This is a genomic window from Mesorhizobium sp. CO1-1-8, from assembly GCF_020164875.1.
GTDB lineage: Bacteria > Pseudomonadota > Alphaproteobacteria > Rhizobiales > Rhizobiaceae > Mesorhizobium.
On sequence record NZ_JAIUGZ010000012.1, the window covers coordinates 107,402 to 165,072 of the forward strand.

Consider the following 57,671-nt stretch of genomic DNA (forward strand, 5'->3'; position numbering starts at 1 on the left):
ATTTCAAGAGCCACGCTATCGGCTCATGACAACAGGCGCCACCACGATTCAAGACAATGGATGATACTTTTTTAACCGGGAGGCGGTGCTCAGAGACGTTATTCGGGCAGAACAGGTCAGTCTTGCTGACGCGTTCGCTCAATTGACCAACGACAATTCCGCCGCCCGGGCAGGATTCCGACGTGTCCGGCGGCGCCGGCCTATCGCAAGAACTGCGTCGCCAGGCGCTGTTGCAGCGCCGCCATCGTCAGTTCAGCTCGTGCGCAGCGCACCACCCGCCACCGTCGCGAGCGGCGAAACCATCTCCGGTACCAGTATGTCGTGGCGGCGCGCGAAGCTGACCAGCGTGGCTCGCACCGTCTCCGGATCGATCTCGCCGACGATGCCTGCCTTGCAAGCGTTGAGTGCGACGGCATGGGCGCCGTTGCGGCCCGCGCTCGGCCAGTCCTGCAGCAGTGCATAAGCTTCCATCACGCTGTCGATCTTCCTCGGAAAACCCATTCCGACCAGAAGGGTGACCGGTTCCTCAAATTGTCCGCGCTTCATGGCTTGTGCCTCCTCTCGATTGTGCCTGTAGCGGGTCGAGCACAGGGGAGCGCGGCCCGCCGCGGATAGATGAATGGACTGGCCGATTTTCGTTCAGCCGCTGCCGGCGGATACCTCGGATGTTGCCGACACTTGCTGCGCGGCGAGGAACATCAGCGCCGACGCGGCGGTTCGCCGGTTCCAGCCGGCGGCTTCAGCCATGTCGAGCAGCCCTGCCAGCAGCGGCTTCAGCACATTCCTGCATTCGGTTTCATAGGCCAGGAATTCCTTCGCTTGGTGCGTAGGAGCCGGTACGGATCCGAGGCCAGCCATTGCGTCCATCTTTACCTCCACTTTCTCTTCGACTGACGCCCGCTCCCCGCCAGGGGAACGGGCGGATTGGCCGCGACCTTAGAAGTCCATGCCGGCGCCGGCGGGCATTGCCGGAGCGGCGGCTTCCTTCTTCGGCTTCTCGGCCACCATCGCCTCCGTGGTCACCAGCAGACCGGCGACCGATGCCGCGTCCTGGAGAGCGGTGCGCACCACCTTTGCCGGGTCGATAACGCCCTGGCCGAAGAGATCGCCGAATTCGTTGGTCTGGGCGTTCCAGCCCCAGCCGAATTCGCTTTTCTCGCGCAGCTTGCCGACGATGATCGAGCCTTCGGCGCCGGCATTCTCGGCGATCTGCCGAACCGGCGTTTCGATGGCGCGGCGCACGATGTCGACGCCAGTCTTCTGGTCCGCATTGTCGGTCTGCACGGTATCGAGCGCCTTGGCTGCCCGCAGCAACGCGACGCCGCCGCCGGGCAGCACGCCCTCCTCGACGGCCGCGCGCGTCGCATGCAGCGCGTCGTCGACGCGGTCCTTGCGCTCCTTGACCTCGACCTCGGTCGAGCCGCCGACCCGGATCACCGCAACGCCGCCGGCGAGCTTGGCCAGCCGCTCCTGCAGCTTCTCGCGGTCGTAGTCGGAGGTGGTCTCCTCGATCTGCGCCTTGATCTGTGCGACACGGCCCTGGATCTCTTCCTTGCGGCCGACACCGTCGACGATGGTGGTGTTTTCCTTCTCAATCACCACCTTCTTGGCGCGGCCCAGCATCTGCAGCGTCACATTTTCCAGCTTGATGCCGAGATCTTCCGAGATTGCGGTGCCGCCGGTGAGAATGGCGATGTCTTCCAGCATGGCCTTGCGGCGGTCGCCGAAGCCCGGCGCCTTGACGGCCGCGACCTTCAGGCCGCCGCGCAGCTTGTTGACGACCAGCGTGGCAAGCGCCTCGCCTTCCACATCCTCGGCGATGATCAAAAGCGGCTTGCCCGACTGCACCACGGCTTCGAGCACGGGCAGCAGCGCTTGCAGATTGGAGAGCTTCTTCTCGTGGATCAGCACATAGGGCTCGTCGAGTTCGACGCGCATCTTGTCCTGGTTGGTGATGAAATAAGGCGAGAGATAGCCGCGATCGAACTGCATGCCTTCCACGACTTCGAGTTCGGTCTCGGCGGTCTTGGCCTCTTCCACCGTGATGACGCCTTCATTGCCGACCTTCTCCATCGCCTCGGCGAGGAAACGGCCGATCTCGGCATCGCCATTGGCGGAGATGGTGCCGACTTGCGCGATCTCGTCGTTTCGGGTGACCTTGCGGGCATTGGTCTTCAGCTCGGCGACCACCGCATCGACCGCCTTGTCGATGCCGCGCTTCAAATCCATCGGGTTCATGCCCGATGCAACCGCCTTGGCCCCTTCCCTGACGATCGCCTGTGCAAGCACCGTTGCGGTCGTCGTGCCGTCGCCGGCAAGGTCGTTGGTCTTGGAGGCCACCTCGCGCACCATCTGGGCGCCCATGTTCTCGAACTTGTCTTCCAGTTCGATCTCCTTGGCGACGGTGACGCCGTCCTTGGTGATGCGCGGCGCGCCGAACGACTTGTCGATGACGACATTGCGCCCCTTGGGACCGAGCGTCACCTTCACCGCATTGGCAAGGATGTCGACGCCGCGCAGCATCTTCTCGCGCGCTTCGGTATGGAATTTCACTTCTTTGGCAGCCATTGGATCACTCCTTTATCTAGGCAGCATTCGTTGACTGGTTGGATACGAAGAAGCCGTCAGGCGGCCTTCTTCACTTCGGCGATCTCATCGATGACGCCCATCACGTCGCTTTCCTTCATGATGAGCAGGTCCTCGCCGTCGAGTTTGATCTCGGTGCCGGACCATTTGCCGAACAGGATGCGGTCGCCGACCTTGACATCGAGTTCGACAAGCTTGCCGCTGTCGTCGCGCGCGCCGGGACCGACGGCGAGCACTTCGCCTTCCTGCGGTTTTTCCTTTGCGGTATCGGGGATGATGATGCCGCCGGAGGTCTTCTCCTCGGCTTCAAGGCGGCGGACCAGAATACGGTCATGCAATGGACGGAACGCCATGTCGTTCTCCTCGTGGACAAACAGGTTTTGAGGTTCCTCCGCACCGAACCGGCAATATCGGACCGGTGCGGAACGCCGCGACCCTTCGGCATCGCGGCGCATATCGAGCTAGTTTTGCCGGTTTTCGGTTTCAAGAGACCGGCGAAAAAAATTTTAGATCTGGCAAGAAAGAGCGCCAAAGCACTGTTATGGCGTGGCTATTTTTGGAACCCCCGAGCTCTCGCGCCGTTGTTTGAAGACGGACCGACAAACTGATCGTCCAGGCCGGCATCGGGCGGGTTCAATATAAATGTCGCAGGCTGGATGCCTGAACGGAGAGAGAAGGAGAAAGACATGGCCGATACGGTCAGCAGCGAATTCCGCCTGCAAATGGAAGGTTATGGCCTGACGACGGCCGAAATCCACTATCACCTGCCCGATCATCCAAGCCTGCTTCAGCTCTATGTCTGGCAGGACTATGATCTCGCTCCGGCCTTCCCCGAACTCAAGGGCTTTCTCCAATATTGGGAGCGCGAACTCGAAGGTCCGCTGCACTCGGTCCGCGTTGCTCATCACCGACTCATCCAGCCTTCGGAATGGCGGGCCGTCGAGGGCATCATCACGGTCCACTAGGGTCTTTGCGGCGGCCTGCTTCGCCTGGAGCGACGGCGTTGGGGCAGGCTCTCGCCGCCCCACGCAGCGCAATAGCCAATAACCTCCACTCTAAGATTTCCAATTTCCGTATTGTAAAACGATCGCGCCGCGCTAGCCTGAAATCAGATGCGAGGCGGGGAAGAGGAATGGAGCTTCAGCTCGACGGCAAGGTGGCGCTGGTCACCGGCTCGACGCAAGGTATTGGCCGCGCCATCGCCGAGACGCTGGCGCGCTGCGGCGCCGGCGGCCTGCTCGTCACTGGGCGCGACAAGACGCGCGGCGATGCCGTGGCGGAAGAGCTTTCGCGGCTCGGCACGCCGACGGTTTTCGTCGCCGCCGACCTCGCCGACCCGGCCGCCCCTGCCCTTTTGGCTCAAGCCTGCATCGAGCGCTTCGGCCGCATCGATGCGCTGGTCAACGCCGCAGGGCTGACCGACCGGGCATCGTTCCTCGATGCCGATCTCGACGGCTGGGCCTCGCTGTTCGCCGTTAACGCGCGGGCGCCGTTCTTCCTCATGCAGGCGGCCATCGCCGACATGAAGAAGCGCGGTCAGGGCGGCGCCATCGTCAACATCCTGTCGATCAACGCTCATTGCGGCTCGCCGGAGCTCGCCGTCTATTCCGCCAGCAAGGGCGCGCTGGCCACGCTGACCAAGAACGCCGCCAATGCCCATCGCTTCGATCGCATCCGCATCAACGGCATCAATGTCGGCTGGACCGACACGCCGGCCGAACGCGTCATGCAGGCCGACACGCTGGGCAACGGGCCGGGCTGGCTCGATGCCGCCAACGCCGCGCAACCCTTCGGCCGCCTGTTCTCGACGAGCGACATCGCGAACCTCGCCGTCTTCCTGCTTTCGGATGCTGCGGGGCCGATGACCGGCACGCTCGTCGACCAGGAACAGTGGGTGATCGGGGCGAACCGGTGAACGCCATCGAAACGCAAGCGCCCTGCATGGCGCATTTCGGCGTCGGCGATTCACCGTTGCCATCAGAAATTGATCGCGATTCGCTCAAAGCACCCGCCCGCCTCACAGCGCCAGGCTCCCCTGCTCCACCTCCTCGGCATTCGGATCTCCCGGTGCGGTGGCCCAGGCCAATTCGACCAGTGTCACCGTGCGCCGGCCTGTCCCGTCGAGCTGGCAGACGATGAGGCCCTGCTCCTCGATATAGGTCAAAAGGCGCCGGGCGCGGCGCAGCGAGTGCGAGCCGTAGGCGCGGGCGATCGCGGCGTCGCTCGGGCACGGCCAGCCCTCCTTCGCCGCGCGGGCAATCATCATGAACACGCCCTGCATGTCGTCAGGCAGCAGCGACGCGCGGACGGAAACGTCCCGCCAGGCATCATCGCTTTCGGCCATGTCGGAGCCTAGGCCGGCCCGGGCGCGCGTCAGCATGCGGCGGAACTCCGGCAGATCGGGCACGACCGAGGCCAGGCCTTCGATGCGGCAGCGGACCACGAACTCCTGATAGAGCACGCCGATCACGCGAAAGCCGGCGTCGGGTTGCGCCAGGATGGCGCGCAGCACACGGTCGACGCGCTCGCGACGCTCGGCCAGATCCTCGGCGCTGACTTGCGGCTCCGCCGGTTCGGGGCGGATTTCCAAGGCTGCCGACTTCGCCGCCATCAGCTGGTCGAGCAGGTCCGGCGACGTCGTCCGGCGCGGCGCGCGCACCGTCTCGGGCGGCGGCGCCGCCAGGATGATCGCGCGTGCATCCTCGAGCGCTGCTTCCGGCATTGCCATCAGCCGCGGCGTGCCGTTGCGCGGGCTGGTATCCGTCGGGCCGATGCGCAGGCCCAGCGGACGGCGCGACAGCGCCGGGCCGAGCGCCATGAATTGTCCGCGTTCCAGATCGCGAAACGCTTCCGCCTGGCGTCGCTCCATCCCCAGAAGATCTGCGGCGCGCGCCATGTCGATATCGAGGAAGGTGCGGCCCATGAGAAAATTGGACGCCTCGGCTGCGACGTTCTTGGCGAGCTTGGCCAGCCGCTGGGTGGCGATGATGCCGGCCAGCCCGCGTTTTCGGCCACGGCACATCAAATTGGTCATGGCGCCGAGCGAGAGCTTTCGCGCTTCGTCCGACACCTCTCCGGCCACCGCCGGCGCGAACAGCTGCGCCTCATCCACCACCACCAGCATCGGGTACCAGTGGTCACGGGCGACCTCGAACAGCCCGCCGAGGAAGGCTGCGGCACGCCGCATCTGGTTCTCGGCGTCGAGCCCTTCGAGATTGAGCACGGTGGAGACGCGATGCATGCGCGCCCGCTCACCCGCCGCTTGCAGGCCGCGCTCGGTATGCTGCTCGGCATCGATCACCAGATGGCCGTAACGGTCGCCCAGCGAAACGAAGTCGCCCTCGGGATCGATGATGGTCTGCTGCACCCAGGGCGCGCTCTGCTCCAGCAGGCGCCGCAGCAGATGCGACTTGCCGGAGCCCGAATTGCCCTGCACCAAAAGGCGCGTCGCGAGCAGTTCCTCGAGATCCAGCTTCGCCGGGGCGCCTGCGGTCGTCTGTCCCATCTCGATCGCAACGGTCATCTCGACTCAGGCGCTCCTTTCGCAGACGGGCTTATCAACTGGGTCACAGCCCGTCGAGCGTGCATGATCGCCTGCGGCGTGTTGCGCACAACTGTGCAGGCACCGTCTGGAGGGGTCATCAGCCGATGCCTGGCGCAAACTTTGGGTTGACCCCTTCGGACCACGAGGCGACACTCCACCCAACGCTACGAGTGCGAGGAGGAATGCGATGGACGAGCCCGAACGGTGGCGCCACATGTCGACGGCGCCGAAGGATGGCAGCCGCATCCTGGTCACTGTGCGTCCGTCCGAACAGGGACCGGCGGAAGTCGACCTTGCCTATTGGTCGCGTGCCGACCAGTTCGCCTCGGAAGGCTGGCGCGCGTCGGACTCCTCACCGGGGCGCGTCATCGAATACGCCGACCCGGAACTGAAATGCTGGATGCCGCTGCCGACCGCCAACCTCAGCCGCGCGTCGATGCCGGCGCCGTGGGAAGGCGAAGACGCCCAGCAGCTCGACGGGTCGGGGATTTGAGGGCGCGCTGAGATTGACGAAAGCAGCAAAGCGCCAATCCCCCCGTGGGGCAGATTGGCAGCTTCACGATTGCACCCCTCCGAACGGGAACGACGCCTGCCTAGTGCCTGCGTCCAGCCCTGGCCAGGTCGCTCCGTCGCCGATGGTGGGAGAATGCGCGCCCGGCACGCGCGATCAGCGCGTGCAAGCGGATCGCGATGGTCCGGGGACCGAGCCGATGGACCGTCGATGCCCGCCAGGCTCGCTGCCTCTCGAGATACGAAGCGAGTGCAAGATCGTGACGCAGCGGCGCAACGCTGCCGGGTTGCGGATTTTCCCAGGGATCGTCATGCCGGATGGACCATCCGGTCGAGCTTGGGTGCAGCATGGTGTCCTCCTGAGGCAGCGGTTGCCTGGGGATAGCGTCCTCCAGCGCCGTGAGAAGCGCGTTGGAACAAGCGTGACGGATTCGTGAAAAGCGCCGTGCTGGGCAGAATCACCGTTGAAATGGGGGCGGGTTCGCGAGAGGATCGCCAGTAAGCTTTGGCGGATCCGATGGCACAGCTCTGTCTGCTCGGTGGTTTTGACTTTGCCGATGATACCGTGGCGGTGCCGGTTTTCGGCCGTAAGGCGCGCGCCATGGTGGCTTATCTCGCCTTGCAATCGGGACATTCGCAGTCACGCGAGAAGCTCGCCGCACTGCTGTGGGGCACCAACAGCGACTCCCAGGCGCGTACGAACCTGCGACAGGCTCTGTCCGCCGTCAGGAAGGCGATGCACGCACCCGGCGGCGGCAGGTTGATGACCGACGGCGACAGCATCACCCTCGACCTGAATGGTCTTGATGTCGATGTCGCGCGGTTCGAGGCACTGGCCGCCGGCTCCTCGCCGCAGCATCTCGAGCAGGCTCTCGCTGTCTATCGTGGCGACCTGCTCGAAGGCTTCGGCCTGAAGGAGGAGCCGTTCGAGGACTGGCTCAGGGTGGAGCGCGAACGGCTGAGGACGACGGCAATCGCGGTGCTGGAAAAGCTCGTCGCGCACTATTCCACGACCAAAGGCCTGGCATCAGGCGTGCGGGCCGCGACGCGCCTGCTGGCTTGGGAGCCGCTGCGGGAGGACATCCACCGAGCTTTGATGCGTATCTATGCCGCCCAGGGCCGCTTCAACCTCGCGCTGAAGCAGTATGAGCGCTGCCGCGATGCCCTGCGGCGGCAGTTGGCTCTGCAGCCCGAACCGGAGACCCGCAAGCTTTACGAAGACCTCAGGGCACGCCGTATGACATCGGACGCCGCCACTCGAGCAGCCGGTGGTTCGGCTTCGCGGCCGGATGCATCGCGATCCTTGCCGGCCCAAGGTGACGAGCGCCCGGATGTCTCGGGCCAGCCCATCCGACCACCGACCCACTACGTCAAATCGGCGGGAAGCAACATCGCCTATCAGGTGACCGGCGGCGGTCCGGTCGACATGATCTATGTCCCCGGCTGGGTTTCCAATCTCGACGTTCACTGGACATCGCCGAGAGTGGTGCATTTGTTCCAGCGTCTTGGCACCTTCTCGCGCCTGATCCGCATGGACAAGCGAGGGACGGGACTGTCCGATCGCAATGCCGGATTCCAAACGCTCGAGGAGCGGATGGAAGACGTGCGAGCCGTCCTGGATGCGGCCGGCTCCAAGCATACCGTTCTGTTCGGCAGTTCGGAAGGCGGCAACATGTGCATGCTGTTTGCGGCGACCTATCCGGCGCGGACGGCGGCACTTGTGCTGCACGGCTCCTTTGCCAAGGGCATATGGGCAAAGGACTACCCCTGGGCAAAGAGCCGGGAACAGGTGGAGGAAGAGCTGGCCGCCATCGAGCGAGATTGGGGAGAGCCGGCGGATCTCACCAGCGCGGCGCCCAGCCTGATGAACGACGCGTTCGAGCGGCAATGGTTCGCGACTTTCCTGCGCAATTCGGCCTCGCCCGCCGATGCGATCTCGCTGTGGCGCTGGAACACCGAGATCGACGTCCGTGATATCCTTCCCGCGATTCATGTTCCGACGCTGATCATCCAGAGGAGCGGCGATCGCTGGATAAAGCGGGAAGAAGGACAGTACCTCGCAAAACGTATCGTAGGCGCCAGATATCTAGAACTCGAAGGGGACGATCATGCCATCTGGGGACAGAATTCGGATGGCCTGGTTGACGAGATCGAGGCCTTTGTAACCGGCGCCCTGCCCGCGACGCCAGGCGAGCACGTGCTTGTGACGGTGCTGTCGATGCAGATCGTAGGTCCGGCCCCGGCGGGCACCGTCGCCCAGACATGGCGGGACCGGATGCGGCGGCATGACGACGAGATCCGCAACGAAGTGCACCTCGCGGAAGGCACCGAAATCGAGCGCAGCGGGAATGCGTTTCTCGCAGTGTTTCGGCGGCCGACGCGAGCCATTCAATGCGCCATGGCGATCCGTCGCCGACTGGGCAGATCCGGTCTTCAGATCCGCGCGGCGGTCCATATCGGCGAATGCGAAAAGCGCGGCGATGATTTCGCCGGTATCGCCATCGAGCTGACATCGCGCCTGCTCGAACAGGTCGAGCCGGCCGCGATCGTTGCATCGCGGACGGTTCGCGATCTGGTGGTCGGATCGGGCCTGATCTTTGAAGAGCATGGCGAGATCGAGCTTGCCGGGCTTCCCGGCAGCTTGCAGCTTTTCGCTGTCAGTCACCCGGCTGGCTGACGCCATCCAACGACACCGTCATATCTGTCCTGCCGTGGCGGACCCGCCAATTCTCGGGCCGGCACAAGTCGTGCCGTGCCGGGTCAGAACAGGAACGCGGCCGTCGCGGGGTTGGGCCCGGTGCGGCCTTCGGGCGAATCCATGCCACGGATCGTCTGCAGGTCCTGCGCATCCAGTTCGAAATCGAAGACATCGAAATTGGCGGCGATGCGATCCCTGCGGATCGACTTTGGAATGACGATCAGCCCCTCCTGGAGATGCCAGCGGATGATCGCCTGGGCGACGGACTTGCCATGTTTTTTGGCGATGCCTGCAATGGTCGAATCGCCGAGCAGCCGGCCGCTGCCCAACGGGCTCCAGCTTTCGATCCGGATGCCGTGCTTGGCATGAAAGTCCCTGACACCGCGCTGCTGGAACTGGGGATGCAGCTCGATCTGGTTGACGACGGGCGTCACGCCGGTTTCCGCGATGATCCGCTCCAGATGGTCCTGGTTGAAGTTCGAAACGCCGATCGACTTGATGCGGCCGGCCTGCCGGAGTTCGACCAGCGTCTTCCAGGCCTCGACGTATTTGTCCTGGCTGGGCACAGGCCAGTGGATCAGGAACAGGTCGATCTGTTCAACGCCGAGCTTCTCCATCGTCTCGTCGAAGGCGCGCAAAGCCGCATCGCGCTGGTGCGCGCCGTTGCGCAGTTTCGAGGTGATGAACAGCTCGCCGCGCGGTACGCCGGCGCTGCGGATCGCCTCTCCGACCCCTTCCTCGTTTTGATAGCCTTCGGCGGTGTCGATCAGGCGATAGCCGGCCTCGATGCCCCAACCCACCACGTCGGCGGTGATGTCCTGGTCGACCTGCCACACACCGAGGCCGAGTTGGGGAATGGCGGAGCCGTCATTCAATGCAATCTGTTCGGGCATAGTGGGCTGTTCAGGCATGGGGGGGATCCTTTGAAAGCTGGGCCGGGCGTCCGCCCGGCGCACAGCCTATCTAGGTCCGACAAGGGGCAACGGCCAGCCGGCAGCGAACAAATTGCCGAGCGAAGTGCACTTGCAAGTGTGGCCTCGGTCAGGCGTCAGCCTCACCGAGGCCGGCGCACCGCCCGCACCACCCCGGCGGATGTGCTGCCACAGTAGAGGCGGTCGCCGCCATCGGATTCAAGCCCCGACACGCCCATGCCGGCCGGCATGTCGAGCTTCTCCAGAACCTTGCCTGATTTCGGGTCGACGCGGCGCAGATCGCTCTGGTCGCCTTCCCAGGTGGCGTGCCACAGCTCGCCCTCGATCCATGTCACTCCGGTGACGAAACGGTTGGATTCGATGGTGCGCAGGATCGCCCCGGTCTCCGGGTCGATCTGGTGGATCTTGCGCTCGCGGTACTGCCCCACCCAAAGCGTCCCTTCGGCCCAGGTGAGCCCGGAATCGCCTCCGCCGCCCGGCGCCGGAATGGTCGCCAGAACCTGGCCCGTACCAGGATCGATCTTCTGTATCAGGTCGTTGGCAAGCTGGAAGAAATGCTGGCCGTCCCAAGCGGTCCCGGCATGTGCCGCGACATCGATCGAGCGCAGCGCCTGCCCGCTCTCCGGATCGAAGGCGCTCAGCTTCTCACCCGAGGCAAACCAGACATTGTTGCCGTCAAAACTCACCCCGTGCACCCTCTCGACATCACGAAAGGGTCCATATTCGCGCAGGATTTCAGCCGCTGAATGTTTCATGTCTTGATCCTCAACCATATCGTCCCGCCTTTCTAATCGTTCGGCAGCGGCGCCGGGAGTAACAAGGTGGTCGTGAATCCCGCCACCGGCGGCGTCATCCAGCGGCGCGCCCGGCCGTGCCCGAAAAACTGCACCTTGCCGGCCTCGCCAAGCTGCTCCAGCGCCCGCTGCACGCTGCGTTGGCCGGTGCCAAGCGCCAGCGCCAGCGCCGAACTCGCCCAGGATTCACCGTCGGCAAGGAAAGCCAGCACCGCCGCGTGCCGCTCCTCGATCGGCCGCGCCAGCACCAGCACCTCGCGTGCGTGGCGCGGCGCCACCGCGAAGCCCTGGCTGGTCGCGCCGATGTCGGCCAATCCTCGCAGTTCGGTGCGCAGCCGGCCGATCTCGACCCGCAGCCGCGCCCGGTGCGATTCATCGGCGTGCCTGCCGCCGAAGGCTTCAGCGATCAGCCTCGCCCTCGACACATCGTTTGGCCACGCTTCGGCGAGCCTACGGGCCAGCGCAAACAGCACCGGGCGCGTTGCCAGCGAGACCGTTTTCTCCTGTTGGCGCACGACGTAGCGGAAGCTGTCGATCAGCAGCGCCGGCGACGCCTGCAGCGCCTCGACGTCCTCGAGCAGCAGGGGCCGTTGCTCACCACCGGCGATCAGCCGCGCCGCCGGCGTGTCCAGCGCCAGGAATGCGCGGTCGACTTCAGCGATGAGCCCCGCAATACGTGCCTGGCGGGCGGCGTGGCGTGCCCACTCCAACGCCCTGCGCGCCGGCTTCGTTTTCAGGCGCCGCATCGCGATGCCGGCGACGGCGAGCTCGTGGGCGGCGCGCGAGGCCGGCGGAAGCGGCATCGGATCGAGCCCGGCCAGCACGTCTTCGGCCTCGTCGAGACGGCCGATCAATAGCAGGCGGCGCACTTTGAGGTGGCCGGCATGCGCTGCGTTCAGCCGGTCGCCATGCTTTTCCAGCGTCGCCCGCGCCGCGTCCAAAGCCTTGGCCGGCCAGCCGAGATCCCGTGAGACCAGCGCGATCTCGGCCTCGGCAACGACGCATCTGGCGCGCGCCACCGCCTCTCTCGGGCCGAAGCCACGCGCGGCACGCCGCAGCAGCGCCTTGGCGCGATCGAGATCACCAAGCTGCGCCATGGCAATGCCGCGCAGCGCCAGCGCCGGCGGGTCTTCGCGCAACGCGACGCGATCCAGCGCGCCGAGCGGGTCGCCCCCGGCCAGCGCCAGCGCCGCAGCGGTGATCAGCGAGTCCATTCAAATCCCGTCACACTTGTAACTCCCAGCTCGGCGCTGCCCGCCCTAACTTAAATCCGTACCGTCAACCGGCAAGCCGCTTCGGCCAACTCTAGCGGCAACGCGCGGCACGCCAAGGGAGAACCGACAATGCCAACCGACACTCCTCTCCACCCGATCGAAGGCACCGAGAGGATGCGCCACCCCTGCTGCGACGGGCCGGTTCCTGCAAATCCCGTCACACTTGTAACTCCCACCCTCGCGCTTCATCGCCCTATTCTGGCGGACAGCAAGCGACAACAGACTGGCAAAGGAGACGACCAATGACCAAGCACATCGCAATGAAGACCCCGCCGATCGTTTCGAGGCAGGACTGGGAAGCCGCCCGCGAACAGATGCTGGTGAAGGAAAAGGCAACGCTGCGCGCCAAGGACGCATTGGCCGCCGAGCGCCGGCGCATGCCGTGGATGGAAGTCGACAAGGCCTATGTGTTCGAGGGGCCGAACGGCAGGGCGAGCCTCCTCGATCTGTTCGAAGGCCGCCGCCAGCTGATCGTCTATCGCGCCTTCTTCGAGCCCGGCGTGCATGGCTGGCCCGATCACGCCTGCCGGGGCTGTTCGCTGGGCGCCGACCAGGTCGGCCACCTCGCCCATCTCAACGCCCGCAACACCACGCTTGCCTACGCTTCGCGTGCCCCGCAGGCCGACATCGCGCGGCTGAAGCAGCGCATGGGCTGGGAGATGCCCTGGTACACAATCACTGACAGTTTCGACAAGGACTTCGGTGTCGACGAATGGCACGGCCACAACGTCTTCATCCGTGACGGCGACCGCATCTTCCGCACCTATCTCATCAACAGCCGCGGCGACGAGGCGATGGGCACCGTCTGGAGCTATCTCGACGCGACGCCGCTCGGCCGCCAGGAAATTTGGGAGGATTCGCCCGAAGGCTATCCGCAGACCCCGCTCTACTCCTGGTGGAACTGGCACGACAATTACGACGCCGGGGCCGACAAGAAATGGGAAGAAGTGTCTGCTGCCGGCGAGGCTGCATTCCGCGACAAGGGCGAGCAGTAACGGTTGTCCAGCTTGGGTTCCTCTCCCCACCCGGAACCTGTCGTGGCTGGCATAATCATCGAGGATTAAGGCGATGAGCGATATCCACACAGGTGCTGGCAGCACGATCCCGGAAGCAACCACCCTCGGGCTGGCCGACTGGCTTTGCCTTGCCGCGGCACCGACCTTCGCCGTGATGGCGCTGCTCACCTGCATCTTCAGCGGCGACGCGGCCATGCAGTGCATGGGCACCGACGCCTCGCCCCTCACGGGCATGGCCGCGATGTATCTCCTGATGAGCGCCTTCCATCTGGCGCCCTGGCTGCGGGTAATTTCCGGCCGGCAGGCCCGCTAGGCGCAGCGCGCCGTTCCAATTTCAAACAGCTCACACATCGGAGAAGACAATGAGACTGGTCAGGCTGAGAGCGCCCGGCGGCTTGGGCAATCTCGACCTGGTCGAGGAGGATCCGCCCCAGCCAGGGCCGGGGGAGGTGCTGGTCAGGATCCGGGCCTGCGCATTGAACATGCGCGACGACTTTGCCGTGCAAGGCAAGATGCCTCTCGCCGACGGCCGCGTTCCGCTCTCCGACGGCGCCGGCGAAGTGATTGCCCTCGGCGACGGTGTCGATGCACTCAAGCCCGGAGACAGCGTCGTCAGCGTCTTCTATCCCTGGTGGCTGGGCGGCGACATGACGCCCTGCACCCGGCGCGATATTCCGGGAGACAGTTTCGACGGCTTCGCCAGCGAGTATGTCTGCATGCCGGCGCACGCTTTCACCAGGGCACCGGCAGGCTATACGCATGTCGAGGCGGCGTCGCTCACCTGCACCGGTGTTACGGCTTGGCGCGGCCTGGTTGTGTGCGGCAAGGTGAAGCCGGGCGACGCGGTGCTGGTCCTCGGTTCGGGCAGTGTATCGCTGTTTGCGCTGCAATTCGCCAAAGCCGCCGGCGCCAGGGTCATCGCCACCTCATCCGACGATCAGAAGCTGGAGCGGCTCAAGCGCCTCGGAGCCGACGCCGTCATCAACTACAAATCCGTCCCGGACTGGGGTCGCAAGGCCAGGGATCTAACGGGCGGACGCGGTGTCGATCACGTGATCGAGGTCGGCGGACCAGCCACGCTGGCGCAGTCGATTACCGCCTGCCGCACGGGCGGGCACATCGCCCTGGTCGGCGTCCTGACCGGCTTTGCGGCGGAAGTGTCTATCCCCGCCCTGTTTTCCAACCAGATCCGCATCAGCGGCATTTCCATCGGCAGCCGGGCGGACCAGGAGGATATGATCCGCGCGATAGAGACTATCAGGCTGAAGCCCGTCATAGACCGCCATTTTCCGCTGCAGGACATCGCCACCGCCTTCGCGCATTACGAATCCCAAAGGCATTTCTGCAAGGTCTGCCTTGAAGTTTGAGCGCTTCCCGAGGCGCCAGCAGCCCTCAAAACATCCGTGACATGCACGCCGATTTTGATGTGCGTTGGCAACGCAATTCACACCTGGCGGTAATGTCGAGCTGCTCTAACTATGACCGCTCTAACGATTCGCTTGACTGACAAGCGTCACACCCATGGAAAACGCCGAGCGTTTCACCCTGGCCCGGCGGCTCCTACTTCGGGAGGCAGACATGTCGGAAACCACGGTCAATGTGCGCTACATGGTCGACGATGTCGAGGCGGCCATCGAATGGTATGGCAAACATCTCGGCTTTTCGCTTCTCTCTGAGCATGCGCCCGCCTTCGCGGACGTCAAGCGCGGGTCGTTGCGGCTCTTGCTCAGCGGGCCGACCAGCTCCGCCGGACGGCCGATGCCCGACGGCGAACAACCGCGGCCTGGTGGCTGGAATCGCATTCACCTTCTCGTCGAGGACATATCGGCCGAGGTGTCTCGCCTGCGCGCCGCCGGAGTGTCGTTCCGCAACGATATCGTGACACGCCCCGGCGGATCGCAAATCCTGTTGATGGACCCTTCCGGAAATCTGGTCGAGCTGTTCCAGCCCGCTGGCCGCTGAGATTCCCAGTTCAATCGGGTCCGTGCCTTCGTCGTGATTCTGCCTAAGTCGCGATGTCGTTGACCGGCAGCAGCGGGTTGGGAAGGTCGGCCTCGCCGAGCCCGCTGCGCAGCTCGATCTCGATGTCGCGGCATATCTGCGAGATCGGAACGTCGTTGGCGTTGCCTTCGAACGGGTTGGCGCTGCTTTCGCCGACCTGGTCGAGGGACATGTAGGCCCAGCCCAGCAGCGTGCTGAACGGGATCGTCAGCCAGATCGCGACCGACCCGAGCGCGCCACCCAGTTTGCCCATATCGGCAAAGACGGGAACGACCCCGAACGGCAACAGCGTGCAGAAGATCATCACGAACATCGAACTGATGATGGCGTATTGCCGGGGATATGGATTGTTCTTGATGCGATCGCAGCGCGCCTGCTGGTCATGGAAATCGCGGATCAGCTTGGTCAGTTCGCCGTAGATCTGGGGAGGGAGCTTTGTGTCCTTGAACAGCGCATTGACCTGGACAGATTGCAGTTCGAGCAGGGTGATCGCCGGCTGAGGCGATTTCAGGACGTCCTCGGCCTGTTCGGCGAGCAGCGGACGCAATTCGTTGGCGACCGAGCTCGCATCCTCATGGATACGATAGCGCCGCCGATATTCGATATTGGCGGCCCGTGCCATGGATTCCCATGGCATCGGCCGACGCAGAGAAAAACGCAATGCCGTCATCCAGGCGATGTGGCGGTAGATAAGCTGCTTGGCCGTCGGCGCATCGAGGAAATCCCTGCAGAAATTGGACCACAACCGGCTGCTGGCCGTAATTTGCGTAAAAGCCTGCAGCGCGTCGCTGCTGCGGGTGAACACCTGCGAATTCTTGAACCCGGCAACGAGTGACACGGTGGTGCCAAGCACTAGCACCACCGACCACGGCACCGAAAACCCGGCGATGCCTGGAAGACGGTAGGCCGCCACGGCCAGTCCGCTCACCGCCACCATGTAGATGACGCTGCGCCGCGACCACAGCGCGAAATCGATCAGTTTGTAGGAACGGCCTACATACATCGGGTCCCCTCAACTTATCGACAGATGTGGTTTTTCACGGCCGGAATCTCGTCGCCTCATTGTGCCTTTACAGCTCCGAACCGCAACCCGTCCATCAACAGCTTGACCAGCCGGCGCGAGCGGTCGCGCCATTCGGGGGTGTCGGGCGCTGAATAGATGCCGCCCAGCGCGTGCAGCACATCGGAAGCGTCGACGTCGCCGCGGATGGTGCCATCGGCCACCGCCGCCTCGACCAGGCGTCGCAAGGCTTGTGTCACCCGGCCGAACGTGTCGGAAAACAGCGTCGAGTTGGTGGTGAGCACAATGCGCAGGCTGGTCGCCAGGCCGCGCTTGGTGGCGATGTAGTCGACGAAGCGCTGCATCCACTGTTCCAGCGCGACATCGGACGGATGTTTTTGGGCAAGCTCGCCGGCGGCCGCGCACAGCGCCTCCACCTCACGACGATAGACCACCTCGACCAGATGCTCGCGCGTCGGGAAATGCCGGTAGAGCGTGCCGATGCCGACGCCGGCGCGGCGCGCGATCTCCTCCAGCGAGCCATCGATGCCGCGTTCGGCAAAGACTGACACCGCCACCTCGACCAGCCGGTCGCGGTTGCGCCGCGCATCGGCGCGCAGCGGCTTTGCGTCTGCGGCCTCGGCCTTCTGTTCAGCAATGGCGGACGGCTCGCCGGCCAATTTTTTGTCCACATCGTGTCAGGGGGCTTGAACCCGGCCGGGTCAGCCACCACGTAATAAACGGAGGCGCCTCCGTTTTAGTGGAGCACCTTTATCATATAATCAGGGGAACCGGTATGTCACGTCTTTCGAACACGCAAGCCGACATCTCCCCTGCCGACCTGCCTCGCGGGAGATCCTCTGCCATCCCCGCTTTCGCCATCAAGACCTGACCGAACGGTTACCTTGCCCTCTGCGGCAAGGCACCAGTTCAATCCCATCCGCGTCAAGCAACTGGAGCCAGACGCCCATGACCAGCCTTCCCATCACCCTCACCATCAACGGACACCGACACGAACTGGAGGTCGATCCGCGCGTAACCCTGCTCGACCTGCTGCGCGAGCGGCTCGATCTCACGGGTACCAAGAAGGGCTGCGATCGCGGCCAGTGCGGCGCCTGCACGGTGCTGGTCGACGGCAAGCGTATCAATTCCTGCTTGGCGCTGGCGGTCAGCCATGACGGCGCCAATGTCTTGACCATTGAAGGCGTCGCCCACGGCGAGGAGCTGCATCCGGTGCAGGCCGCCTTCATCGCCCATGACGGCTTCCAGTGCGGGTTCTGCACGCCCGGTCAGATCATGAGCACGCTCGGCCTGATCGCCGAGGGACAGGCCGGCGACGATCCCGAACGCATCCGTGAGGGGCTGAGCGGCAACATATGCCGCTGCGCGGCCTATGGCGGCATCGTCGAGGCCGTCCTGGAAGCCCAGCAACAGCTTGTCAAAGCAGACCGGAGGACCGCGGCATGAGAGACTTCGACTACATCAGGTCCGCCACCATCCCCGACGCCATCGCCGCGGCAGCCGAGCCGGGCTCAGCCTATCTCGCCGGCGGCACCAATCTGCTCGACCTGATGAAAGGCGGCATCACCAGTCCCGAGCGTATCGTCGACATCTCTCGGCTGCCGGAGCTCAGCCGCATCGAACGGCTGGACGATGGTGGCCTGCGCATCGGTGCGCTGGTCCGTAATGCCGACCTTGCCTACGATCCGGGGTTCGCGCAATCCTATCCGGCGGTTGCCGAGGCGCTGCTGTCGGGCGCTTCGGCGCAGCTTCGCAACGCCGCCACCGTCGGCGGCAATTTGTTGCAGCGCACGCGCTGCAGCTATTTCTACGACACCGCCAGCGCCTGCAACAGGCGCGAGCCAGGCGCTGGCTGCGACGCGCTGGGCGGAGAAAACCGCCTGCACGCGGTGCTCGGCTGGAGCGACGCCTGCATCGCCACCCATCCGTCGGATTTCTGCGTGCCGCTGGTGGCGCTCGACGCGGTGGTCGAGATCGAAGGCAAGAAGGGCCGGCGCCATGTCACGCTGGAGGAATTCCACCGGCTTCCCGGCGAAACGCCGCAGCGGGAGAATGCGCTGGAGCCCGGCGACCTGATCGTGGCCGTACGGCTTCCGGCGGAGGCTGCCTCCTTCTCCGCCAATGCCCGCTACCTGAAGGTCCGCGAACGCACCTCCTATGCCTTCGCCGTCGTATCGGCCGCGGCGGTGCTCGTCGTTGACGGCGGCAAGATCCGCGCCGCAAGGCTGGCGCTGGGCGGCGTCGCGGCCAAGCCGTGGCGGGCACGAACGGCGGAAGCCGTCCTGCTTGGCGCGGACGCCAGCGAGGCGACCTTCGCCAGCGCCGCGGACGCTGCCTTGGCCGATGCCAGCCCCTCCGGCGACAATGCCTTCAAGATCGAGCTTGCCCGCCGCATCGTGGTCAGGGCGCTGATGTCTGCGCTTTCGGGAACGCCCGAGCGTCTGCCAGCTCTTCCTGCCTCCCCGTTCTCGAACATTCCCGGAGCGCGCCGTGACGCTTGAACTCAGCCTCAACCAGCAACCCGCCCATGCCCGGCAGGGCTCCAGCATCGGCCAGCCGCTGACCCGCCGCGACGGCCTTCTGAAAGTCACCGGAGCCGCGCGCTATGCCGCCGACAACCATCCGCCCGGCATGCTCTACGCCGTGCTCGCTGTCTCCAGCATCGCACGCGGCCGCGTTGCCGCGCTGGATGTCGAGGCGGCCAAGGCACACCATGGCGTGGTCGAGGTGATGACGCCGTTGAACCGGCCGGCGCTCGCCGCCGATCCGGACGCCAAGGACCATCCCTTCATGTTCCGGCTCGACCTGCTACAAAACGATCAGGTCCGCTACCCCAGCCAGAGCATCGCCGTGGTGATCGCCGAGACGCTGGAAGCGGCGACCGAGGGGGCAGCACTGCTGTCGCCGCGCTATGAAGTGCTGCCGGCGCGCGTTGGCCTCGACGGCGCTGAAAGCTTCGTGCCGCGTGCTGTCGGCGTCGGCGGTCCGGCGGTGCAGCACAAGGGCGATGTCGAGGCCGGCCTCAAATCGGCAAAGACACGGATCGAAGCCACCTACGAGACCCCCGCCCAGTACCACAACGCCATGGAGCCGCATGCGATCGTCGTCGCCTGGGATGGCGACACACTGTCGATCGACACACCGAGCCAGGGCCTCGCCATGGCGCAGGGCCGCATCGCCGGCCTGTTCGGCATCGCGCCGGAAAACGTCCACATCCGCAGCCCGTTCCTGGGTGGCGGCTTTGGCTCGAAAGGCATGATCTCCGGGCCGCAGATACTCGGCATCCTGGCGGCGCGTCTCGTCGGCCGTCCGGTCAAGCTGGTGCTGCGGCGTGAGCAGATGTACGGGCCGGTCGGCCATCGTGCGCCGACGCGCCAGACGCTGCGCATGGGCATGGATGGCGAAGGGCGGCTGACGGCACTCGACCATCACACCAAGACTGCGTCGAGCACGTTCGACGATTTCTTCGAACCGGCGGCGGATGCCTCACACACGCTCTATGCCAGCCCGGCCATCGCCACCTCGCACGATGCGGTACGCCTCGATACCGGTACGCCGCTGTTCATGCGGGCACCCGGCGAAGCCACCGGCTCGATCGCGCTGGAGAGCGCTATCGACGAGGCGGCTCACGCCTGCGGCATGGACCCGCTGGAATTCCGGCTGCGCAACTATGCCGAGGTCGAACCGATGACCGGCAAGCCGTTTTCCTCCAAGGCGCTGCGCGAATGCTACACGCAGGCTGCCGTTCGGTTCGGCTGGATGGGCCGATCGTTGGCGCCGCGCCAGATGCGGGACAGTGACGGCTTCCTCACCGGCTGGGGCATGGGCACGGCGACCTTTCCGGCCCTGATGTTCCAGGCCGAGGCCCGCGCCGTGCTGAGAAGCGACGGCAGCGGCGTGATGGAGACCGGCGCGCAGGACATGGGGCAAGGCGCCTGGACCGCCTTCGCCCAGATCGCAGCCGACGGACTGGGACTGGATATCGACCAGGTCGATTTCAGGGCCGGCAGTTCCGATCTGCCCAATGCAGGCATCGCCGGCGGCTCCGGCCACACGGCGACGGCCGGCATGGCGATCCACAATGCCGGCGCCGCCGTCATCGCCAGGCTCGCCGATCTCGCCACCGGTGACGAGCACTCACCGCTCTACGGCGCCGGCAATGAAGGCGTGCTGGCGCGGGGCGGCCGCCTCTATCGGCGCGACGATGAAAGCCGCGGTGAAAGCTATGCCGAGATCCTCACGCGCGCGGGCCTCACCGAGATCGAGGGCCATGGCAGAGGCGCTCCCGACCCGGCATCCCAGGAAACCTATGCCAAGCATGCGCATGGCGCCGTGTTCGCCGAGGTGAAGGTCGATCCGGATTTCGGCCAGATCCGCGTCACAAGGCTGGTCGGCGCGTTCGCCGCCGGGCGGGTTATCAATCCCAGGCTGGTGCGCAGCCAGTATTATGGCGGCATGATCTGGGGCGTCTCGTTCGCGCTGCATGAGGAAGCCATCACCGACCGGCGCTCTGGCCGGATCCAGAATGCCAACCTCGCCGAATATCATGTCCCGGTGAATGCCGACGTTCCGTCGGTCGAGGCGCTGCTGGTGCACGAGGACGACCCTTACGTCAACGCGCTCGGCATCAAGGGTGTTGGCGAAATCGGCATCACCGGCACGGCCGGCGCCGTGGCCAATGCGGTCTGGCATGCAACCGGCGTGCGGCCCCGGCGCTTCCCGATCCGCATCGAGGACCTGCTGGGGTGAGCAGTGCTCCGGGAAGCGGGCGGGAAGCCAAGCTTCGCTTCCCGAACGACGAACGGTGAAGGCCCGGTCCGCCTTCGGGCGGATCAAAATGTCCAGTGGACCTTTTTAAGAGGCTGAACGCCCGAAGGCAGGGAGCGGCAGCGAAGGGCCGGATAGCTGGCGCCAATGCATGTCGCCCAAAAGTGACCTCGGTTTTGATCTCCCCCCTCGAGGGGGAGATGTCGCCGAAGGCGACAGAGGGGGTCGCCGCGCGTAGAGCGCTAACTTCATTCGCCTCAGGAGGTTGCATCCGGTCGGACGGACCCCCTCTGGCTCGCCGGCCATCTCCCCCTCGAGGGGGGAGATCAGCAGCTTCAACGTCAGAACTTGTAGCTGAGCCCGACCCGGTTATCCTGCGTCTGGAGATCGACATGCGTTTCGGTATCCCGCACATCCGTCCTACCCTACTGCGCCGCGCCCTACTCCGGCGATGGCACCGGCGGCCGTGATGTCAGCGCCGTGCCGAAGGCGGCGACAACAACGGCGGCGATCCCGGTGCATTGCGTTACGGTCAGGCTTTCATGCAGGAACAGGAAGCCGGCCAGTGCACCAAGCCCCGGCTCCAGGCAGGTCAGCGTTCCGTAGATACGCGCCGGCATGCGGGTCAGCGCCACCATCTCCAGGAAGAATGGCAACGCGCTGGAGAACAGGCCGACCAGCAGCGCGCTGACCAGGATCGACGGCGCCAGCAGCGCGGTTCCCGCCTGCGCCACGCCGAAGGGCAGCACCAGCACCGCGGCGATGGCCATGCCGTAGGCGGTAGTGCGGGTACCAAGCTCCGCGCCGGCCTTCTGGGCAAGCACGATATAAAGCGCCCAGAAGCCGCCAGCCGCCAGCGCCAGCATCACCCCGATCGGATCAAGCGGCGCGAGCGAATGAATGAAGGGCGACAACAGCAGGATGCCGGCCACCGCCAGCGCGATCCAGGCAAAGTCGCTGGCGCGCCGCGAACTCAAGGTCGCCACCAGAAGCGGGCCGGTAAACTCCAGCGCCACCGCGATGCCAAGCGGAATCCTGGCCAGCGCTGCGTAGAACAGGAGGTTGAGCGCGCAAAGCGTCACCCCATAGCCGACAAGCCATGGCACAGTGGCGCGCGAGGGCCGCATCTGCCAGGGCCGCAGCACCGCGATCAGCATCAGCGCGCCGATGACCAGCCGCAGCGTCGTTGTGCCTTGCGCTCCGATCAGCGGGAACAGGCCCTTGGCGAAGGTGGCGCCGATCTGGATCGACACCATGGCGCCCATCAGTGCCGCGACCGGCAAGGGCGCCGCTTCGCGACCGGCAATTGGCGTCGATGTCACGCGATCCCATCCTCCATACCGCCGGGTCCAAACCCGACCGGCGCATGGAGATAGGGCGAACCGGCCGGCCTGTCGTGAGGCAGCGGCAACTGGCTGCTAGGGCAAGGACTGCAGGCCCGCTATGAGCCTTCCGGGCCGCGAAGCGTTCATTGCCGCAGGCGCAAGGAATAGCTGGAGATGATCCTCTAGGTGCGAGAGCGCAACGACGACGATACGCTTTAGGCGGCGGCAGCCGAGCGCTTGAAGACGATGGTGACCCTCGTGCCCTCGCCGGCGCTCGAATTGACGTCGAATTCCGCCTTGGCATTCTCTGTCAGTGAACGGGCGATCAGCGCGCCGAGCTTGCCGCTCTTGGGCCAGGTCTCGCCCTCCGGCAGACCGATGCCGTTATCGGCGATCACGATGCGGCAGCCATCGCCGTCAACGATGCTGTGCAGAGTGATCGTGCCGCCGTCGCGTCCCTGGAAGGCATGTTTGAGCGCATTGGTCAAAAGTTCATTCACCACCAGCCCGGTCGGCATGGCGACATTGATCGACACTGGATAGGTATCGACCTTCATATCGAGGCGGATGCCCTCGACAGCGTGCGAGTTCATCACCGCCGATGCGATCTGGCTGAGATAGACGCCAAGATCGACCTCATCCTTGTCGTCGTCCCCAGACAGCGTCTGGTAGAGGATGGCCAGCGCGTCGACGCGCCCCGCCAGCCTCTCGAAACGCTTCTGGTCCGGCTCGGCCGCGTTGCGCGTCTCCATCCGGATCAGCGCGGTGATCATCTGCAGATTGTTCTTCACCCGGTGCTGCAGTTCGCGCAGCAGCGTGTCCTTCTCGCGGATGCGCTCATCGATCGAACGCGCATCCTCCGTTTCGCCATGGGCCGAGACGTCGACCAGCGCCACCAGCCGGAAGCAGGCCTTGCCATGGTCGTCCTCGATGACGTTGGAATAGACGTCGACGATCGCCGGTTGGTCTTCCGTCCGCTCCAGCCGGAACGTGCCGACGAAATCGGTCTCCGCTATCACGGCCTCGGAGAGCGCCCGGTCCTTCTGATTGTGCAGGCCGGTGCCGGAAAGCGCCGCCCAGTGCTTCTCGGCGAGCGTCGCCGCCTTGAGGCCGGACAGCCTCTCGAATTCCGGGTTGGCATAGACGACACGCTCCTTCGAACCCAGGTCCGAGACCGCAATGGCGATCGGCACCTGATCGAGGAACTTCTTGAACTGTTCGCTCTCCAGCGCGCTGGCAAGGTCCGGCGTTTCGAGCAACTGCCCGACCGCTTCGGCCTTCTGTGGATCGGATGTCATCTATGGCGCCTGTACTATGCGTGGACGTCATCAATATCAGCCAAGCGACGCGCCCGCCATCACCAAAGCTGGAGGCGGCATTTTCACGCGCCGCATCGGCGATGAGCGGCGCATCCCGCGAGCAGGACAGCGGTAATCATAGGCGCAAGAAGCCGCCCCGCGGCCACCGAGCCACGTTCCAAACCTGTCATGTGAAGTTTTCCCTATTGCTGGTTGGCCGTCACCGGCGTCTCGCCCGTATCTGGTTTGGCCGCCCTGCCCTTGAAGATGCGTCGAACCGTGACGAACAATAGCGGCACCAGGAACACGCCGATCACGGTCGCCGCGATCATGCCGCCCATCACGCCGATGCCGACCGAGTTCTGCGCGCCCGAGCCGGCGCCGCTCGCAATCGCCAGCGGCAACACACCGAGGATAAAGGCCAGCGACGTCATCAGGATCGGCCGCAGCCTTTGTCGCGCCGCCTCCAGCGTCGCTTCGACAAGCCCCATCCCGGCGGTCTGCCGCTCGATGGCGAACTCGACGATGAGGATGGCGTTCTTGGCGGCAAGACCGATCGTGGTCAGCAGGCCGACCTTGAAATAGACGTCGTTGGACTGGCCGAACAGGCTTGCCGCCAGCAGCGCGCCGAAGATGCCGATCGGCACCGACAGCATGACCGCGAACGGGATCGACCAGCTCTCATAAAGTGCTGCCAGGCACAGGAACACCACAAGTGCCGAGATCGCATAGAGCGACAGCGCCTGGTTGCCGGAAAGCTTCTCCTGGTACGACAGCCCGGTCCATTCGTGCGAATAGCCGGCGGGCAGTTGCGCGACGAGCTTGTCGATCTCGTCCATGGCGGCGCCCGAACTGACGCCCGTGGCCGCCGAGCCCTGGATCTCGACCGCCGCCGAACCATTGTAGCGCTCCAGCCTGGGCGAGCCGAATGTCCAGTGGCTGGAGGCGAAGGCCGAGAACGGCACCATCGCCCCGCTGGCGTTGCGGACCTGCCATTTGTCCAGGTCTTCGGGCTGCATGCGGAAGTTCGGGTCCGACTGCAGATAGACCGGTTTCACCCGCCCGCGATCGATGAAGTCGTTGACGTAGTCGCTGCCCCAGGCGGTCGACAGCGTGTTGTTGATGTCGGCCAGGCTGACGCCCAGCGCGCTGGCCTTTTCCTGGTCGATGTCGACCGAGAATTGCGGCTGGTCTTCCTGGCCGTTGGGCCTTGTGTTGGCGAGCAGCTTGCTCTGCCCGGCCAGGGCCAGAAGCTGGTTGCGCGTCTGGATCAGCGCGTCATGGCCGGCGCCGTTGACGTCCTGCAGGTAGAAGTCGAAGCCATTGGTGTTGCCGAAGCCCTGGATGGCGGGAGGCGCAAGCGCGAAGACCTGCGCGTCCCTGATCTTCGAAAACGCGCCCATCGCGCGGCCGGCGATGGCCTGTGCGGCCGAAGCCGGCGATTTGCGCAGGTCGAAATCCTTCAGCCGCACGAAGGCGATGCCGACATTCTGCCCGGCGCCGCCGAAGCCGAAGCCGGAAGCGGTGAACACCCCGTCGACGACGTCCTTCTCCTGGTTGAGATAGTGGTCGGTCACTTCTGCCAGCACGCGCTCGGTGCGGTCCTGGGTCGCGCCGACCGGCAGCTGCACGCTGGTGATCAGGATGCCCTGGTCCTCTTCCGGCAGGAACGAACTCGGCAGCCGGGCAAACATCCAGCCCACGGCAACGACGATGGCAAGGAACACGACGAGGAAGCGCCAGGACCGGTTGATGATGCCATGCGAGCCGTCACGATAGGCAAGCGTACCGCGGTCGAAGACACGGTTGAACCAGCCGAACGGACCGGTCTGCGTCGCATGGTCCTTGGGCGGCCGCAGGATGGTGGCGCAAAGTGCGGGCGTCAGCACAAGGGCGACCAGCACGGACAGCACCATCGCCGAGACGATGGTCACCGAAAACTGCCGGTAGATGATGCCGGTCGAACCGCCGAAGAAAGCCATCGGCACGAACACGGCCGAAAGCACGGTGGCGATGCCGATCAGCGCGCCGGTGATTTCGTGCATCGACTTGCGCGTCGCCTCCTTCGGCGACAGGCCTTCCTCTTGCATCACGCGTTCCACATTCTCGACCACGACGATGGCGTCGTCGACCAAGAGGCCGATGGCGAGCACCATGGCGAACATGGTCAGCGTGTTGACGGAATAGCCGAACAGCGACAGCACGCCGAACGTGCCGAGCAGCACCACCGGCACGGCGATTGTCGGGATGATGGTGGCGCGCAAATTCTGCAGGAAGATGAACATCACCAGGAACACCAGCACGATCGCTTCGGCCAGCGTCTTGACCACCTCCTCGATCGACAGCCGCACGAAGGGCGAAGTGTCGTAGGGATAGACGACCTCGACGCCTTGCGGGAAGGTCGAGCTCAGCCGGGCGATCGTCGAGCGCACCGCCTCGGCGGTGTTGATGGCGTTTGCGCCGGTCGCCAAATTGACGGCGACGCCGGCCGCCGGCTTGCCGTTGTAATTGGCCTGCGTCGTGTAGCGTTCGGCGCCGAGTTCGACCGTGGCGACGTCGTTGAGGCGTACCAGCGAGCCGTCCGTCTGGCTCTTCAGGATGATGTTGCGGAACTGTTCGGCGGTCTGCAGCCGGCTCTTGGCCGTCACAGTGGCGTTGAGCTGCTGACCCTTGCGCGCCGGCAGGCCGCCGAGCTGGCCGGCTGAAACCTGCGTGTTCTGCGCCTCGATCGCCGAGGCAACGTCGCTCGGCATCAAGGCGTATTTGGCGAGCTTGTCGGGGTCGAGCCAGATGCGCATGGCATAGCCGGAGCCGAACAGCTGCGTCGAGCCGACACCCTCGACCCGCTTCAGCGTGTCGTTGACGGTGGCATCGACATAGTCGGCGAGATCGGTCGAGTTCATCTTGCCGTCGGTCGAGACGAAGCCGATGACCATCAGGAAGCCGGTCGAGGATTTGGAGACGGTGATGCCGTTGCTCTGCACCACCTGCGGCAGTTGGGACTGCACCAGCTGCAGCTTGTTTTGCGTCTGCACCTGGGCTGTATCGGGATCGGCTGATGTGGTGAAGGTCAGCGTGATCGAGGCCGACCCGGTCGAGGTCGACGTCGCCGTCATGTAGTCGAGATTGTCGATGCCGGTCATGCCTTGCTCGATGACCTTGGTCACCGAGTTCTCGACGGTCTGCGCGTCGGCGCCCGGATAGGTGGCGCTGATGTTGACCGTGGTCGGCGCGATCTGCGGATATTGCGAGATCGGCAGCGAGGTGAGCGCCAGAAGCCCGCCCAGCATGATCACGATGGCGATCACCCAGGCGAAGATCGGCCGGTTGATGAAGAATACGGACATCGCTCAGTTCCCGGTCGCGGCGGCAGGCGCCGGTTTGGTAGCGGTGGACGCGGCCGGTGCGGCGGACGTGCCCTGCCCGCGATCCTTGACCTCGCCGGTCGTCTCGTCGATCGTCACTTCGACGCCCGTTGCGTCGCCGCCGGGGCGCACCAATTGCATGCCCTCGACGATGACACGGTCGCCGTCGCCGACACCAGAATCCACCAGCCAGTTGTTGCCGACGCTGTTGCGGACAGTGAGCACCCGCGTCTCGACCTTGCCCTGCGCATTGATGACCATGGCCGTCGCCTCGCCCTTGGTGTTGCGGCTGACGGCGCGCTGCGGCACCAGGAAGCTGTTCTGGGCGACGCCCTCCTCGACCAGCGCCCGCACATACATGCCGGGCAAAAGCAGGCGGTCGGGATTGGGGAATTCGGCCCGCAGCGCGAAGGTGCCGGTGGTCTGGTCGACATTGGCGCCGGCGAATTCCAGCTTGCCGGTCTGCGTGTAGATGGTGCCGTTCTCGAGCTTCAGCTTGACGCTGACATTGGGGCCGCTGAACTTCAGCCGCCCTTCCGAGATGGCCTGGCGCAAATTGAGCAGGTTGGTGCTCGATTGCGTGACGTCGACATTGATCGGATCGAGCGAACGGATGGTGGTCAGCACAGTGTCCTGGTTGGCGGTGACCAACGCGCCGGGCGTCAACGTGGACTTGTCGATGCGGCCGGCGATCGGCGCTGTGATCGAGGTGCGGTCGAGGCTGATGCGCGCCGTCTCGGCGCTGGCCTTGGCCGACGCGACATCGGCTTGCGCCTGCGCCAGCGTGGCGGCGGCATCGTCATAATCCTGTTTGGAAACAACGTTCTGCTTCAACAGACCGGCATAGCGGTCGAACTTGGCCTGCGCCGTGGGCACCGCCGCTTGTGCCTTCTGCTGTGCGGCGACCGCGCTGTCATAGGATGCCTTGTAGCTCGCCGGATCGATGAGGTAGAGCGGCTGTCCAGCCGCCACCTCGCTGCCCTCCTTGAACAGGCGCTGCTGGATGATGCCGTTCACTTGCGGGCGCACCTCGGCAACCAGCGAGGCCGCCGTGCGTCCCGACAGTTCGGCCGTGATCGCCACAGATTGCGGATGCAAGGTGACGACGCCGACTTCCGGTTTGCCGGGCGCGCCCATACCGGCGGGGGCGCTGCTCTCCTGCGAGCAGGCCGCCAGCAAAAAGGTGGCGGCGGCGAACATCGCGACCCAGGGCGCCAGACGGCGTGGCGGCTGCGGAGACGGGATAGACTGGATAGACATGGACTGAATGATCTTTCGCTGGAGTTGCGTGCGCGGGCAATCGACCGCTTGGTCGAAGAATGCCGACCAATATCTTGACGGTGGGCCGCGCCGGTCTGCGGGCGGCGACGAGCAATGCTTCGAAGCGGCTCATGTCGCGCTCCTTCTCGGCGGCCGGAGCTGCTCGAAGGTCGAGTAGCTGGCCGCGATGCCCACCAACATCATTATGCCGATCAGCGAGGACATGCCAAGCGTCTTGCCCGAGTCCTGCGCGATCCAGAGTCCTGCGCGGTCCCGAGGTTCACGCGATCTTGCGGTCATGATCTGCGTGGTCATTTGGTGAGAGCGGAAGCGACAGCCGCCAGGCGGCGAAGTTCAGGCGGATCGCGCCCTTCAGCGTGTCGACCGGCAGGGCCAGCGGCATGCCTCGCCCGGCAGGCCCGAACGAGAGCCTCGGGCTGGCGGACGCGAGCAGCCGCAGCATGATCATGGCTTCCCACATTGTCGTGCTTCCATTGCATGGTTCGAACTGGACGTGATTGAAACGAGGGATGGCGGAGAAACGCCCGCCATCCCTCTAGAGAACCGGCCGGCCCGAGAACGGGTTGGGTACCGGGCCGGCCGGTGCAGTCGGTCAGAGTTATCAGTCGTTCCCGGGCTGGGGCGGGAGCTGCCTGCCATCGTTGGGCAGGCCTCTGGGGCCGGCTGCATCGTTCGGCGGGCCGCCCCAGGGACCGGGGGGTGATCCATGGGGACGTTCCGCCGAAGCGAGGATTTCGAGTTGCTCGGGCGTCAGCCTGGCGCGCAGTTCAACGATCGCCTCCTTCAGTCTGCCGGCCGAAACCGCACGGGCGGTAACGTCGTCCGCCAGCTTTTCCTGGAACGCGAAGGGATCGAGCTTGCCGCCGGGACCCGCCGCGTCGGGACCCTTCGCTTCAGGACCGCCGGAGCCACCTGGGCCGAGGTCGGGACCTGACGGCGAAAGCACCGCCTGCAGCGCGCTGGTATAGTCGCGCCAGGCGTCGAGTTGTTCGGTGCGGATGCCAACGCGGGTCTCCAGCGCGGCGAGCCGGGCGGCCAGCATGAATTCCGGCGGCGGACCCATGCGGCGGGGGCCGAAGCCTTCCGATCCAAAACCTCGCGGGCCAAAGCCCTGCGGACCATGCCGCATCGGCCCGTGCGGGCCGGGTCCGGCCATCGGGCCATGGTCGGGTCCATCCTGCATGGCAATGGCAGGTGGCGGCTCGCCAGGTCCGGCGCCGGGATCGGGCTGCGCTGCCAGCGCGGGGTGAATTGCGGCGACGGAAAACAGGCCGAGCGCAAGAAGTCTGCTTCGCATAAAGATGTTCCTTTCTCTCATGCTTCGGACAGTTCAGAGGATAGGAAGCGTCTTTGTCCGCTTCGCGTCGGCGTGTTGCCGAAGGTTTCCGCAAAAGGGCAATTTGTTTCCGAATGTTTCCCATGACCCGCCGGAAACGTTCGGTTGCAATTTTCCATGCCGCTTGGGCCCGGCTCTCCCTATAATCGCGGCAAGCCCCTGTAATCACGGCCCCCTGTAATCACGGCCCCCCGCAATCACGGGCCTCTATAATCATAGGCCTCTACAATCATCGGCAACGGCACGGTCATGCAGTCACAACCCCATATCCTCGTCGTCGACGACGACCGCGAGATCAGGACGCTTCTCCAGCGTTACCTTGACAGCCAGGGCTTTCGCGTCACGGCGGCGGCGGACCGGCGCGAATGCGAGCAACGGCTTGGCTCGGGCCAATTCGACCTGATCGTGCTCGACGTCATGCTGCCGGACGGCTCGGGGCTCGATATCTGCCGGGCCTTGCGCGACCGCAAGCCGCATATCCCGGTCATCCTGCTGACGGCACTGAAAGAAGATGTCGACCGCATCATCGGCCTGGAACTCGGCGCCGACGACTATCTCGGCAAGCCGTTCAACCCGCGTGAGCTCATTGCCCGCATCCGCGCCGTGCTCAGGCGTTCGACGCCCGAGGAGACGCCTGCGGCGCCGCGCGCCCGCATCTACCGCTTCGCCAGTTACAGGCTGGAGCCGGACACCCGCAAGGTGACAGATGCACAAGGCGTGGCCGTCGACCTCACCGGCGCCGAATTCGACCTGCTGCAGGTGTTTCTCGACCGCCCCGGCCGGCTTCTGTCGCGCGACCAGCTTCTCGACCTGACGCAAGGCCGCGAGCGTGACCCGCTGGAGCGTTCGGTCGATGTGCTGGTGAGCCGGCTGCGCCGCAAATTTTCCGACACCGGCGACGGGCCGTTGTTCAAGACCGTGCGCAATGGCGGCTACCAGCTCACCGCGCGCGTCGAGACTGTGGAGAGCCACGCGTGAATTCGCTGCGCCGGCGCCTCATCCTGCTGCTGGTCGCCTCGATCGTCGGCGTCGTCGGCCTGGCGACGGCAGCCGTCATCAGCGTGCGCGGTGGCGGGCCACCCCCGGAACTGACCGTGCCCTGGGTCGCCCAGCAGATGGAACTGGTGATGCGGCTCTTACCCGGCCCAATCCCGGACGTCCTGCAGGTGCAACTCACCGACCACCCGGCCGGCGGCAAGGTCGCTCGCCCTGAAACCGCGATGCTCAACGACGTCTTGCGCCGCCGGGGCTTCGACGTCCTGGCCATGGTCAGCGACAAGGCGAATGAACCCGGCCAGCTTGCATCGGTGCGCCTGCCCGACCATCGCTGGGCGATCATGGAGGTTCCCCACATCAATCCGCCAAGGCGCGAATGGCTGGTTCTGGCCGGCTGGATCTCGCTGATCGTCGCCGGCGCCACCGCCGTCTCCGTCTATTTCACCTCGGTGCTGATCCGCCCGCTCGAGATGCTGGAGGCCGCCGTCTCCAAGATCGGATCGGACGGCGTGCTGGCGGCGGTGCCGGAAGTGGGCTCGGCCGAGGTCAAGGCCACCGCGCATGCGCTGAACCAGCTCTCATCGCGGCTCAGGACCGCCATGGAAAGCCGAATGCGGCTGGTCGCCGCCGCCGGCCATGATCTGCGCACGCCGATGACGCGCATGCGGCTGCGCGCCGAATTCCTCGACGACGAACGCGACAAATGGCTTCACGACCTCGACGAACTCGACCGCATCGCCGACAGCGCCATCCGCCTGGTGCGCGAAGAGGTGAACCAGGACGCCGTCGAAGCGGTCGACCTGGCAAAGACGGTGCGCGATATCGAAGCCGAGATGGTGTCGCTCGGCCATGCCGTCTCTATCGGGCACCTGGACAGGGTTTGCGTGCGGGCCGGAGCGCTCGGCCTGCGTCGCGCCTTGCGCAACCTGATCGTCAACGCCGCCACCCATGGCAAGGCGTGCCGCATCGACCTGGCCCCAGCCGACAATCGCGCCGTGCTGACCATATCTGACCATGGCCCGGGCATTCCCCCGGAACTCCTGAACAAGGCGTTCGAGCCCTTCTTCCGCGTCGACCCCGGCCGCCTGCAATCCATCCCCGGAGCCGGTCTTGGCCTCGCCATCGCCAAGGAAATCATCGAGCGCTACGGAGGGACAGTAACGCTGGAAAACCGCCGGGGCGGCGGGCTGGAACAGAGGGTGGTGTTCGAGGCAGTGTGAGGGGCGTTACGTGCGAGTTCCCGTTGGACGGAATGCCTGCCTCAGAAACAGCGAGCCCTGCGGCGCAAGAAAAGGCGGCGACGATGCTGCATCGCGCAAGGCGAATGATTCCAACCCATTTTCTGCAGCCATGGCAACCCGTACAAATACACACTCCGGGATTTCGTGTGGTTTCACAAATGATTAGGCCTATCTTATTGCCTCAGCCCACGACGTCTCCCCAACCGGTCCAAGTGGGAATCTTTAGCGATTGCTCAAATAAGATTTCAGCCCGGTAGATTTTTTGTGTTGCGCCGCACAATGCGGTGGCCGAACCATTCCTTCGGGGGTTCGTTTGCGACTGGACATACGCTGTGGAGGATTCCGGCACGTTGACCAACCTGTGCTGTCAGTCCGTCGATTTCGAGCCCGGCCCGATCGGCCTCGCCGCGATTGGACGCGCAAAGCGCAGGTTTGACGGTGGCGGCGTCCTGGCGGCTCTCGTCCGCCTTGGCCTGCTTTCCGGAACGACAGGAAGCCGCTGATGGGAAGCGCCCGCGACATCCAACTTGATGCGTTGAGAGCCATCGCCGTGACGATGGTGTTGTATTCCCATTTCTTCGCCGCTGGAGGATCTTCATTCTGGGGCCATATCGGCGTGCGGCTGTTTTTTGTGCTGAGCGGCTTCCTCATCACGCGCCTGCTCCTGGAAGCGCGTTCGGCCGCCGAATTCGAGACCGGCCCCGCGCTGCGATCCTTCTATATCAGGCGAGGCTTGCGGATATTTCCGCCCTATTTTGCCGTCCTGGGTTTCGTATGGCTGGTCGACCTGGACCAATCCAGGGGATCGCTGGTCTGGCATGCGCTTTACCTGTCGAATTTCTGGTATGCGCTGCGCAATGACTGGAACCCTTGGGTGCTGTGCCATTTCTGGAGCCTGAGCATCGAGGAGCAGTTCTATCTTGCCTGGCCGCTGGTCGTCCTGCTGGCCCCGCGCCGCCGCTTCGAACAGATTTGCATCGGCGTTATCGCGCTGTCGCTGGCCTATCGCTTCTATTGGCCGATCACCGCCACGCCGGCGCTGGCGCGCGACCTGCTGCCGCCGGCATCCATGGATGCGCTGGCGACGGGCGCGCTGCTTGCCTGCTGGCGGTCCAGGGGTGCGGCCCTGCCGCAATGGATGCGGCTGGGCTGGCCTGCCTTCGCGGCAGCATTCCTTGTCATCGAATGGTTTGTGCCGGCGCCGGCCGATCCGATACTGGAATGGACCCACTGGCTGCTGCGGCAAGTCCTGCCCCTGGTGCCGCTGATGGCCATCGTCGCCGCCTGTTCGCGCGGCCTTGGCGGCACTCTGGGCAAGCTTGCCGAACTGCCGCCGCTGCTTGGCCTCGGCCGCATCAGCTACGGCGTCTATCTCTACCATCCGATATTGCTGTCGCTTGCCGTCAAGGCGCAACCCTGGATTCCGCTCAACGTCTCCGAGCAAGGGCCAGGGCGATTCCTGGTCGCGGGCGTCGCCACGATTGTCGCGGCTTGGATTTCCTGGGTGGTTTTCGAAAGGCCGCTCAACAGCCTGAAGCGCCACTTCCCTTATGTCGCGCGCACCCGCTCCGCACAGGGCAGCCATGGCGGCTGGCTCGCGACGGCGGCCGGCGGATCGCCCGATGGCCGCACACCGGCGCTCGAACTCCAGCGCACGGATGCAAGACGATGACCGCCGCGCCGCTCGTCTCCGTCCTGTTGCCGGCCTACAATGCCGGTCCCTATCTCGCCGCCGCGCTGGGAAGCATCCTGCGGCAGGATTACGGCCGCCTGGAGATCATCGCGATCGATGACGGCTCGACCGACAATTCGCTCGAGATACTCGAGCGATGCCAAAAGGCCGACAGCCGCATTTCGATCATCTCGCGCGAAAACCGCGGCCTTGTCGCGACGCTCAACGAAGGGCTGGCGGTCGCCCGGGGCGAACTCGTCGCGCGGATGGACGCCGACGACGTCGCCTATCCCTGGCGTTTGTCGCGCCAGGTGGCGCTGTTCGAGCGGCGGCCCGAACTGGGCTTTTGCGGCGCCGGCGTCGACATGTTGATCCGCGGCCGCATCGCCATCGGCAGGCCCGATCCGGTGTTCCAGTTCGGCCGCATCCCTGTATTGGCGATGTTCTTCACGATCTTCATGCACCCGACGGTCGTCTACAACAGGAAGGTCGTCGACGACGGCGTTCTCCACTACGACCAGACCTACAGGCACGCCGAGGACTTCGATCTTTTCCGGCGGCTGGCCGGCCGTTACCCGGCAGCCTTGATGCCCGAAAACCTGGTCGTCTACCGCGTCCACGAGGCAAGCGTGACCAGCCGGCACGTCAAGGAGATGCGCAGGACGCATTTGCGGATCGTGGCTGAGAACCTCGAGCGCGAGGGCCTGGCGCAGGCCACGCGGGACCTGCGCGACATTGGCGATGCAGTCAGCCACGACACCGTCGCCCGCGCGGCCAGCTTCATCGTCGCGCTGGAGGAGGAAATCCGCTCTCTGCCGGCGGCGACGCGGCCGAGCTTCGAGGCCGGCGCGCTTAACCTGTTCTATTTCCTCTACCAGCTCGTGGCCGACGAAAAGCAGCCCGCGCTGACGCATGAATTGCTGACCCGGACCGCGAAATGGAACGTCATCCGGCGCCGCGAACAATATGCGCTGCGGCCCGGCGCCTGGGCGCCCTGGCTCAGCCTCGCCTCGCTGTCGGCCGCCAGGCAAGCCGATGCGATGGCATATTTCTTCAAATCCGCGCCCGCCGCGGCTGTTCTGGCACCTTATCAGGCGGGCTGAGGGATGATCGTCAAAGCCAACCAACCTCTGCAGCGCCATTCGGTGGCGCCCGATCCTGCGCCGATCGGTCGCGACCGCGACCGGTCGACGCCGGAAGTCAGCTTCATCATCTGCACGCGCAACCGCGTCGCCGTGCTCGATGCCTGCATCAAGTCGGTGCAAGCCGCGTGCCGCGCACATGCCGGATTCGCCGCCGAACTCGTGGTTGTCGACAACGGTTCGAGCGACCGCACGGCCGAACGCCTGGCCAGCATCGCCGCTGCGTCGGACATTCCGTTCACGCCCGTTTGCGAGCCGCGCGGCGGGCTGGCGGCTGCGCGCAACGCCGGGCTGAGGCGCGCGCGCGGCCGTGTGCTGGTCTTCGTCGACGATGATTGCGCGGTCCATCGCGACTATTTGCGCGATCTGGAGCGACACTATGCGTCCGGGGAACAATGGCTCATCCGGGGCGGCCGTGTCGAGCTTGGCGATGCCAGGGATTTGCCGTTCACCATCAAGCGGTCGTGGGCGCGCGAGCGGCTGACGCCGGATGTTCATCCCGGCGGTTTCGTGCTGGGCTGCAACATGACGATGCACCGCGATGTCGCGGCCCGCATCGGCTATTTCGACGAACGTTTCGGCGCCGGCGGACCATTGCGGTCGGCCGAGGATACCGATTACCTCGTGCGCGCCATGCTGCTCGGCATCGCGGTCGAGTATGTGCCTGACATGACGATATTCCATCATCACGGCCGGCGGGATCGCAAAGCCATCGAGAAGCTGCACCGCGACTACAGCCTGGGCAATGGCGGGCTCTGCCTGAAGCATGTTCGCCACGCGCCCTGGCTGCTTCGCCATTTCTATTGGGCCGCAAGAGGGGCTATCAGGGAATTGGCGGGAGGACCCGCCTTCGATCGTGAACTCAACCTGCCGCACTGGCCGATCGTCGCCATGAATTTGCTCGGCGCGGCCAGGTTCGCTGTTCTCCTACTGGCCAGACGGCCGCGGACCGAGCCGGTGCGGCAAGATCAGCAAGCCAATGCCCAGGCGAGGTGAAACGCAATAATGCCAATGCTGCCGCCAAACCTGCCGATGCTGTTCCGGGCGTTCGGAAAGCGGCAACTGCGCCTGCTGCCGGCGGTGGTGGTTCTCGGCCTGGTCAGCGCCGTCCTCGAAGGGTTCGGCATCGGCCTGATCATCCCGTTGCTGGGCATCATCATGGGACACGGGGATGCGGCCGGAATGGCAGGCTTCTCCGCCGTCCTCCAGCACGTCGGATCGGGCTTGAGCGAGCGCGACCGGCTGGTCGTCATTTCGGTCGCCATCCTCGGCTCGATCGTCCTGAAGAACGTCTTCGCCTTCGCCAACACGCTGCTGACGACCTTCATCTCCGGCAAGGCAAGTCACTCGATCCGCAGCGCCTTGTCGGAGCAGCTGTTGCGGGTCGGCTACCCGTTCTTCCTGCGGCAGAGCCCCGGACGCCTGCTCAACATCATCTCCAACGAATCCTGGCGGGCCTCCGATGCGATCCAGATCATGCTGTCGGCCATCGTCAGCGCATCGGCCGCCATTATCCTCTTGGCTTTCCTGCTGCTGCTTTCGTGGCGCATGACGCTTTTGGTCACGCTTGGACTGGCGCTCGTCCAGATCGCGCACGCCATCCTCTCGGCCAATCTGAAGGAGCCCAGCCGCAGCGTCGCTTCGCGCAACGGCCACCTCGCCTCGCAGATGCTCCACCTTGTGCATGCCGGACGGCTGATCCGCATCTTCGGACAGGAGAACCGGGAGAAGGCGATATTCGACACGGCGTCAGATGCGGTTCGCCGCGCTTCCTTCGCCCTGCTCGTGCGCCAGGGAGCGCTGCCGCCGCTGACGGAGGTTCTCCACGCCATGCTGTTCCTGGCGGTGGTGATCGGCGCCTGGCTGGCGCAGGTGAGTTTCCCGCTGATCATCGCCTTCGTCATCCTGCTCTACAGGCTGCAGCCGCATATGCGGGCCCTGCAAGGATCGTGGAGCCAGTTGCAGGGCCTGAGTGGATCGCTCGAAGAGGTGACATGGCTGCTGGATCCCACCGGCAAGCCGCAACCGCCGCAAGGCGACGAACCATTCCACGGCCTGCGCCAAGGCATCAAGTTCGACGATGTGACGTTCACCTATTCCGGTACAGACCGGCGTGAAGTGGTGCTGCATGCGGCGACATTCGAAATCCGCGGTGGCCGCTCGACGGCGCTGATCGGCCGCTCGGGCGCCGGCAAGACGACCATCGTCAATCTCCTGTGCCGCTTCGTCGAACCGGACACCGGCAGCATCCTCGTCGATGGATCGCCGCTCGACCGGATCGACGCCGGCCAGTGGCGCCGCCACATCGCCCTGGCCAGCCAGGAACTGGAGCTGGTGGACGGCAGCATTTTTGAAAACATAACCTACGGGCAGGACGCGGCGACAGCCGGCGACGCCGAAGCTGCCGCAAGACTGGCCGAAGCGCATGAATTCATCGAAAGGCTGCCTCAGGGCTATGAGACGCTGGTTGGCTACAGGGGCGTCAATCTGTCGGCGGGACAGAGGCAGCGGATCGCCTTGGCGAGAGCCCTGGTCCGCGATCCCGATCTCCTCATCCTGGACGAAGCCACCAACGCGGTGGACGGGCTGTCGGAAGCGGCCATCGTCGAGACCCTGAAGTCGAGAGCCGGCCGCCGCACGACCATCGTCATCAGCCATCACCACAGCACCATCTCGTTCTGCGACGACGTGGTGATCCTGAGCGGCGGCCGGGTGAAAAAGCAGGCCCCTTTCGGCGCCCTGGCATCGCTCAGCATGGACGAGCTCTACCAGCACGAACCGCTCGACTGAGAAGGCACCGGGCCAGCCCGCGATCGTTTCCCGGGCGTGTCTGCAGGCTCCAGCCGGCGGGTCGTCGAAGCGTTCGAATCAGGAGCCCGGGGAAGTGCCGCTGGCACCTTCCGTGATCGCACCAATGCCGTGCGGAACCGAGGCGCGCTACCTTGTCTGTGCGGCGGACCTGTCGATCCGCCTGGCCGGTGCCCCATTGGGCTTACTCTCCGGGTGAGGTGCCGGCCTCCCATGCACCATACAAAGACCTGAAGCGGGTCCCTGAAGCCCTTCAGCGCCACACGTTTTACGAAGCGGCGCCGACATTCCTGCCGATGCGCCGCCTGCCCGTCGTCCGTGCTTTCTTCGTCATCGCCCCGGCTATCTCGACCACGCCGTCCTCGTGCGGCCTGCCATTGGTGGCCTTGTGGAGCCGCTCATAGGGCAGCAGTTCCTTGATCCGGGCATTGAGCGAGGCGATTTCGGCTTTGAGGTCCTCGCACTCCTGACTCTGCACGTCGAACTGTATCTGTTCGGACGCCTGTTGCAGCGTCAGCTGAGAAAGATTGGCGTTCACCCTGGAAAGACTCATCTTGTCGCTTTCGTTCTCCTGGGTCAGTGCGGACAATCTTTCATCGGCGATTTTCTTTTCGGCCAGGGCATCGTTCAGCTCGCTCTTGAGCCTGGCGATTTCCCCGGCGGCTTCGCTGTTTTCGGTCGACACCTGTTCCAGCCGCGATTGCAGGTTCTGGATCTCCGAGCTCAACCCACGCATTTCCGCCTGGCTGCGAGCCAACTCGGCTTCCTTGTCGCCTTCCATCATGCGGGCGGCTTCGGCCGTTTCCGATAGTTTCACCTGTGCGGCCTCGAGCGACTTCTGGAGCCGTATCTCCTCTTTCTCGCTCTTGCCGAGCGCGGCCAGCAGCTCCGCCAGCCGCGCCGCTTCGCTGGCATGGATCGTCGAGAGCTCGTCGAGCCTATGGCGCGCCTGCGATTCCCGCTTCAGCGCCTTGTCGAGTTCGAGAGACAGGTTGACGTGCTTTTCGCGCAGCATCTTGCTTTCGCGCAAGCGCCTGTTGGCCTCGACCGTCCTGGCGGTCAGCCGCTTGGCGATGTCGCCGAACTCCGCTTCGCGCTTGGCGCTCGCATTGGCTGTCTCCACCAGTTCCAGCCTCACCGCGGCAAGTGCCGCACGAAGCGTCTCCCGGTCCTGAACCAGGCTTGTCTCGCGCTGCTGCAGCGCTTCGAACGCGCCGTCGCGCTCGCGCAACTTTCTCGTCGCATCGTGCAGCTTCTCCGACAGCGCCCTCTGTTCGGCGGCCAGGGCGGCATTTGCAACCTCCAGCTCGTTGGCGCGCAGGATGTCGCTGTGCAGGATGTTGAGGAATTCACGCGTCAAATGGTGCGAGGTGCCGATTTCCGACAGCTTGTCGTTGATCTCCTCCAGATAGTCCCTGGCGTCATGGAAGAGACCCTCGAAGGCGCTCAAGGCAGCCAGCCGGGTCTGTGTATGGGCGGTCAGTCGTGGCGCGGTTTCGGAACTCTCCGCAGCGCCCGCAGCGTCTGCATTCCTGGCATTGTCGTCATTTGCCGCATCGGCCTGGGGTGGCCCGTCATCGGGTGCCGCCTGGGCATCCGGCACATCGTCGCTCCCTGGCGGCGCCAGGTCGTCGGCGTCGAGACTGGCGTCCAGCGCGTCCGCCAAATCGATCTGCAGGTCCTGGATCGCTTTATCCACGTCTTCAGCACGCTTGATCAGGCCTCTGAAGTTCATCACCAAACTCCCCTTACGCATACCTCGCTTCGAACTTAACAAATTGCTAATATATCTTTACATCCGCTGCTCGCGCAGGGGAAGCCCCGTCGGCACAAAGGTAAATTTGGGACATTTTGGGGGTTTGGATGGCGCGAGCGACGCGCGCGGCCTGGTTCCTCGTCCCCACGGAGTGGGGGAGAGGTGGCTCGGGCGAAGCCCGAGGCGGAGCGGGGGAATGGCTCGGCCTCAATGAATTCAGAAGGAACCCGCCAGCGTCGCGCTGCCCCCTCTCCGCCTCGCTACGCAAGGCACCTCTCCCCCGCTTTGCGGGGGCGAGGAAAAAAGCAGCGGCGCCTCACCCCGCCATGGCCAGCGGCACGGCGCTCTTGTTGGGGATCTGGATGTCGATTTCCAGCGTCGACATGGTCTCGCCGCGGTCCATCGAGACCTGGAGATAGTCCTGGTCGATCTGCACATGCTTGGCGATGACGGCCATGATCTCCTCGCGCAGGATGGAGACGAGGTCGGGCTGGCTGCGGTTGCGGCGCTCGTAGGCGAGCAGCACTTGCAGCCGCTCGCGCGCCACCGGGGCGCTGGAGCGCCGCTTGAAGATGTCGAGCAGGTTCATGCCGCCCTCCTTCCCAAAAGACGATCGAGGAAGCCCTTGCGCTCGAAGGGCACGATGACGGGCAATTCCTCGCCCTCCAGCCGCCTGGCGGCGTCGATATAGGCCTTGGCAGCTGTGTTGAGCGGCTCCGACAGCGTCACCGGCGAACCGAGGTTGGAGGCGCGCAGCACATCCTGGCTTTCCGGAATGATGCCGAGCAGCGGCACCGACAGGATTTCCAGCACGTCGTCGATCGACAGCATTTCGCCACGCGAGGCGCGCGCCGCGTCGTAGCGCGTCACCAGCACATGCTTGGCGATCTGCTCGCCCTGCTCGGCGCGCAAGGTTCGGGCATCGAGCAGGCCGATGATGCGATCGGAATCGCGCACCGACGACACTTCCGGGTTGGTGACGATGACCGCCTCGTCGGCAAAGCGCATGGCGAGCTGCGCGCCGCGCTCGATGCCGGCCGGGCTGTCGCAGAACACGTAGTCGAACACCGAGCGCAGCTTGTCGATGACTTCGCCGACGCCCTCCTCGGTCAGCGCATCCTTGTCGCGCGTCTGCGAGGCCGGCAGCAGGAACAGCGTCTCGACCCGCTTGTCGCGGATCAGCGCCTGCGAGAGTTTCGCCTGGCCCTGGATGACGTTGACGAGGTCGAACACCACCCGCCGCTCGGCGCCCATGATCAGGTCGAGGTTGCGCAGGCCGACGTCAAAGTCAACCAAGGCCACCTTCTTGCCGGTCTTGGCCACGGCCGCCCCGAGGGCCGCCGTCGAGGTCGTCTTGCCGACGCCCCCCTTGCCCGAGGTGACCACCACTACCTTGCCCATTGAATAGCCTCCGTTGTTGTTGTTTTCTTGGTCGAGCGGCCCGGCCGCCCAGTATCGAATGTCAGCTCAGCGTCGAAACCCGCAAAGCGTCGCCGTCGAGAAACGCCTGCACCGGCTTGCCGCGCGAAACCCCTTCCATCTCTTCGGCGGTGACGTACCAGCCGTCGACAGCCAGAAGCTCCGCCTCGTTCTTGCGGCAGAAGATGCGCGCGCCCCTGTTGCCCAGCGCACCCGCCGAGGCGCGCCCGCGCAGCGTGCCGTAGACATGGATCGAACCCGCCGCGATGATCTCCGAACCGGACGCGACCGAGCCGAGCACGATGACATCGCCATGCGGATGCACGACCGCCTGGCCCGAGCGGATCGGCGCTTTGATCATCAGCGTGCCCGAAGCCTCCTGCGCAACCTGCGGCTCGCTATCGCCCGCCTTGCTTGCGTCAACCTTGCCGCCCTTGTCGGGGCCGGCTTCAGGCGCCCTGCCCTCGGCCCTGTCGAAACTCTCCGCCCGCGCCTCGCGGGGCAGCAACCCATCCGTCGTCGCCTCCTTGGCGCCGACCAGCACCGGCGGCAGGTTGGGCTCGAGTGCGGTGTGGCCGTCGAGCTCGATGGCGTAGATGCGGATGCCGCGATGGCCAAGCACGTCGACCAGCGATTCGATCGCGGCGACGTCGGGCTTCAGCGTGTTGAGATCAAGCACCACCGGGCGGCCGGCAAAATAGCCCGGCGAGTTGCCGATCCAGTGGTCCAACCCCTCCAGCCAGGCCGCCAAGGGTGCCTCCGGCGTCAGCGTGAAAGCGACGAAAGAGCGGGCGCGAAAGCGAATGGATTTGGCCTCGAGGGGGGCGGCAAAGGTCACGGCTGGCGAATCCTTACTGAGAGGTAAACGCTAGCGAGGGAATGGTTAACGAATGGTTAATGCGAGGGGATAGGAGAGGGGTTGGAACGGCAGGCCTGACAGCCTCGCGCCGGCGCCGCGCGGCGCGTTGGAGGGGCGAACACACCCGATGGTTAGAGAAGCCCTGCAAAGGCACCAATCTTTGCGAGCTCTCCCCCCACCACAGCAACGCTATTTGAAATCATAGCGACGAGTCGCGATATATTTCAGTGCAGGTTTTCGAAAATAATCGTGTGTGACACTCCATCGAATACTTGCGCGACGTTATATGCCGGGTAATGTTCTCGGCGGGTGGTTGTTTTGAAAAGTGGGGATGCCTAGACAAGGCCTGTAGGCGAAATCAAAATAACCGATGATATACCTCCCGGATGTCGAAATATACCGATAAATAGCTGCGAGCTTCTGGATCCGGGAACCATGCCTGTGAACAATGCTGATCGACTGCGATAACGTCGACTCTTTGGATTTTCCATCAGATTCACTTAGAGAAAAATCGAAAATGAGAAATTGATGCCAGTAAGCCGTAAAAGACGCACAAATAGAATCCTTAAATTTAAGAACAAACTTCGCGGATCTCAGTTTAGCTCATCCGGATTTTCGTCAGCAAGAAGCAGCCTTCCCATCTCTGAAGTCCGTGGGTTCTCCACATGGTCCTCCCGCGTCGCACGTCAGTCTTTGACACTTAAGGGTCATTTTCCACGCCATGTAAAAGATATTTCGAGTTATCCACCACTAGAGCCTGCCAGCCTTGGGCGCGAGCTCGAATGGGCGCTCGGCATGTTTGAGAAGAATACCGACACTTTGAGGAGCTATGTCAAATCGCGAAATCAAATTGAGACTTATCTCACCAATGGGGACCTGAAGAATGCCATCGACTTGGTCGACGGTATAAACAGCTCCATCTGCTGGTCCATTGAGATGCTCGGACTCCGAGTTGCACTCACTCGCGCCCTCTATGGGCTTGAGGCTCAAAAATCCTGGATAAACTCCAAAGAAATTCCCGCATCATCACTTGCCCCCAGATTTTTTACTTATTGGCTTGGAGTGAGATCGGAGGAATATCAAAATCCATTACTCTATGCAGATGAGATGCGAACGCGTGTAAATCAATTCGAAATGAGTGAGCAAAGTAAGATCTTTCTAAGATATCACTTATTTAACGATTCCGTCGAAGACATATTCGAAGCCGATCTAATCGCCGCTCACACAACTCACTCCATATTGGATCAGTATGAATGCTGCGTCCAGCTCGCAAGAACCGCCGCAGCTGAAATGCGAATATCCTCTGAGTTTTACTACAGATCCTTGCTACCTTTCATGCAGTCTATCGAAGACAGGCGATTTCAAAAACTGTCGTTTGCTTTCGGCCATATAGGCTCAGTGAACGACATAATTTCAAGAACTTACGCCGCAGATCAGTATGCCTTGGATCGCACGCGGGCCAGGCCAAAAGAACTGAATGACTTGGAGGCCGCACTCGCCCTCAGGGGGAACGATTTTGGATCCGACATTCCAACCAACTTAGATCCGGTCGTTTATCAGTCCATTCGAAACATCTCTCAGCCGGGGCAGCCATTCACTGACGGCCATACGGCGCTAAGCCGATATGCACTCCTATATCCCAATTTCGAAATAGGCCTGTGGTGCAAGAGCCTCCTTGCAACCTTGGATACCGCATCAGTTGAATACAGGCACAGCGCATACGTACTTCGATTTCTCGCCACCTCTGCATTTGAACCATTTGTCGCGCCACATCTACCGGAACCATTGACCCAACCCTTTTTGGACTCGATCCAGCGTCGCTTCGAGGCAGGGCCGGTTACAGCATTCTATAATGCGGCTTCTTCCGCGCCGCCTTCTCCCAGTAAAATTCGACACGGATCGATAGCCGTACACGAGGCAGCATTGGTGTCCGCTCGAAATGCGAAGGATCTGTCTCTCGTGTATGAATACTCGTCCATACTCCGTGTCCGGTTCTCGGCAGCGACGCGGGAAACCGTCCAATGCGAAGTCCTATCGTTGCTGGCACTTGAACGGATAACAGAGGCGGTCGAGGTGGCTTCGGCGATCTATAGACAGAGTTCAGAACTCGTCGTCTGGCTACCCCTCAAACAGCTCGCCTCAGCCCTGAACGATAGCGTCGTTGGACGCGAGCAACCCTCCCTTGCGCTAGCTGAGGTGCTATGGCTGTTGGCCGAAAATGTAGATAGAGAGTTCAGATCGTCGGTAGTCTACGCGATCGAGAACTACCTGGAATGTATCGGCATCTCGCAGCCGTCAGATATGCCGATTGACGACGTGCGAAAGGACGCGGCCCTAAGGGACTTTTTATTCCTTTACTGCTCTCGAGATGTCCTTGCTTTGTCGCTGAATTATGCCGACCAGCAGGCACTCGAAGATGAGCGTATAAGGATACTGACACTTCTTCGAACGGCCCACCCCGACTCGGCTTCAGCCTACGAAGACAAGATAACAGCCATTTTGCGTCAGCAAGAAATTGGGAAGGCTCTCGCGTCGCTCCAAAGAAGTAAAATTTCCATGGATGAGGAGCAAATTCGCGAATGGGGGCACAAGACGATAAAAGATAAATTCGAGCGCTTTCGCGCATTAGTAGATGCCGGAATGTCACCAGTTTCCGCCGACTATGCTGACGAATTGCTTGATAGCCTTGCGAAGGGCGAGACAAACACGGTTGCTTACCAGATACCTGACAACGAGCCCGCGACCTTATTTGCGGAGATTTTCTATCAACTTTGCCGCGAATGCTCCCTAAATGCAAAGCATGGTATAAATAGCTATTTAAGTCTGCGCATTAGACATGGAACGATTTCTGGCCAGCTTCGAAGACCCTCCCAAGAGCAGCATCTATTGTCGATGGTCGGCAGTGATGACGATGAATATGCCCCCAACATTCACTGGTATGATGCGCTGAAAGTGGAAATCGGTGAGAATCCTGCAGCATCAGTGTCATACACGCTTGCTTCTTTTTCGAAGGATTATGATGAGCTTATCGAACGGTTTACGAGCGAGTACGTACAAATAAAGCGACCCGAGAAACCGAATGGCCTCATCGAATACCGCATGAGAAACGAGGTAATGGTTGTATTTTCAGCAGAAGCGTCGAGCCTTAGTTCGTTCGATATATTTTTCGACGAATTTTTGAAAATTTACTGGATTCACATTGGCCAAATGCTTGCCGTGGTTCGTTCCTATATAGACACCGATCTTCGCGATCAATTTGGCCTGCTTTTCGAGCGACTGCGTTCAGATTCTGTGGATGCAATGGATGGTCCGCCGGTTCCTATGCTTAATGACGCCCTTCTTCGTGCGCGCTCCGGTTTGAATGAATCTATTACTGAGATGTCGACATGGTTCGATGTTCCCCAGACCATAGAAAACTCGTTGTTCGCTTTCGCCGACTTGGTAGAGATTGGAAAGGAAATGGTCCGCCGCCTGAATCCAGAGTTTAACCCTCGGGTCTCAATAGTAGATAGAACTGATATAAAACTCAGTAACGCGCTGGTCGTGTTTACCGACGCTCTATTCATACTTTTTGGGAACGTGGAGAAGCATTCCGGAATGATTTCTCCCCGTGTCGACGTCGACGCTGATCTTGTTGGTGACTGTATCCAGGTCAGATTTGTAAGCGATTGCGACGACATCGAAGTGCATCGGGCATCTATCGAAGCGGCGATGGAGAAGATGCACTCTGCGGACCACGCTGGCGACGTGAGCAGAGAGGGGGGAACCGGGTTTCCAAAGCTAGCGAAGGTGATGTCATTCTCCAGAGATCCGACCCCGATCGAATTCTCGATAGATGCTCCTAGCAGTCGGTTCGCTGTTATTCTGCGATTCAGCGCCAGAATTATCGAACCTAAAAGTGAGGGAGCTAACTTTGCGAACCTTGGTGGTTGAAGATGATGAAAACAAGCGCCGGCAGGTGATGGACTACCTAGCCGCCAAGCACCCGGAAGTCGCCGTCGAACACTCTGGCTCACTAGTTTCCGGGTTAAGGAAGCTCAAAGAGAAGGCCTTTGATTTGGTTATCCTAGACATGACGTTGCCGAACTATGAAACTTCAAACTCCGGATCTACGAGGATGCACGCTTTTGGCGGCAGAGAGTTTTTGAGGCAAATGGCACGCGCAGGACTGCATGGGAAGGCAGTGGTTCTGACCCAGTTTGAAAGTTTTGGGGAGACTTCGAATTTGACATTTTTGCCGGATCTGGATGCAGAGCTCCGCAACAAATACAAAGATGTCTATCTAGGTGCGATATATTATCACGCATCGCAAAGTGAATGGACTGGAGAACTGACAACAATTATTGGAAAACTGAGCGAAAAAATATGAAAATACTTCTTGTTGACGACGATAACGACAAAGCTAGAGATGTATCTAGGGTTTTACTTGAGGCCGGCGTACACGATCAGCGAGACATTGAGCACGTTACCAACGCTTACGACGCCGCTCAGGCGCTGAGAAGAAGCAAATTTGACTTACTAATACTCGACCTCGTTATTCCGAACACAAAAACCGATGACCCAAAAGCCGATGGCGGCAAGCTCCTTCTTCGAGATATAAATGGCCGTCCAGGGTTCATCCATCCGACATATATCATAGGACTCACTTCTTTTGACGACGCAAGGGAGAATTCTACTATTGATTTTAATAGAGGCCTGTGGACTATTATTAAGTTTGATCGCTCTTCGAGCGATTGGATAGACATGATTAGGTCTAGGATTCGATATATACAGTCGTCAGAGGCCGCCACGACCGCAGGCGCTAATTATGGCGTCGACCTTGCCGTCGTTTGCGCGCTGCGGGAACCAGAGCTTCGTGCGGTGCTTGGCCACGATTACGATTGGCAGAAGACTGAGAAGCCACTGGACCCAACGATATACTGGAAGGGCACTTGGCAGGATCGGAAGGGCAACCTGCGAACGATTGTGGCTGCTTCAGCGGGCAATATGGGACTGGTAGCCGCATCATCATTGACCGCCAAAATGGCAATGCACTTCCGACCTAGAGTCATTGGGATGTGTGGAATTTGTGCAGGCCGCGAGGGAGATACAGAACTGGGTGACGTTATTGTGGCGAATCCTTCATGGGATTATGGAAGTGGAAAATTTTCAAACGGGGACGGTGGCTCAGATTTCGCCCCTCATCCTACCCAAATCCCGTTGTCGCCCACCCTTCGCAGAGTCGCTGAGATGGTTGCAGATGACGGATCGTTTCTAGATAGCTTAAGGCGGAGCTATTCCGGCTCGCCTCCTAAGACTGCTCTCAAACTGCGGATTGGGCCGATGGCGAGTGGCGCTGCGGTACGCGCAGATGATAGTTTTTTCGAGGAACTAGCCAAAGCCAACAGAAAGGTCTTGGCGGTAGAGATGGAGGCGTACGGCGTCTTCGCGACGGCAAACGAAATGCCAAGCCCACGAGCCGACGTGTTAGTGGTTAAGGGCGTTTCTGATTTTGCGAACTCGAACAAGGAGGATTCATTTCAGGATTATGCAGCTTATGTTAGCTCTGCCTGCCTGCTAGAGATGATAGAGCGACACTTCTCTGAATAGCAGACATTATCGGACGATGTAGGTAACTATAGAATATACGGCCCGCGAGCAAGGACACCGCGACGTCTTGGTAGCTTAGCATGCAGACCTGCGGCTGACGGTCCCTCCGCCCTCAATGCCGCCTAAAATACTGCACCTTGCGCTCATACTCCTCCGCCGCTTCCGCGTATCAAACGTCCGCAAATTCCCCCGTCTGCCGATCTTTTCATCCTTCTTGCGGGATAAAGGCGGTATCTTCCGTCCTTGAGTTTCGGGATCATTTCGCTCTCCCTTGGTTAGGACCGATGACGGCCGAACGCGCATTCCCCTTCGGTCCTTCAAAACGGATGCACGACCCGACGACACAGGTTATGTTGCCCCGTCCGGCCGAGGTCAGCGAAGGGGGCATGACATGCAGACAATGCCGATAGCGCATCAAGCCGCGCAACCCGTGGCCGGCCCCTCCCTGGCCGGCTATCCGGCCGCCGTCCTGTGCTGGCTGCTTTCGGCTGGTGTCTATATCGCGGCCAAATGGGTGGCGCCTGAAATGCCGCCCTGGGGCCTCTGCTTCTGGCGGCTGACGCTTGCTTGCGCCATCCTGCTGCCGATTGTGCACCGTCATCACAAGGCGATGATCGGGCTTTTGCGAACGCGTGCCGTGGAGGTCGTCGCCGTGGGGGCGATCGGCCTCACGCTGTGCCAGGGTATGATCTACCATGGCCTCAACCACACCGACGCCACCACGGCCGGGATCATCATGGCGCTGTCGCCTGTCATGACGATGGTGCTCGCCCGTTTCGTGCTGGGCGAGCCGCTCGGGCTATGGAAGTCGCTTGGCGCGCTGGTTGCGCTTGCCGGGATGATTTTAATCGTTGCCCACGGCAACCTGACGGCGCTGTTGCAACTCAAGCTCAACGCAGGCGAGCTGTGGATCGTCGGCAGCGCGTTCTGCTGGGGCCTCTACACCGTGCTTTTGCGCCGTGCCAAATTCGGCATCGAACTCCTGCCGATGGTCGTGCTGCTGCTCGGCGCCGGTGCGCTGGTCGCCTTGCCTTTCCATGTGTGGGAATTGTTCAACGACGAACGCTCCGCCATGGACGTCGACAGCCTTCTCGCGCTCGCCTATCTGGCCGGCCCCGGCGGCGCCCTGATGTACTATCTCTACAACCAAAGCGTGGAAACGCTCGGCGCGAGCCGGGCGAGCATGCTGCTCTACCTGCAGACGGTGTTCGTGGCCATGCTCGCCTATCTGCTGCTCGGCGAGGGCTTGCATGACTACGACCTGGTCGGTGCGGCCTTCATCGTCGCCGGCATCGTCCTCGCCACCGTGGTCAGGCCAGCTCAACCACGCGTGGCGTAGAGATCTTGCGGGTGACGGCTGTGTTCAGCGCCGGTCGTATTGGCGTTTGGTGAGTCCATCGCGACGGTCAGCGGCCCCCTCAATGCCGCTTGAAATACTGCACCTCCTTCTCGTGCTTCTCCGCCGCCTCGCGCGTGTCGAACGTTCCGAGGTTGCGCCTTTTCCCGGTCTTCTCGTCCTTCTTGCGCGAATACAGCCGGTATTTGCCGTCCTTGAGTTTCCGGATCATCTCGCTCTCCCTGGCTAGGATTGGTCCTGATCAAGGCCTTGAGGGCCGCGCGGCTCAGCCTGTCGATCACCGCCGTTCGCCGCCTATGATCATTCCTCCGGTTGCGTCAGGGATGAACGCCGTTCCAATCCGAATGATCCAGAATTTGCGTGATCGCGCGAGCTTTGGTGCCGGCGTTTTTCTCGCGACGTTGAAAATGGGCGCGGGGCCAAAACGCAAAACCCGTCTGTGCGGCGGGTCACTGGCGCAAATCAGCACCATAGCCAGAAATGTAGCATAGCTGCCCTCACAGGTCAAGAAAAAATTCCTATCGACATCGACACAAGCTGCCCGCCGGACACATGCATTCCCAGCCGGCGGCGCATTGCAGTGGAGGCCGACATTCGAACGAAATAGATCCAGCTTGACGGAACATTAGTCATAGCTAATTGTTGATGTGCGCGGCAGGTGGTGCCCTCCATCGCCTGCCGAAGATCGGCCGTCCGATCGGCCCGCGTCCTCCGCCAGAGGCGCGGGCTTTCGCTTTCGCGTCCAGCGCAAGTGATGACCGACCAGCCCCGTCGCAACCTGAGCGTTTTCGAGAACCCGCATTGGCGGGCCGTGCTCACGACCAAGCCTAAGGCTCTGGCGATGGCGAAAAAGATTGGCGACAGAGCCGAAGAGATCACGCCGAAGGCGATGAGGCGTCGCCGTTTTCGTCGTTCTTTGAGTGAAGGGAGCCGTTATTTCCGTCCTTCAGCTTTCGATCATTTCGCCAGTCCCTCATCGGGGTTTCGCCGCCTTTTGGCCTTGAGCCTGCGGGCGGCTTGCTCCACCGCGGCGCGGTCGTTGCCCAGGCGCTCGATCAGCGCCTCTGCCTCGTCGCCCGATATGCCGGTGCGCACCGCCAGCGCCTCGACCTCCAGCACGTCGGTGCTGGCGATCTCGCCGGTTTCGGGCAGCGCATCGTCCGCCGTCAGCGGCAGGGCCGCCTCGCGGTCGATCTCGGCCTCGGCCTGGTGCCAGTGCCGTTCGGGATCGCCTTGCATGCGGCCTTCCCGTTCCCAGATCTGGTAGGCGCGCTCACGAATTCTGTCGTCCCGGTCGTCGCTCATGGTCAGTCCTCCTTCGGGTCAAGGCTGAACGCCGCGCCAATGCGAACGCTCCGGAAAATCCGCGTGATCGGATTGTGCGGCGCGCGGGCTCTATTGGCATTGCCGTCTCGGCCCGCCGGAGTATGGCTGGTAGGAGTTGTCTTCCGGGCGGTAGGAGCGGTAGCGGCTGAAGCAGGAATCGACATGGTCGGCCGAAAGCGCTGCGCCGCCATCGTCGGCAGCGTAGACGCCCAGGCCAGCGCCGTTTTCGTCGCCATCGCCGGCGGTGAGCTGGGCCGCCTGACCGGCGGCTTCGAGATAGGGCGAGATGCAGCGGCGCAGCTGTCCGCTGTAGGAGAGATAGCTGTTGTCGTCCGGATGGTAGGAGCGATAGCGGCTGGCGCACCAGGCGAGATGCGGAGGCGGCAATTCGGTCGCCTCGGGCGCGATGGCGCCGGTGACCGTCGGGTCGGGCGGTGTTTCCCGCGGTTTGGCGGGGATGTCGGGCGGCGCGGGCTGGGCGGCCGGCAGGCGCTCGAGGCCTTGCCCCGCTTTGTTCACCGGCAGCGCTTTTTTGGTCCACAGCTCCGCCACGTTGACGGTGGCCGTTGCCTGGTGCGGCGGCTTTGCGGCAAGCAGCCAGGCGGCGAAGCCCAGCCCGCTGCCGAAGACCGCAAGAGTCAGCACGAAGCCGCAGACCAATCCCAAAACCGCTTTCACGTCACGCTCCTTAAGTCCCTGCTCATAGAATGCAGGGCCGCAAGGCTGGTTCCAGAAAAACGCCGGGTGCACGCGCCGAGCGCGCCCGGCAAGAGGCGCCAAGGGAGGCTCAAAAGAGCGCCCAGACACAGTTCAGAAACAATATTCAACAGTTCGGAAAAACTGGCGAAAAGATCGGATGGCATAAGCATCCCGCAACAACTGGAAAAATGGCCATGCCGGGCAATGCCCGGCCTGGACGGGAAAGTATGGGAATGGATCACGGTGTCGATATCGCCGAACTGGACGCGGAACGATCGGGGCAGGAAAGCGGCCTCGCAGGGTTCGATGCGCTGGTAAGAACGGCCCCCGCGACAGCCAGGCGCGGGCAAATCCTGACGGGCGCCGACTTTGCCCGGCAAGGCCTGCCCGGTGAGCGGCTCGACACCGTCTTCGAACAGCTCGCCGAAATGTTTGCAGCGCTGCCGGCGGTGATCTCGGACGGGCGCGTCTGGACCTATCGTGAACTGGACAGCCGGGCCAACCAGTTCGCCCGTCTGCTGGTCAAGCGCGGCGTGCGGCCGGGCGACCGCGTCGGGCTCATCCTCGACCGCTCGGCGGAGACCTACGTCGCGCTGCTCGCCGTGATGAAGGCAGGCGCTGCCTTCGTGCCGCTGGCCACCGCGTTCCCCGAGGAGCGGATGGCGCTCATCATCGAGGACGCCGGCGTCAGCCTGATCGTCACCATCGCCGCCTATGCGTCGCGCGCCGGTCAGCTGCCGGTTCCGCATCTGCTGATCGACAGCGCTGCCGCCGAAATCTCCAGACTATCCGGCGCGCCGCTGAAGCCGAATGCGAAGGCCGCTTTGTCAGACGACACCTGCTACATCCTCTACACCTCGGGCACCACAGGCAAGCCCAAGGGCGTCGTCATCAAGCACCAGAGTTTCGTCAATTTCATCCGCGTCGCCGCCGCCTCCTACGGCTACCGGCCGGGCGACCGCGTCTATCAGGGCATGACCATCGCCTTCGACTTTTCCTCCGAGGAGATCTGGGTGCCGTTCGTCGCCGGCGCGACGGTGGTGCCGGCACCGGGCCAGATGCCGCTGGTGGGCGAGGAACTGGCCGATTTCCTGCGGCTCCATGACATCACCTGCATCGCCTGCAGCCCGACGCTGCTGTCGTCGATGACATCGGATGTGCCCAGCCTGCGCACGCTTCTGGTCGGCGGCGAGGCCTGCCCGCACAATCTAGTGGTGCGCTGGTCGAAGCCGGGGCGGCAGATCCTCAACACCTATGGCCCGACCGAGGCGACCGTCACCGCCACAATGGGCGCGCTGACGCCGGACAGTCCCGTCACCATCGGCGCGCCGCTGCCGACCTACTCGATCGTCATTCTCGACGCTTCGCTGCCGCAGCTTGCCGAGCCCGGCGAACTGGGCGAGATCGGCATTGCCGGCATCGGCCTCGCGGTCGGCTATCTCAACAGGCCCGACCTGACCGAACAGAAATTCATCGCCGATTTCGTCGGCCTGCCGAACAACCCGTCGAAGCGCATCTACCGGACGGGTGACCTTGGCCGCATCAACGACCAAAGCGAGATCGAATATGCCGGCCGCATCGACACCCAGGTGAAGATCCGCGGCTACCGCATCGAGCTCGGCGAGATCGAGGCGGTGCTGCTCGACCAGCCCGAAATCGCGCAAGCCGCCGTCACCACCTGGGAGATCGAGCCAGGCCGCGTCGAACTCGTCGCCTATTACGCCGCGAAGGCCGGCCAGCCGGCGATCTCACGAGCTGACCTCGCCAGGACGATGAAGCGGCGCCTGCCCGATTACATGGTGCCCTCCTATCTCGAGGAACTGCCGGCCATCCCGATGACCGTTTCCAACAAGGTGGATTTGCGCCAGCTGCCGAAGCCAACAAGTGTGCGGCTTTCGGGCGATCGCGCCATGGTCGCGCCCGGCAATGACGACGAGCGTTTCCTGGCCGAAGCATTGGCCGCGGTGCTGAAATTCGACGAAGTGTCCGTCGAGGACAATTTCTTCGACGATCTCGGCGCCAACTCGCTGCTGATGGCGCATTTCTGCGCGCGCCTGCGCACCAGGAAGGAATGGGCAACGGCGTCGATGCGCGACATCTACCTGCATCCGACCGTGGCGCGGCTCGCGCTCCATCTGGGCGTGGCGGACGAGATGACGACGGCCACCAACGAGCCCGTCCTCACCCGCCGGGCCTCGAACTTCGCCTACTGGACCTGCGGCGCCGCGCAACTGCTGTTCTACGCGCTCTACAGCTACAGCGCCCTGTGGGCGATCAATGGCGGCCTCAACTGGATGTATGACGCGCTCGACGATCCGCTGCAGCTGTACCTGCGCTGCGTGGGGCTTTCGGCTGCCGTGTTCTTCGGCATGTCGGGCTTTGCCGTCATCGCCAAATGGGTGCTCATCGGCCGCTGGAAGGCCGAGGCTTTTCCCATCTGGGGCGTGCGCTACTTCCGCTTCTGGGTGGTCAAGACGTTGATCCGCACCGCGCCCGTCGTGCTGTTCCGCGGCAGCCCGCTCTACAGCATCTACCTGCAGCTTCTCGGCACCAGGCTCGGCAAGAACGCCGTCATCGAATCGAAATCCGTGCCCGTCTGCACGGATCTCATCTCGATTGGCGCCAACACCATCCTGCGCAAGGAATCGATGATCCTCGGCTTCCGGGCGCAGTCCGGCTATATCCACACCGGACCGCTGACCATCGGCCGCGATGCCTTCGTCGGCGTGGGCTCCACGCTCGACATCGACACCAGGATCGGCGACGGCGCGCAGCTCGGCCATTCGTCCTCGCTGCACCGCGGCCAAAGCATCCCCGACGGCGAACGCTGGCATGGATCGCCGGCCGTGCCGACCACGGCCGACTATTGCAAGGTGCGCAATGTCGATCCGTCCAACATCCGGCGCTTCCTGTTCGAAGCGGTTCAGCTGATCGGGCTGTTTGCCATCGTCACCCCCTTGCCACTGCTATTCCACAGCTACTGGGAAAACGTCGGCGACGACTACCAGGAGACCATCGGCGTCGTCGCGATCGGCACCACGGTCACGCTGTTCGGCTACATCGCCGTGGCCTTCGTGGCGGCGACCCTGGTGCCGCGCCTGGTCAGCCTGCTGTTGAAGCCCGGCCGCACCTACACGCTGTACGGCTTCCGCTATTGGCTGCAGACCGTCGCTGAATTCTCCAGCAACTCGCGCGTGCTCGGCCTGCTGGCCGGCGACAGCTCGGCCATCGTGCACTATATGCGAGCGATCGGCTGGAACCTCAACAAGGTGGTGCAGACCGGCTCCAATTTCGGCTCCAACCAGCAGCACGAAAACCCGCTTCTGTGCGAGATCGGCACCGAAACCATGGTGTCGGACGGGCTGTTCATGATCAACATGCACAAATCCGCCGCCGCCTTCAGGCTCGAGCCGACGAGGATCGGCGAGCGCAACTATCTCGGCAACAACATCTACTATCCGCCGGACGGGCGCACCGGCGACAACGTCCTGCTCGGGACCAAGGTGATGATCCCCATCGACGGGCCGTTGCGCGAGAATGTCGGGCTTCTGGGTTCGCCGGCCTTTGAAATCCCGCGCATGGTGAACCGCGACAAGGAACTCATCGCGGGCGTCGACGAGGACGACCGGCGCCGGCGCATCCCGTTGAAGAACCGCCACAATCTGGTGACGATCGTGCTGTTCGTGGCAACGCAATGGGTGATGCTGTTCGCCACGCTGGCGATCTGGGACCGGGCGCTGAACTACTATACCGAATGGGCGGAGGTCGCACTGTTCGTCGCTGTGCTTTTGACCTCGGCGATCACCATTCCGTTCTACATCCTGGTCGAGCGGGCAAGCCTTGGTTTCGGCAGGTTGAAGCCGCAGATGACGACGATCTACGATGTCGCGTTCTGGCGCCACGAGCGCCACTGGAAGCTGGCGGACTCGCCGATCGTGCGCCTGTTCGCCGGCACGCCGTTCCGGCCGATGATCCTGCGCCTGCTGGGCGTCAAGGTCGGCAGCCGTGTCTATGACGGCGGCAGCAATCTGACCGAACGCTCGCTGGTGGAGATCGGCGACGATGCCACCCTCAACGAGGGCTGCGTCATCCAGGCCCATTCGCTGGAGGAAGGTGCCTTCAAGTCCGACTTCATCCGCATCGGCAAGGGCTGCACGCTCGGACCTTCAGCCTTTGTCCACTACGGCGTCGTGATGGGCGAAGGCTCGGTGGTCGATGTCGACTCCTTCGTCATGAAGGGCGAAGAGCTGGAGCCCAACTCCATATGGCGTGGCAACCCGGCCAAGCTGCACCGCTTCGTCGAGCCGATCACCGACGATGGCTCAAAGGTATCGGCCAGGGCATCGGCTTGAAGAAGTGCATCGGCTTGAAGAAGGGCATCGGCTTGAACACCGGAGACATCCGTCTCGTTGCCGTGACCGAGGCCAACCGTGCCCTGGTCACGGCCCTGGAACTCGCCCCAGAGCAGAGGGATTTCGTCGCCGGCAATGCGGACTCGCTGGAAGAAGCCGGGACTGACGAAGACGCACGGCCACGCGTCGTCATGGCAGGCGATCGTGTCGTCGGCTTCCTGATGTACGAGGCTCCACCGGATGACGACGAGGCACGCATCTATCGCTTCATGATCGACCGCGCTTTTCAAGGCAAAGGCTATGGCAAGGCCGCGCTGCGTGAAGTGCTGGACGAAATCCAGGGGCTCAGCCACATCAGCCACGTCTCGATCTGCTACGAACCGGAGAATGATGCGGCGCGAAACCTCTATCGCAGCGCCGGTTTCGTCGAAGAAGGGCTCGACGAGGACGGAGAGATGATAGCCGATCTCGCTTTGCCGGTCAGGGCGCACAAGCCATGATGCGGCTGCCCGAGGAAATCGCCTTGGCCGAAGCGATCGCCGACATCGCACCATCGGGAATCCGGATCGGATGCCGGATGATCCGCGACGGCGACGACGCCCATCTGCTGCCTGGGGAAGCGCATTCCATTCCCGCGCGTCAGCCTGGCATGCGGCGCGCCAGCGGCGCGGCCCGGTGGATCGCGCACGGACTGCTGGCGGAGCTTGGCGTCGGCGACGTCGCCATCCTGCGCACGCCAACGGGCGCGCCGGTCTGGCCCGACGGAATAATGGGTTCGCTCGCGCACGACGACGACATGGCCGTGGCGGCGATTGCACCGATCGGCGACATCGCCTCGCTCGGCATCGACGTCGAGCCCGCGCGGCCTCTCCCGGATGACATCTTGGCGCTCGTGACGACACCTGCGGACCGCACGGACGCAGCCGACCGGCATCTTGCCGGCCGCATCCTCTTTGCCGCCAAGGAAGCCGTCTACAAGGCCGTCTATCCGCTCGATCGCCAGGTGCTGGGCTATGAGGACATCACCATCGACCTGAACGCAGGCCGCGCGACGACGAAGACGGGCCGCAAGGCCAGCCTCGCCTCCTGCGTTGCCCCGCGCGTGGTTGTGCTGGCATTTGTCGATGGAGATGGGCGCTAGAGCTACTCGCCAACAATCTCCGTATATCCCCTCACCTCGCCATCCAGCCCGCGCAGCCGCCAGTTCTCGCCGTCCCGTCCCTCGACATGGCAAGGCCCGATCGGCACCTTGCCGCCGCCTTGCGGCAGGTCGAGCACATAGACGGGGTTGCAGATGCCCGACAGCCGCGCCCGCAGCGCTTCAGTCAACGCCTGTCCCTGCGCAATCGTCGTGCGCCGGTGCGCCATGCCGCGCGCGAGGTCGCCATGGTGCAGGTAGTAGGGTTTGACGCCGAGGCGGTACATCAGCTCGCGGCAGAGCTCCTCCAGCGCCTCGACGCTGTCATTGACGCCCTTGAGCAGAACGCTCTGGTTGAGCAGCACGAAACCGGCCTGGCGCAGTGTGCGGCAAGCCACCTCGGTTGCGTCGGTGATCTCGCGCGCATGATTGAAATGGGTGACGACAGTGACCATCAGCCGGCCCTGCAGGGCGGCAACCAGCCCCGGCGTGATGCGCGACGGCAGCGCCACCGGCACGCGCGTGTGGATGCGCAGCAGCCGCACATGCGCGATGGCTTCGATGCGCGCGAAGATTTCGGCCAGTGCCTTGTCGGGCAGCGAGAGTGGATCGCCGCCGGTCAGGATCACCTCACGGATTTCGGGGTGATCCGCGATATAGGCCAGCGCCGGCTCCAGCGCCTCGCGCGTATAACCCCTGCCGATCGCGGTCAGCGACTCCTTGCGAAAGCAGAACCGGCAATAGACCGCGCATTGATAGGTCGGGAACAACAGCACCCGGTCGGCATGGCGATGCGTCAATCGCGGCACCGGGCTGAAGTCATGGTCGGCGATCGGATCGTCGAGTTCGCCTTCCACCTCCTCCAGTTCGTGCGGAGAGGGGATGACCTGCGCCCGGATCGGATCGGCCGGGTCGTTCCAGTCGATCAGATCGAGATAGGCTTTGGGCGCGCGCACCTTGTGGTTCGCCGCCGCGGCCTGGGCGGCTGCGCGCTCGGCTGGGGACAGCGGCAGGGACGCTAGATCGCGGACGTGGCGCACGCCGGCGCGGACATCAGCCTGCCAGGCGGCGTCGGGGCCGGCGGTGGGTGCGGCGTGGAGTTTGGTGTCTGAAGTCATCGGAGTTTCTCGGGCGGGTATATTTGGGCCGGACCTATCCGCTGGATGACAGACTAGGTCAACCACGCAGATCGTCAGCGCCGCGATCCGTCTCGCGCCCCCTCTGCCCCACCAACTTTCGCCGCATCGACCACGCCAACAATTTCGGGCAAGCTCTCACAGACAGCGCCGAATGGGGAGATGCGGCGCCGCCAGGGAGGACTGTCATGACCAACACACCGGCGCCGCTGCCGCGCCACACCGATGCCGTTGCGCGCTTTCGCCTCTCGGATGAGATCGCAAGACTTCAGGGCGATCCCGCGACGGGTATCAACGCCTGCATCGAATGCTGCGATCGCCACACCGGGCAGAACCGGCTGGCGCTGCGCGCCATCTCCACCGGTGGCGAGCTGCGGGAATTCAGCTTCGACGACCTCAAGGAGATGTCCGCGCGGGTCGCCAATGTACTGAA

The 57,671-nt window shown here is 63.4% G+C and carries 49 protein-coding genes (1 of these 49 cut by a window edge); 25 read left to right on the forward strand and 24 right to left on the reverse strand.

The genetic code is table 11. The features are described 5' to 3' along the window. Positions 1–252: 252 nt before the first annotated feature. The 4 genes from LB558_RS22780 to groES all read right to left on the reverse strand — a co-directional run bounded on the left by LB558_RS22780 (position 253) and on the right by groES (position 2,939). The gene (locus LB558_RS22780; protein ID WP_224699595.1) at positions 253–546 is read right to left on the reverse strand and encodes a DUF982 domain-containing protein; all 294 of its coding nucleotides are present in this window, start codon (positions 544–546) and stop codon (positions 253–255) included. Positions 547–639: 93 nt separating this feature from the next. Next, positions 640–867: a hypothetical protein gene (locus tag LB558_RS22785; protein WP_013530720.1), complete on the reverse strand. Its 228-nt coding sequence runs from the start codon at positions 865–867 to the stop codon at positions 640–642. A gap of 69 nt (positions 868–936) precedes the next feature. Next, positions 937–2,568: a chaperonin GroEL gene (groL, locus tag LB558_RS22790; protein WP_224699596.1), complete on the reverse strand. Its 1,632-nt coding sequence runs from the start codon at positions 2,566–2,568 to the stop codon at positions 937–939. Between the two features lie 56 nt (positions 2,569–2,624). After that, a complete protein-coding gene (gene groES / locus LB558_RS22795; protein WP_127255658.1) occupies positions 2,625–2,939 on the reverse strand; it encodes a co-chaperone GroES in 315 nt (104 codons plus the stop codon). A gap of 333 nt (positions 2,940–3,272) precedes the next feature. Between groES and LB558_RS22800 the strand changes: the two genes are divergently transcribed. Together LB558_RS22800 and LB558_RS22805 are read left to right on the forward strand one after the other, a co-directional pair. After that, positions 3,273–3,551, forward strand: coding sequence for an usg protein (locus tag LB558_RS22800; RefSeq protein WP_127414435.1), 279 nt, complete (start codon positions 3,273–3,275; stop codon positions 3,549–3,551). 167 nt (positions 3,552–3,718) lie between these two features. Beyond that, on the forward strand, positions 3,719–4,501 hold the full coding sequence (locus tag LB558_RS22805; protein ID WP_224699597.1) for an SDR family oxidoreductase: 783 nt from the start codon (positions 3,719–3,721) through the stop codon (positions 4,499–4,501). 102 nt (positions 4,502–4,603) lie between these two features. Here the strand turns inward: LB558_RS22805 and LB558_RS22810 are convergent, their stop codons facing one another. Next, positions 4,604–6,109, reverse strand: a complete 1,506-nt coding sequence (locus LB558_RS22810; protein ID WP_224699598.1) for an ATP-binding protein — start codon at positions 6,107–6,109, stop codon at positions 4,604–4,606. Positions 6,110–6,317: 208 nt separating this feature from the next. Here LB558_RS22810 and LB558_RS22815 point away from each other — a divergent pair, with 208 nt between their 5' ends. Then, complete coding sequence (locus tag LB558_RS22815; protein ID WP_013530714.1) at positions 6,318–6,623, forward strand: hypothetical protein; 306 nt, start codon at positions 6,318–6,320, stop codon at positions 6,621–6,623. A 534-nt stretch (positions 6,624–7,157) separates the two neighbouring features. Further along, complete coding sequence (locus LB558_RS22820) at positions 7,158–9,317, forward strand: alpha/beta fold hydrolase (RefSeq protein ID WP_224699599.1); 2,160 nt, start codon at positions 7,158–7,160, stop codon at positions 9,315–9,317. 83 nt (positions 9,318–9,400) lie between these two features. On the opposite strand, the gene LB558_RS22825 is transcribed toward LB558_RS22820, so the two are convergent. From LB558_RS22825 to LB558_RS22835, 3 genes are all read right to left on the reverse strand, one after another. Continuing rightward, positions 9,401–10,249 (reverse strand): aldo/keto reductase, encoded by an 849-nt coding sequence (locus LB558_RS22825; protein ID WP_224699600.1) that lies wholly within the window; start codon positions 10,247–10,249, stop codon positions 9,401–9,403. Between the two features lie 143 nt (positions 10,250–10,392). After that, entirely contained in the window at positions 10,393–11,025 is a 633-nt protein-coding gene (locus LB558_RS22830) for a PQQ-binding-like beta-propeller repeat protein (protein ID WP_224699601.1), read from the reverse strand. Positions 11,026–11,057: 32 nt separating this feature from the next. Then, on the reverse strand, positions 11,058–12,278 hold the full coding sequence (locus tag LB558_RS22835; RefSeq protein ID WP_224699602.1) for a helix-turn-helix domain-containing protein: 1,221 nt from the start codon (positions 12,276–12,278) through the stop codon (positions 11,058–11,060). A 302-nt stretch (positions 12,279–12,580) separates the two neighbouring features. Between LB558_RS22835 and LB558_RS22840 the strand changes: the two genes are divergently transcribed. The 4 genes from LB558_RS22840 (at position 12,581) to LB558_RS22855 (ending at position 15,316) form a co-directional block, all read left to right on the forward strand. After that, positions 12,581–13,333 carry a DUF899 domain-containing protein gene (locus LB558_RS22840; RefSeq protein WP_224699603.1) on the forward strand — a complete coding sequence of 251 codons (753 nt, stop codon included), beginning with the start codon at positions 12,581–12,583 and terminating at the stop codon, positions 13,331–13,333. Between the two features lie 73 nt (positions 13,334–13,406). After that, the gene (locus LB558_RS22845; RefSeq protein WP_224699604.1) at positions 13,407–13,667 is read left to right on the forward strand and encodes a hypothetical protein; all 261 of its coding nucleotides are present in this window, start codon (positions 13,407–13,409) and stop codon (positions 13,665–13,667) included. Positions 13,668–13,716: 49 nt separating this feature from the next. After that, positions 13,717–14,721 (forward strand): zinc-dependent alcohol dehydrogenase family protein, encoded by a 1,005-nt coding sequence (locus tag LB558_RS22850; RefSeq protein WP_224699605.1) that lies wholly within the window; start codon positions 13,717–13,719, stop codon positions 14,719–14,721. A gap of 211 nt (positions 14,722–14,932) precedes the next feature. Beyond that, positions 14,933–15,316 (forward strand): VOC family protein, encoded by a 384-nt coding sequence (locus LB558_RS22855; protein ID WP_224699606.1) that lies wholly within the window; start codon positions 14,933–14,935, stop codon positions 15,314–15,316. A gap of 43 nt (positions 15,317–15,359) precedes the next feature. Here LB558_RS22855 and LB558_RS22860 read toward each other — a convergent pair whose 3' ends face one another. Both LB558_RS22860 and LB558_RS22865 read right to left on the reverse strand, forming a co-directional pair. Then, positions 15,360–16,358 carry a bestrophin family protein gene (locus tag LB558_RS22860; protein ID WP_224699607.1) on the reverse strand — a complete coding sequence of 333 codons (999 nt, stop codon included), beginning with the start codon at positions 16,356–16,358 and terminating at the stop codon, positions 15,360–15,362. A gap of 56 nt (positions 16,359–16,414) precedes the next feature. Next, complete coding sequence (locus LB558_RS22865) at positions 16,415–17,035, reverse strand: TetR/AcrR family transcriptional regulator (protein WP_224699608.1); 621 nt, start codon at positions 17,033–17,035, stop codon at positions 16,415–16,417. Between the two features lie 289 nt (positions 17,036–17,324). On the opposite strand from LB558_RS22865, the gene LB558_RS22870 reads away from it, so the two are divergent. Genes LB558_RS22870 through LB558_RS22880 form a run of 3 tightly spaced genes read left to right on the forward strand, consistent with a single transcriptional unit; the run spans position 17,325 to position 21,125 of the window. Further along, positions 17,325–17,822 carry a (2Fe-2S)-binding protein gene (locus LB558_RS22870; protein ID WP_224699609.1) on the forward strand — a complete coding sequence of 166 codons (498 nt, stop codon included), beginning with the start codon at positions 17,325–17,327 and terminating at the stop codon, positions 17,820–17,822. Next, positions 17,819–18,877: an FAD binding domain-containing protein gene (locus tag LB558_RS22875; protein WP_224699610.1), complete on the forward strand. Its 1,059-nt coding sequence runs from the start codon at positions 17,819–17,821 to the stop codon at positions 18,875–18,877. Before LB558_RS22870 ends, LB558_RS22875 begins: the two co-directional genes overlap by 4 nt. Further along, positions 18,867–21,125, forward strand: a complete 2,259-nt coding sequence (locus LB558_RS22880; RefSeq protein ID WP_224699611.1) for a xanthine dehydrogenase family protein molybdopterin-binding subunit — start codon at positions 18,867–18,869, stop codon at positions 21,123–21,125. Before LB558_RS22875 ends, LB558_RS22880 begins: the two co-directional genes overlap by 11 nt. Before the next feature lie 458 nt (positions 21,126–21,583). Here LB558_RS22880 and LB558_RS22885 read toward each other — a convergent pair whose 3' ends face one another. The 6 genes from LB558_RS22885 to LB558_RS22910 all read right to left on the reverse strand — a co-directional run bounded on the left by LB558_RS22885 (position 21,584) and on the right by LB558_RS22910 (position 29,709). Next, positions 21,584–22,465 (reverse strand): EamA family transporter, encoded by an 882-nt coding sequence (locus LB558_RS22885; RefSeq protein ID WP_224699612.1) that lies wholly within the window; start codon positions 22,463–22,465, stop codon positions 21,584–21,586. A 218-nt stretch (positions 22,466–22,683) separates the two neighbouring features. Next, complete coding sequence (locus tag LB558_RS22890; RefSeq protein WP_224699613.1) at positions 22,684–23,766, reverse strand: sensor histidine kinase; 1,083 nt, start codon at positions 23,764–23,766, stop codon at positions 22,684–22,686. 203 nt (positions 23,767–23,969) lie between these two features. Next, the gene (locus tag LB558_RS22895) at positions 23,970–27,113 is read right to left on the reverse strand and encodes an efflux RND transporter permease subunit (RefSeq protein ID WP_224699614.1); all 3,144 of its coding nucleotides are present in this window, start codon (positions 27,111–27,113) and stop codon (positions 23,970–23,972) included. Positions 27,114–27,116: 3 nt separating this feature from the next. Beyond that, complete coding sequence (locus LB558_RS22900) at positions 27,117–28,391, reverse strand: efflux RND transporter periplasmic adaptor subunit (protein WP_318011659.1); 1,275 nt, start codon at positions 28,389–28,391, stop codon at positions 27,117–27,119. A 280-nt stretch (positions 28,392–28,671) separates the two neighbouring features. Then, on the reverse strand, positions 28,672–28,872 hold the full coding sequence (locus LB558_RS22905; RefSeq protein WP_127255703.1) for a hypothetical protein: 201 nt from the start codon (positions 28,870–28,872) through the stop codon (positions 28,672–28,674). Between the two features lie 141 nt (positions 28,873–29,013). Then, positions 29,014–29,709 carry a hypothetical protein gene (locus LB558_RS22910; protein ID WP_224699615.1) on the reverse strand — a complete coding sequence of 232 codons (696 nt, stop codon included), beginning with the start codon at positions 29,707–29,709 and terminating at the stop codon, positions 29,014–29,016. A 288-nt stretch (positions 29,710–29,997) separates the two neighbouring features. Between LB558_RS22910 and LB558_RS22915 the strand changes: the two genes are divergently transcribed. The 6 genes from LB558_RS22915 to LB558_RS22940 all read left to right on the forward strand — a co-directional run bounded on the left by LB558_RS22915 (position 29,998) and on the right by LB558_RS22940 (position 37,589). Further along, entirely contained in the window at positions 29,998–30,726 is a 729-nt protein-coding gene (locus tag LB558_RS22915; RefSeq protein WP_224699616.1) for a response regulator, read from the forward strand. Next, positions 30,723–31,964: an ATP-binding protein gene (locus LB558_RS22920; RefSeq protein ID WP_224699617.1), complete on the forward strand. Its 1,242-nt coding sequence runs from the start codon at positions 30,723–30,725 to the stop codon at positions 31,962–31,964. Before LB558_RS22915 ends, LB558_RS22920 begins: the two co-directional genes overlap by 4 nt. A gap of 523 nt (positions 31,965–32,487) precedes the next feature. Further along, positions 32,488–33,657: an acyltransferase family protein gene (locus LB558_RS22925; protein ID WP_224699618.1), complete on the forward strand. Its 1,170-nt coding sequence runs from the start codon at positions 32,488–32,490 to the stop codon at positions 33,655–33,657. Then, the gene (locus LB558_RS22930) at positions 33,654–34,760 is read left to right on the forward strand and encodes a glycosyltransferase family 2 protein (protein WP_224699619.1); all 1,107 of its coding nucleotides are present in this window, start codon (positions 33,654–33,656) and stop codon (positions 34,758–34,760) included. Before LB558_RS22925 ends, LB558_RS22930 begins: the two co-directional genes overlap by 4 nt. A 3-nt stretch (positions 34,761–34,763) precedes the next feature. After that, positions 34,764–35,795, forward strand: coding sequence for a glycosyltransferase family 2 protein (locus tag LB558_RS22935; RefSeq protein ID WP_224699620.1), 1,032 nt, complete (start codon positions 34,764–34,766; stop codon positions 35,793–35,795). Positions 35,796–35,804: 9 nt separating this feature from the next. Continuing rightward, on the forward strand, positions 35,805–37,589 hold the full coding sequence (locus LB558_RS22940; protein ID WP_224699621.1) for an ABC transporter ATP-binding protein: 1,785 nt from the start codon (positions 35,805–35,807) through the stop codon (positions 37,587–37,589). 286 nt (positions 37,590–37,875) lie between these two features. On the opposite strand, the gene LB558_RS22945 is transcribed toward LB558_RS22940, so the two are convergent. From LB558_RS22945 to minC, 4 genes are all read right to left on the reverse strand, one after another. Beyond that, on the reverse strand, positions 37,876–39,342 hold the full coding sequence (locus LB558_RS22945; RefSeq protein ID WP_224699622.1) for a hypothetical protein: 1,467 nt from the start codon (positions 39,340–39,342) through the stop codon (positions 37,876–37,878). 337 nt (positions 39,343–39,679) lie between these two features. Next, positions 39,680–39,952: a cell division topological specificity factor MinE gene (gene minE, locus LB558_RS22950; protein WP_024501686.1), complete on the reverse strand. Its 273-nt coding sequence runs from the start codon at positions 39,950–39,952 to the stop codon at positions 39,680–39,682. Then, positions 39,949–40,764, reverse strand: coding sequence for a septum site-determining protein MinD (gene minD / locus LB558_RS22955; protein WP_024501687.1), 816 nt, complete (start codon positions 40,762–40,764; stop codon positions 39,949–39,951). Before minD ends, minE begins: the two co-directional genes overlap by 4 nt. 61 nt (positions 40,765–40,825) lie before the next feature. Beyond that, positions 40,826–41,620: a septum site-determining protein MinC gene (minC, locus tag LB558_RS22960; protein ID WP_224699623.1), complete on the reverse strand. Its 795-nt coding sequence runs from the start codon at positions 41,618–41,620 to the stop codon at positions 40,826–40,828. Between the two features lie 816 nt (positions 41,621–42,436). Here minC and LB558_RS22965 point away from each other — a divergent pair. The 4 genes from LB558_RS22965 to LB558_RS22980 all read left to right on the forward strand — a co-directional run bounded on the left by LB558_RS22965 (position 42,437) and on the right by LB558_RS22980 (position 48,569). After that, positions 42,437–45,574, forward strand: a complete 3,138-nt coding sequence (locus tag LB558_RS22965; RefSeq protein ID WP_224699624.1) for a hypothetical protein — start codon at positions 42,437–42,439, stop codon at positions 45,572–45,574. Then, complete coding sequence (locus tag LB558_RS22970; RefSeq protein WP_224699625.1) at positions 45,555–46,010, forward strand: response regulator; 456 nt, start codon at positions 45,555–45,557, stop codon at positions 46,008–46,010. The genes LB558_RS22965 and LB558_RS22970 overlap by 20 nt, the downstream gene beginning before the upstream one ends. Then, positions 46,007–47,230 carry a hypothetical protein gene (locus LB558_RS22975; RefSeq protein WP_224699626.1) on the forward strand — a complete coding sequence of 408 codons (1,224 nt, stop codon included), beginning with the start codon at positions 46,007–46,009 and terminating at the stop codon, positions 47,228–47,230. Before LB558_RS22970 ends, LB558_RS22975 begins: the two co-directional genes overlap by 4 nt. Before the next feature lie 391 nt (positions 47,231–47,621). Continuing rightward, a complete protein-coding gene (locus LB558_RS22980; RefSeq protein WP_224699627.1) occupies positions 47,622–48,569 on the forward strand; it encodes a DMT family transporter in 948 nt (315 codons plus the stop codon). A gap of 79 nt (positions 48,570–48,648) precedes the next feature. Here LB558_RS22980 and LB558_RS22985 read toward each other — a convergent pair whose 3' ends face one another. From LB558_RS22985 to LB558_RS22995, 3 genes are all read right to left on the reverse strand, one after another. After that, entirely contained in the window at positions 48,649–48,798 is a 150-nt protein-coding gene (locus LB558_RS22985) for a hypothetical protein (RefSeq protein WP_010910556.1), read from the reverse strand. 746 nt (positions 48,799–49,544) lie between these two features. Next, complete coding sequence (locus LB558_RS22990) at positions 49,545–49,892, reverse strand: DUF2934 domain-containing protein (RefSeq protein ID WP_224699628.1); 348 nt, start codon at positions 49,890–49,892, stop codon at positions 49,545–49,547. A 90-nt stretch (positions 49,893–49,982) separates the two neighbouring features. Further along, the gene (locus LB558_RS22995) at positions 49,983–50,591 is read right to left on the reverse strand and encodes a BA14K family protein (RefSeq protein ID WP_224699629.1); all 609 of its coding nucleotides are present in this window, start codon (positions 50,589–50,591) and stop codon (positions 49,983–49,985) included. 248 nt (positions 50,592–50,839) lie between these two features. On the opposite strand from LB558_RS22995, the gene LB558_RS23000 reads away from it, so the two are divergent. Genes LB558_RS23000 through LB558_RS23010 form a run of 3 tightly spaced genes read left to right on the forward strand, consistent with a single transcriptional unit; the run spans position 50,840 to position 56,105 of the window. Beyond that, complete coding sequence (locus tag LB558_RS23000; protein WP_224699630.1) at positions 50,840–54,964, forward strand: Pls/PosA family non-ribosomal peptide synthetase; 4,125 nt, start codon at positions 50,840–50,842, stop codon at positions 54,962–54,964. Positions 54,965–54,978: 14 nt separating this feature from the next. After that, positions 54,979–55,464 (forward strand): GNAT family N-acetyltransferase, encoded by a 486-nt coding sequence (locus LB558_RS23005; RefSeq protein ID WP_224699718.1) that lies wholly within the window; start codon positions 54,979–54,981, stop codon positions 55,462–55,464. Then, positions 55,461–56,105: a 4'-phosphopantetheinyl transferase family protein gene (locus tag LB558_RS23010; protein ID WP_224699631.1), complete on the forward strand. Its 645-nt coding sequence runs from the start codon at positions 55,461–55,463 to the stop codon at positions 56,103–56,105. Before LB558_RS23005 ends, LB558_RS23010 begins: the two co-directional genes overlap by 4 nt. Positions 56,106–56,107: 2 nt before the next feature. On the opposite strand, the gene LB558_RS23015 is transcribed toward LB558_RS23010, so the two are convergent. Continuing rightward, positions 56,108–57,220 carry a KamA family radical SAM protein gene (locus LB558_RS23015; protein WP_224699632.1) on the reverse strand — a complete coding sequence of 371 codons (1,113 nt, stop codon included), beginning with the start codon at positions 57,218–57,220 and terminating at the stop codon, positions 56,108–56,110. A 206-nt stretch (positions 57,221–57,426) separates the two neighbouring features. Here LB558_RS23015 and LB558_RS23020 point away from each other — a divergent pair, with 206 nt between their 5' ends. Next, on the forward strand, positions 57,427–57,671 hold the 5' end (the start) of the coding sequence (locus LB558_RS23020) for an acyl-CoA synthetase (RefSeq protein ID WP_224699633.1). The gene runs 1,414 nt beyond the window's last position; the window shows 245 of its 1,659 coding nt (coding positions 1–245); the start codon lies at positions 57,427–57,429; its stop codon lies beyond the right edge, outside the window.

What these genes read in the sequence shown, in the direction of transcription:
- LB558_RS22845 (WP_224699604.1), top strand. Translation starts at nt 13,407, where the DNA reads ATGAGCGATATCCACACAGGTGCTGGCAGCACGATCCCGGAAGCAACC.
- LB558_RS22785 (WP_013530720.1), bottom strand. Translation starts at nt 867, where the DNA reads ATGGACGCAATGGCTGGCCTCGGATCCGTACCGGCTCCTACGCACCAA.
- LB558_RS22780 (WP_224699595.1), bottom strand. Translation starts at nt 546, where the DNA reads ATGAAGCGCGGACAATTTGAGGAACCGGTCACCCTTCTGGTCGGAATG.
- LB558_RS22965 (WP_224699624.1), top strand. Translation starts at nt 42,437, where the DNA reads ATGTTTGAGAAGAATACCGACACTTTGAGGAGCTATGTCAAATCGCGA.
- LB558_RS22930 (WP_224699619.1), top strand. Translation starts at nt 33,654, where the DNA reads ATGACCGCCGCGCCGCTCGTCTCCGTCCTGTTGCCGGCCTACAATGCC.
- LB558_RS22835 (WP_224699602.1), bottom strand. Translation starts at nt 12,278, where the DNA reads ATGGACTCGCTGATCACCGCTGCGGCGCTGGCGCTGGCCGGGGGCGAC.
- LB558_RS22985 (WP_010910556.1), bottom strand. Translation starts at nt 48,798, where the DNA reads ATGATCCGGAAACTCAAGGACGGCAAATACCGGCTGTATTCGCGCAAG.
- LB558_RS22850 (WP_224699605.1), top strand. Translation starts at nt 13,717, where the DNA reads ATGAGACTGGTCAGGCTGAGAGCGCCCGGCGGCTTGGGCAATCTCGAC.
- LB558_RS22830 (WP_224699601.1), bottom strand. Translation starts at nt 11,025, where the DNA reads ATGAAACATTCAGCGGCTGAAATCCTGCGCGAATATGGACCCTTTCGT.
- LB558_RS22910 (WP_224699615.1), bottom strand. Translation starts at nt 29,709, where the DNA reads ATGCGAAGCAGACTTCTTGCGCTCGGCCTGTTTTCCGTCGCCGCAATT.
- LB558_RS22935 (WP_224699620.1), top strand. Translation starts at nt 34,764, where the DNA reads ATGATCGTCAAAGCCAACCAACCTCTGCAGCGCCATTCGGTGGCGCCC.
- LB558_RS22860 (WP_224699607.1), bottom strand. Translation starts at nt 16,358, where the DNA reads ATGTATGTAGGCCGTTCCTACAAACTGATCGATTTCGCGCTGTGGTCG.
- LB558_RS23010 (WP_224699631.1), top strand. Translation starts at nt 55,461, where the DNA reads ATGATGCGGCTGCCCGAGGAAATCGCCTTGGCCGAAGCGATCGCCGAC.
- LB558_RS22805 (WP_224699597.1), top strand. Translation starts at nt 3,719, where the DNA reads ATGGAGCTTCAGCTCGACGGCAAGGTGGCGCTGGTCACCGGCTCGACG.
- LB558_RS22905 (WP_127255703.1), bottom strand. Translation starts at nt 28,872, where the DNA reads ATGTGGGAAGCCATGATCATGCTGCGGCTGCTCGCGTCCGCCAGCCCG.
- LB558_RS22875 (WP_224699610.1), top strand. Translation starts at nt 17,819, where the DNA reads ATGAGAGACTTCGACTACATCAGGTCCGCCACCATCCCCGACGCCATC.
- LB558_RS22915 (WP_224699616.1), top strand. Translation starts at nt 29,998, where the DNA reads ATGCAGTCACAACCCCATATCCTCGTCGTCGACGACGACCGCGAGATC.
- LB558_RS22925 (WP_224699618.1), top strand. Translation starts at nt 32,488, where the DNA reads ATGGGAAGCGCCCGCGACATCCAACTTGATGCGTTGAGAGCCATCGCC.
- LB558_RS22900 (WP_318011659.1), bottom strand. Translation starts at nt 28,391, where the DNA reads ATGTCTATCCAGTCTATCCCGTCTCCGCAGCCGCCACGCCGTCTGGCG.
- groES (WP_127255658.1), bottom strand. Translation starts at nt 2,939, where the DNA reads ATGGCGTTCCGTCCATTGCATGACCGTATTCTGGTCCGCCGCCTTGAA.
- LB558_RS22975 (WP_224699626.1), top strand. Translation starts at nt 46,007, where the DNA reads ATGAAAATACTTCTTGTTGACGACGATAACGACAAAGCTAGAGATGTA.
- LB558_RS22980 (WP_224699627.1), top strand. Translation starts at nt 47,622, where the DNA reads ATGCAGACAATGCCGATAGCGCATCAAGCCGCGCAACCCGTGGCCGGC.
- minD (WP_024501687.1), bottom strand. Translation starts at nt 40,764, where the DNA reads ATGGGCAAGGTAGTGGTGGTCACCTCGGGCAAGGGGGGCGTCGGCAAG.
- LB558_RS22825 (WP_224699600.1), bottom strand. Translation starts at nt 10,249, where the DNA reads ATGCCTGAACAGCCCACTATGCCCGAACAGATTGCATTGAATGACGGC.
- LB558_RS22945 (WP_224699622.1), bottom strand. Translation starts at nt 39,342, where the DNA reads ATGAACTTCAGAGGCCTGATCAAGCGTGCTGAAGACGTGGATAAAGCG.
- LB558_RS22840 (WP_224699603.1), top strand. Translation starts at nt 12,581, where the DNA reads ATGACCAAGCACATCGCAATGAAGACCCCGCCGATCGTTTCGAGGCAG.
- LB558_RS22895 (WP_224699614.1), bottom strand. Translation starts at nt 27,113, where the DNA reads ATGTCCGTATTCTTCATCAACCGGCCGATCTTCGCCTGGGTGATCGCC.
- LB558_RS22990 (WP_224699628.1), bottom strand. Translation starts at nt 49,892, where the DNA reads ATGAGCGACGACCGGGACGACAGAATTCGTGAGCGCGCCTACCAGATC.
- groL (WP_224699596.1), bottom strand. Translation starts at nt 2,568, where the DNA reads ATGGCTGCCAAAGAAGTGAAATTCCATACCGAAGCGCGCGAGAAGATG.
- LB558_RS22815 (WP_013530714.1), top strand. Translation starts at nt 6,318, where the DNA reads ATGGACGAGCCCGAACGGTGGCGCCACATGTCGACGGCGCCGAAGGAT.
- LB558_RS22890 (WP_224699613.1), bottom strand. Translation starts at nt 23,766, where the DNA reads ATGACATCCGATCCACAGAAGGCCGAAGCGGTCGGGCAGTTGCTCGAA.
- LB558_RS22820 (WP_224699599.1), top strand. Translation starts at nt 7,158, where the DNA reads ATGGCACAGCTCTGTCTGCTCGGTGGTTTTGACTTTGCCGATGATACC.
- LB558_RS22940 (WP_224699621.1), top strand. Translation starts at nt 35,805, where the DNA reads ATGCCAATGCTGCCGCCAAACCTGCCGATGCTGTTCCGGGCGTTCGGA.
- LB558_RS23000 (WP_224699630.1), top strand. Translation starts at nt 50,840, where the DNA reads ATGGGAATGGATCACGGTGTCGATATCGCCGAACTGGACGCGGAACGA.
- LB558_RS22855 (WP_224699606.1), top strand. Translation starts at nt 14,933, where the DNA reads ATGTCGGAAACCACGGTCAATGTGCGCTACATGGTCGACGATGTCGAG.
- LB558_RS22800 (WP_127414435.1), top strand. Translation starts at nt 3,273, where the DNA reads ATGGCCGATACGGTCAGCAGCGAATTCCGCCTGCAAATGGAAGGTTAT.
- minE (WP_024501686.1), bottom strand. Translation starts at nt 39,952, where the DNA reads ATGAACCTGCTCGACATCTTCAAGCGGCGCTCCAGCGCCCCGGTGGCG.
- LB558_RS22810 (WP_224699598.1), bottom strand. Translation starts at nt 6,109, where the DNA reads ATGACCGTTGCGATCGAGATGGGACAGACGACCGCAGGCGCCCCGGCG.
- LB558_RS23015 (WP_224699632.1), bottom strand. Translation starts at nt 57,220, where the DNA reads ATGACTTCAGACACCAAACTCCACGCCGCACCCACCGCCGGCCCCGAC.
- LB558_RS22870 (WP_224699609.1), top strand. Translation starts at nt 17,325, where the DNA reads ATGACCAGCCTTCCCATCACCCTCACCATCAACGGACACCGACACGAA.